The organism is Streptomyces sp. NRRL WC-3605 (genome assembly GCF_001509795.1).
Lineage (GTDB): Bacteria > Actinomycetota > Actinomycetes > Streptomycetales > Streptomycetaceae > Streptomyces > Streptomyces viridochromogenes.
In genome coordinates this window covers 1-56,357 of sequence record NZ_LLZN01000053.1, presented here as the reverse complement: position 1 = coordinate 56,357, position 56,357 = coordinate 1, and the positions used below count along the sequence as shown (strand labels likewise).

Annotated in this window: 55 protein-coding genes and 1 pseudogene (1 of these 56 running past the window's edge); 28 read left to right on the top strand and 28 right to left on the bottom strand. The window is 71.1% G+C overall.

Translation table 11 applies throughout. The annotated features are described in order from the left end of the window. The 3 genes from ADL34_RS15880 to ADL34_RS15870 form a co-directional block, all read right to left on the bottom strand. Positions 1-257, bottom strand: partial view of an SRPBCC family protein gene (locus ADL34_RS15880; RefSeq protein ID WP_062673623.1) — the start only. 649 nt of this gene lie to the left of the window's left edge; the window shows 257 of its 906 coding nt (coding positions 1-257); its start codon is at positions 255-257; its stop codon lies beyond the left edge, outside the window. 102 nt (positions 258-359) lie between these two features. Then, positions 360-1,958 carry a polyamine aminopropyltransferase gene (locus tag ADL34_RS15875; RefSeq protein ID WP_062673804.1) on the bottom strand — a complete coding sequence of 533 codons (1,599 nt, stop codon included), beginning with the start codon at positions 1,956-1,958 and terminating at the stop codon, positions 360-362. An 80-nt stretch (positions 1,959-2,038) separates the two neighbouring features. Then, positions 2,039-2,605 (bottom strand): DUF2617 family protein, encoded by a 567-nt coding sequence (locus tag ADL34_RS15870; protein ID WP_062673621.1) that lies wholly within the window; start codon positions 2,603-2,605, stop codon positions 2,039-2,041. A 497-nt stretch (positions 2,606-3,102) separates the two neighbouring features. On the opposite strand from ADL34_RS15870, the gene ADL34_RS36105 reads away from it, so the two are divergent. Beyond that, positions 3,103-3,432, top strand: coding sequence for a hypothetical protein (locus ADL34_RS36105; protein WP_062673618.1), 330 nt, complete (start codon positions 3,103-3,105; stop codon positions 3,430-3,432). 40 nt (positions 3,433-3,472) lie between these two features. Here ADL34_RS36105 and ADL34_RS15860 read toward each other — a convergent pair whose 3' ends face one another. Next, positions 3,473-4,096, bottom strand: coding sequence for a hypothetical protein (locus tag ADL34_RS15860; RefSeq protein WP_062673616.1), 624 nt, complete (start codon positions 4,094-4,096; stop codon positions 3,473-3,475). A 97-nt stretch (positions 4,097-4,193) separates the two neighbouring features. Here ADL34_RS15860 and ADL34_RS15855 point away from each other — a divergent pair, with 97 nt between their 5' ends. Continuing rightward, the gene (locus tag ADL34_RS15855) at positions 4,194-5,387 is read left to right on the top strand and encodes a pyridoxal phosphate-dependent aminotransferase (protein WP_062673614.1); all 1,194 of its coding nucleotides are present in this window, start codon (positions 4,194-4,196) and stop codon (positions 5,385-5,387) included. Between the two features lie 277 nt (positions 5,388-5,664). Beyond that, complete coding sequence (locus ADL34_RS15850; protein ID WP_062673612.1) at positions 5,665-6,321, top strand: SCO4225 family membrane protein; 657 nt, start codon at positions 5,665-5,667, stop codon at positions 6,319-6,321. A gap of 79 nt (positions 6,322-6,400) precedes the next feature. Here ADL34_RS15850 and ADL34_RS15845 read toward each other — a convergent pair whose 3' ends face one another. After that, positions 6,401-6,925 carry a YbjN domain-containing protein gene (locus ADL34_RS15845; protein WP_062673610.1) on the bottom strand — a complete coding sequence of 175 codons (525 nt, stop codon included), beginning with the start codon at positions 6,923-6,925 and terminating at the stop codon, positions 6,401-6,403. A 159-nt stretch (positions 6,926-7,084) separates the two neighbouring features. Beyond that, positions 7,085-9,682, bottom strand: a complete 2,598-nt coding sequence (gene clpB / locus ADL34_RS15840; protein WP_062673608.1) for an ATP-dependent chaperone ClpB — start codon at positions 9,680-9,682, stop codon at positions 7,085-7,087. 119 nt (positions 9,683-9,801) lie between these two features. Here clpB and ADL34_RS15835 point away from each other — a divergent pair, with 119 nt between their 5' ends. Beyond that, complete coding sequence (locus tag ADL34_RS15835) at positions 9,802-10,215, top strand: pyridoxamine 5'-phosphate oxidase family protein (protein ID WP_062673606.1); 414 nt, start codon at positions 9,802-9,804, stop codon at positions 10,213-10,215. A 180-nt stretch (positions 10,216-10,395) separates the two neighbouring features. On the opposite strand, the gene ADL34_RS15830 is transcribed toward ADL34_RS15835, so the two are convergent. Next, entirely contained in the window at positions 10,396-10,731 is a 336-nt protein-coding gene (locus ADL34_RS15830; RefSeq protein WP_062673604.1) for a hypothetical protein, read from the bottom strand. Between the two features lie 319 nt (positions 10,732-11,050). On the opposite strand from ADL34_RS15830, the gene ADL34_RS15820 reads away from it, so the two are divergent. Further along, positions 11,051-12,064 (top strand): helix-turn-helix transcriptional regulator, encoded by a 1,014-nt coding sequence (locus ADL34_RS15820; RefSeq protein ID WP_079034440.1) that lies wholly within the window; start codon positions 11,051-11,053, stop codon positions 12,062-12,064. Here ADL34_RS15820 and ADL34_RS15815 read toward each other — a convergent pair. Both ADL34_RS15815 and ADL34_RS15810 read right to left on the bottom strand, forming a co-directional pair. Beyond that, a complete protein-coding gene (locus ADL34_RS15815; protein ID WP_062673600.1) occupies positions 12,043-13,104 on the bottom strand; it encodes a helix-turn-helix transcriptional regulator in 1,062 nt (353 codons plus the stop codon). The genes ADL34_RS15820 and ADL34_RS15815 overlap by 22 nt on opposite strands. A gap of 323 nt (positions 13,105-13,427) precedes the next feature. Then, positions 13,428-14,555 carry a sugar ABC transporter substrate-binding protein gene (locus tag ADL34_RS15810; RefSeq protein ID WP_199835580.1) on the bottom strand — a complete coding sequence of 376 codons (1,128 nt, stop codon included), beginning with the start codon at positions 14,553-14,555 and terminating at the stop codon, positions 13,428-13,430. A 304-nt stretch (positions 14,556-14,859) separates the two neighbouring features. On the opposite strand from ADL34_RS15810, the gene ADL34_RS15805 reads away from it, so the two are divergent. Beyond that, complete coding sequence (locus tag ADL34_RS15805) at positions 14,860-16,572, top strand: fibronectin type III domain-containing protein (RefSeq protein WP_062673599.1); 1,713 nt, start codon at positions 14,860-14,862, stop codon at positions 16,570-16,572. Positions 16,573-16,672: 100 nt separating this feature from the next. Here ADL34_RS15805 and ADL34_RS15800 read toward each other — a convergent pair whose 3' ends face one another. From ADL34_RS15800 to ADL34_RS15780, 5 genes are all read right to left on the bottom strand, one after another. Further along, positions 16,673-17,119, bottom strand: coding sequence for a heat shock protein transcriptional repressor HspR (locus ADL34_RS15800; protein WP_062673597.1), 447 nt, complete (start codon positions 17,117-17,119; stop codon positions 16,673-16,675). Positions 17,120-17,124: 5 nt separating this feature from the next. Beyond that, positions 17,125-18,303 (bottom strand): molecular chaperone DnaJ, encoded by a 1,179-nt coding sequence (dnaJ, locus tag ADL34_RS15795; protein ID WP_062673594.1) that lies wholly within the window; start codon positions 18,301-18,303, stop codon positions 17,125-17,127. Positions 18,304-18,336: 33 nt separating this feature from the next. Then, positions 18,337-18,990 carry a nucleotide exchange factor GrpE gene (grpE, locus tag ADL34_RS15790; RefSeq protein ID WP_062673592.1) on the bottom strand — a complete coding sequence of 218 codons (654 nt, stop codon included), beginning with the start codon at positions 18,988-18,990 and terminating at the stop codon, positions 18,337-18,339. Then, a complete protein-coding gene (gene dnaK / locus ADL34_RS15785) occupies positions 18,990-20,834 on the bottom strand; it encodes a molecular chaperone DnaK (RefSeq protein ID WP_062673590.1) in 1,845 nt (614 codons plus the stop codon). The genes grpE and dnaK overlap by 1 nt, the downstream gene beginning before the upstream one ends. Positions 20,835-20,928: 94 nt before the next feature. Then, a complete protein-coding gene (locus ADL34_RS15780; RefSeq protein WP_062673587.1) occupies positions 20,929-21,993 on the bottom strand; it encodes an MraY family glycosyltransferase in 1,065 nt (354 codons plus the stop codon). A 217-nt stretch (positions 21,994-22,210) separates the two neighbouring features. Here ADL34_RS15780 and ADL34_RS15775 point away from each other — a divergent pair, with 217 nt between their 5' ends. Beyond that, complete coding sequence (locus ADL34_RS15775) at positions 22,211-24,505, top strand: (Fe-S)-binding protein (protein WP_062673586.1); 2,295 nt, start codon at positions 22,211-22,213, stop codon at positions 24,503-24,505. A 121-nt stretch (positions 24,506-24,626) separates the two neighbouring features. After that, a complete protein-coding gene (locus tag ADL34_RS15770; RefSeq protein WP_062673584.1) occupies positions 24,627-24,917 on the top strand; it encodes a zinc-ribbon domain-containing protein in 291 nt (96 codons plus the stop codon). A gap of 38 nt (positions 24,918-24,955) precedes the next feature. On the opposite strand, the gene ADL34_RS15765 is transcribed toward ADL34_RS15770, so the two are convergent. Both ADL34_RS15765 and ADL34_RS15760 read right to left on the bottom strand, forming a co-directional pair. Beyond that, positions 24,956-25,645 carry a DUF2637 domain-containing protein gene (locus ADL34_RS15765; RefSeq protein WP_062673582.1) on the bottom strand — a complete coding sequence of 230 codons (690 nt, stop codon included), beginning with the start codon at positions 25,643-25,645 and terminating at the stop codon, positions 24,956-24,958. 367 nt (positions 25,646-26,012) lie between these two features. After that, positions 26,013-26,669: a DUF5701 family protein gene (locus tag ADL34_RS15760; RefSeq protein WP_062673581.1), complete on the bottom strand. Its 657-nt coding sequence runs from the start codon at positions 26,667-26,669 to the stop codon at positions 26,013-26,015. A 208-nt stretch (positions 26,670-26,877) separates the two neighbouring features. Here ADL34_RS15760 and ADL34_RS15755 point away from each other — a divergent pair, with 208 nt between their 5' ends. Beyond that, positions 26,878-28,194: an FG-GAP repeat domain-containing protein gene (locus tag ADL34_RS15755; RefSeq protein ID WP_107115751.1), complete on the top strand. Its 1,317-nt coding sequence runs from the start codon at positions 26,878-26,880 to the stop codon at positions 28,192-28,194. A gap of 77 nt (positions 28,195-28,271) precedes the next feature. Here ADL34_RS15755 and ADL34_RS15750 read toward each other — a convergent pair whose 3' ends face one another. Continuing rightward, positions 28,272-29,138, bottom strand: coding sequence for a DUF72 domain-containing protein (locus ADL34_RS15750; protein WP_062673579.1), 867 nt, complete (start codon positions 29,136-29,138; stop codon positions 28,272-28,274). Between the two features lie 191 nt (positions 29,139-29,329). Between ADL34_RS15750 and ADL34_RS15745 the strand changes: the two genes are divergently transcribed. After that, positions 29,330-30,160 carry an alpha/beta fold hydrolase gene (locus tag ADL34_RS15745; RefSeq protein ID WP_062673578.1) on the top strand — a complete coding sequence of 277 codons (831 nt, stop codon included), beginning with the start codon at positions 29,330-29,332 and terminating at the stop codon, positions 30,158-30,160. Positions 30,161-30,181: 21 nt separating this feature from the next. On the opposite strand, the gene ADL34_RS15740 is transcribed toward ADL34_RS15745, so the two are convergent. The 3 genes from ADL34_RS15740 to ADL34_RS15730 form a co-directional block, all read right to left on the bottom strand. After that, positions 30,182-30,955: a polysaccharide deacetylase family protein gene (locus ADL34_RS15740; protein WP_062673576.1), complete on the bottom strand. Its 774-nt coding sequence runs from the start codon at positions 30,953-30,955 to the stop codon at positions 30,182-30,184. Positions 30,956-31,128: 173 nt separating this feature from the next. Then, the gene (locus tag ADL34_RS36375; protein WP_179199314.1) at positions 31,129-31,320 is read right to left on the bottom strand and encodes a hypothetical protein; all 192 of its coding nucleotides are present in this window, start codon (positions 31,318-31,320) and stop codon (positions 31,129-31,131) included. Between the two features lie 84 nt (positions 31,321-31,404). Further along, positions 31,405-31,626 (bottom strand): hypothetical protein, encoded by a 222-nt coding sequence (locus tag ADL34_RS15730; protein ID WP_062673574.1) that lies wholly within the window; start codon positions 31,624-31,626, stop codon positions 31,405-31,407. Between the two features lie 288 nt (positions 31,627-31,914). On the opposite strand from ADL34_RS15730, the gene metG reads away from it, so the two are divergent. The 10 genes from metG (at position 31,915) to ADL34_RS15680 (ending at position 44,836) form a co-directional block, all read left to right on the top strand. Beyond that, on the top strand, positions 31,915-33,534 hold the full coding sequence (metG, locus tag ADL34_RS15725; RefSeq protein WP_062673571.1) for a methionine--tRNA ligase: 1,620 nt from the start codon (positions 31,915-31,917) through the stop codon (positions 33,532-33,534). A gap of 306 nt (positions 33,535-33,840) precedes the next feature. Beyond that, positions 33,841-33,981, top strand: a complete 141-nt coding sequence (locus ADL34_RS36100; RefSeq protein ID WP_159038927.1) for a hypothetical protein — start codon at positions 33,841-33,843, stop codon at positions 33,979-33,981. A gap of 101 nt (positions 33,982-34,082) precedes the next feature. Further along, positions 34,083-34,583 (top strand): tetratricopeptide repeat protein, encoded by a 501-nt coding sequence (locus tag ADL34_RS15720; RefSeq protein ID WP_062673569.1) that lies wholly within the window; start codon positions 34,083-34,085, stop codon positions 34,581-34,583. 428 nt (positions 34,584-35,011) lie between these two features. Further along, the gene (locus tag ADL34_RS15710) at positions 35,012-36,202 is read left to right on the top strand and encodes a cupin domain-containing protein (RefSeq protein ID WP_062673567.1); all 1,191 of its coding nucleotides are present in this window, start codon (positions 35,012-35,014) and stop codon (positions 36,200-36,202) included. Positions 36,203-36,334: 132 nt separating this feature from the next. Then, positions 36,335-37,534, top strand: coding sequence for a cupin domain-containing protein (locus ADL34_RS15705; protein ID WP_062673565.1), 1,200 nt, complete (start codon positions 36,335-36,337; stop codon positions 37,532-37,534). Between the two features lie 51 nt (positions 37,535-37,585). After that, the gene (locus ADL34_RS15700) at positions 37,586-38,857 is read left to right on the top strand and encodes an MFS transporter (RefSeq protein ID WP_062673563.1); all 1,272 of its coding nucleotides are present in this window, start codon (positions 37,586-37,588) and stop codon (positions 38,855-38,857) included. Continuing rightward, a complete protein-coding gene (locus tag ADL34_RS15695) occupies positions 38,854-40,815 on the top strand; it encodes a M13-type metalloendopeptidase (RefSeq protein WP_062673562.1) in 1,962 nt (653 codons plus the stop codon). Before ADL34_RS15700 ends, ADL34_RS15695 begins: the two co-directional genes overlap by 4 nt. Before the next feature lie 17 nt (positions 40,816-40,832). Beyond that, positions 40,833-42,788 carry an alpha/beta hydrolase family protein gene (locus tag ADL34_RS15690; protein ID WP_062673561.1) on the top strand — a complete coding sequence of 652 codons (1,956 nt, stop codon included), beginning with the start codon at positions 40,833-40,835 and terminating at the stop codon, positions 42,786-42,788. After that, entirely contained in the window at positions 42,785-44,191 is a 1,407-nt protein-coding gene (locus ADL34_RS15685) for a Zn-dependent hydrolase (RefSeq protein ID WP_199835579.1), read from the top strand. Before ADL34_RS15690 ends, ADL34_RS15685 begins: the two co-directional genes overlap by 4 nt. A 57-nt stretch (positions 44,192-44,248) precedes the next feature. Continuing rightward, positions 44,249-44,836 carry a TIGR00730 family Rossman fold protein gene (locus ADL34_RS15680; RefSeq protein ID WP_062673560.1) on the top strand — a complete coding sequence of 196 codons (588 nt, stop codon included), beginning with the start codon at positions 44,249-44,251 and terminating at the stop codon, positions 44,834-44,836. A gap of 47 nt (positions 44,837-44,883) precedes the next feature. On the opposite strand, the gene ADL34_RS15675 is transcribed toward ADL34_RS15680, so the two are convergent. Beyond that, complete coding sequence (locus ADL34_RS15675; RefSeq protein ID WP_324610591.1) at positions 44,884-45,858, bottom strand: helix-turn-helix transcriptional regulator; 975 nt, start codon at positions 45,856-45,858, stop codon at positions 44,884-44,886. A 219-nt stretch (positions 45,859-46,077) separates the two neighbouring features. On the opposite strand from ADL34_RS15675, the gene ADL34_RS15670 reads away from it, so the two are divergent. From ADL34_RS15670 to ADL34_RS15650, 5 genes are all read left to right on the top strand, one after another. Next, the gene (locus ADL34_RS15670; RefSeq protein WP_062673558.1) at positions 46,078-46,389 is read left to right on the top strand and encodes a hypothetical protein; all 312 of its coding nucleotides are present in this window, start codon (positions 46,078-46,080) and stop codon (positions 46,387-46,389) included. A 192-nt stretch (positions 46,390-46,581) separates the two neighbouring features. Further along, the gene (locus tag ADL34_RS15665) at positions 46,582-46,776 is read left to right on the top strand and encodes a hypothetical protein (RefSeq protein ID WP_062673557.1); all 195 of its coding nucleotides are present in this window, start codon (positions 46,582-46,584) and stop codon (positions 46,774-46,776) included. Positions 46,777-46,834: 58 nt separating this feature from the next. Next, on the top strand, positions 46,835-47,938 hold the full coding sequence (locus ADL34_RS15660) for a ParB/RepB/Spo0J family partition protein (RefSeq protein WP_062673556.1): 1,104 nt from the start codon (positions 46,835-46,837) through the stop codon (positions 47,936-47,938). A 60-nt stretch (positions 47,939-47,998) separates the two neighbouring features. Then, positions 47,999-49,486: a PLP-dependent aminotransferase family protein gene (locus ADL34_RS15655; protein ID WP_159038926.1), complete on the top strand. Its 1,488-nt coding sequence runs from the start codon at positions 47,999-48,001 to the stop codon at positions 49,484-49,486. Next, on the top strand, positions 49,483-49,770 hold the full coding sequence (locus ADL34_RS15650) for a hypothetical protein (protein ID WP_062673552.1): 288 nt from the start codon (positions 49,483-49,485) through the stop codon (positions 49,768-49,770). Before ADL34_RS15655 ends, ADL34_RS15650 begins: the two co-directional genes overlap by 4 nt. Before the next feature lie 216 nt (positions 49,771-49,986). Here ADL34_RS15650 and ADL34_RS15645 read toward each other — a convergent pair whose 3' ends face one another. Continuing rightward, positions 49,987-50,673, bottom strand: coding sequence for a DUF4232 domain-containing protein (locus ADL34_RS15645; protein WP_062673550.1), 687 nt, complete (start codon positions 50,671-50,673; stop codon positions 49,987-49,989). Positions 50,674-51,059: 386 nt separating this feature from the next. On the opposite strand from ADL34_RS15645, the gene ADL34_RS36700 reads away from it, so the two are divergent. The 3 genes from ADL34_RS36700 (at position 51,060) to ADL34_RS15630 (ending at position 52,614) form a co-directional block, all read left to right on the top strand. Beyond that, on the top strand, positions 51,060-51,377 hold the full coding sequence (locus ADL34_RS36700) for a hypothetical protein (RefSeq protein WP_062673548.1): 318 nt from the start codon (positions 51,060-51,062) through the stop codon (positions 51,375-51,377). Beyond that, entirely contained in the window at positions 51,374-51,727 is a 354-nt protein-coding gene (locus ADL34_RS15635; protein WP_062673546.1) for a hypothetical protein, read from the top strand. The genes ADL34_RS36700 and ADL34_RS15635 overlap by 4 nt, the downstream gene beginning before the upstream one ends. Positions 51,728-51,840: 113 nt before the next feature. After that, entirely contained in the window at positions 51,841-52,614 is a 774-nt protein-coding gene (locus ADL34_RS15630) for a DsbA family protein (protein WP_062673544.1), read from the top strand. Between the two features lie 231 nt (positions 52,615-52,845). Here the strand turns inward: ADL34_RS15630 and ADL34_RS34835 are convergent, their stop codons facing one another. The 6 genes and pseudogenes from ADL34_RS34835 to ADL34_RS15605 form a co-directional block, all read right to left on the bottom strand. Then, positions 52,846-53,046 (bottom strand): dehydrogenase, encoded by a 201-nt coding sequence (locus ADL34_RS34835; RefSeq protein WP_079034437.1) that lies wholly within the window; start codon positions 53,044-53,046, stop codon positions 52,846-52,848. Positions 53,047-53,481: 435 nt separating this feature from the next. Beyond that, positions 53,482-53,772, bottom strand: a complete 291-nt coding sequence (locus ADL34_RS15625; protein ID WP_062673542.1) for a hypothetical protein — start codon at positions 53,770-53,772, stop codon at positions 53,482-53,484. 232 nt (positions 53,773-54,004) lie between these two features. Continuing rightward, positions 54,005-54,391: a hypothetical protein gene (locus ADL34_RS15620; protein ID WP_062673540.1), complete on the bottom strand. Its 387-nt coding sequence runs from the start codon at positions 54,389-54,391 to the stop codon at positions 54,005-54,007. Between the two features lie 558 nt (positions 54,392-54,949). Beyond that, positions 54,950-55,342: a hypothetical protein gene (locus ADL34_RS15615; protein WP_062673538.1), complete on the bottom strand. Its 393-nt coding sequence runs from the start codon at positions 55,340-55,342 to the stop codon at positions 54,950-54,952. Between the two features lie 514 nt (positions 55,343-55,856). Next, on the bottom strand, positions 55,857-56,099 hold the full coding sequence (locus ADL34_RS15610; protein WP_062673536.1) for a hypothetical protein: 243 nt from the start codon (positions 56,097-56,099) through the stop codon (positions 55,857-55,859). Further along, positions 56,096-56,357 (bottom strand): annotated as a pseudogene (locus ADL34_RS15605) (hypothetical protein); the annotation flags it as partial. The pseudogene ADL34_RS15605 and the gene ADL34_RS15610, both read right to left, overlap by 4 nt.

Below are 56,357 nucleotides of genomic sequence, written 5' to 3'. Positions count from 1 at the left end.
AGCTTCACGGAACCGGTCCTGCGCGCCTCGGTCGCGTCGCCCTCCACGGCGTACGCCCCGCCGTCGCGCGCGGTGACGCGCACGGCGCCCCGGTAGGTGATGGTGTGCCCGCCGACGCGCAGCTTCAGGCGCCCCGCGACGGGGTCGGCACCGGCGTCCTGCTGGAGCCCGGGGACCGCGCGGGCGACCCGCACGGGGTCGGCCAGCACCTCCCTGAGCCGCTCGGCCGCGACCGGAACGAACACCTCATGCTCCATGCCGATCGAGCCTACCCAGCATGGCGTGAACCGCACCCACACAATGCCGGGATTCGGCGGCCGGACGCCGGCCGGGGGCGCTCAGTAGCGTGGATGCACGAGTCAGTAGCGCGGATGCACGAGCGTCGACGCCGGCAGCCCGCCGATCCGGGACGCCTCGGCCGCCCGTACCCCGGCCGCGAGGCCCGCGCGGGTGAGCGCACCCGTCCCCGCCCGCAGCGGCGGCGGGCCGTCCCGCCCGGCCAGCACGAACCCCCAGTCGTCCGGCGCCCGCGCCGGTCCCGCCGCCGGATCGCGCACCGCGAGGGAGTACGGCGTGGTCCGCAGCCCGGCCGCGCGCAGGGTGGCCTCGACGGTCCACAGGACGCGCGGGTCCGCAGTGAGGGACCCGGCGTGCACGGAGAGGCGCCCGTGCGGGGTGAGGGCGCGGCGGGCGAGGCCGTAGAACTCCTGCGAGTACAGCCCGGCGCTGTCCGTCACGCCGGGGTCGGGCAGATCGGAGAGGATCACGTCGTACGAGCCCGGCGGCACCGACCGCAGCAGACGGAAGGCGTCGGTGTCCCGCACGCGGACGCGCGGGTCGCCGTGGACGTACCCGTTGAGCCGGGACAGCGGCGGGTCCTCGCGGGCCAGCCGGACCACCTCGGGGTCGGACTCGACGATGTCGACCCGGCGCACGCCGGGGTGGCTCAGCACCTCGCGGGCCGCCAGCCCGTCTCCGCCGCCGAGGATCAGCACGCGCGCGTGCCCGCCGCTCATCGCGGGGTGCACCAGCGCCTCGTGATAGCGGCCCTCGTCGCGGCCGCTGACCCGGAGCCGCCCGTCGAGGAACAGGTCGAGGGGCCGGCCGCCGGTGCCGCCGGTGATGACGACCTCCTGGGTGTCCGTCCGCACGGCCACCCGGACGTCCGGCCCGTACACCGCGTGCCGCGCGGCCCGCTCGAAGTCGTCGACGAGGACGGCGGCCGCGGCGAGGACGCCGAGCACGGCGAGGTTGACGGCGAGGAGGACCCGGCGGGCCCGGGGGCTGAGGTCGGCGCGGAACACCCCGAGGACGAGCGCCGCGCCCACGACCGCGTTGACCGCGCCGGTGATCAGGGCCGACGTCAGCTGGCCCAGCAGCGGCAGCAGGAGGAAGGGGAAGGCCAGCCCGCCGACGAGCGCGCCGACGTAGTCCGCCGCGAACAGGTCGGCCACCGCGCCGCCCGCGTCCTGCCGGCGGATGCGCTGGATCAGCTCCATCAGCAGCGGGACCTCGGCGCCGATGAGCAGCCCGATGATGAGGGAGAAGGCGACGAGGAGCACGCGGGGCGCGTGCGCCCACGGGCCGCCCCAGTCGCCGGTCCAGGCGAACACGGCGTACAGGGCGAGGGCGCTGCACCCGCCGACCAGCGCGAGGACCGCCTCGATGGCGCCGAACCCGGCGGCGGCCCGGGGCCGGAGCCGCTTGGCGGCGAGCGAGCCGATGCCCATGGCGAAGACCATGACGGACAGGACGACGGACGCCTGGGTGACCGAATCGCCGATCAAGTACGAGGCGAGGGCGACGAGTTCCAGCTCGTACACGAGTCCGCAGGCGGCGCAGACGAAGACGCCCGCGAGGACCAGGAACCGCCCGGTGTCCGGCCGGACCGGCAGCCGCGCCCGGCCGCCCCAGGGGGGCGTCGTGCCGGGGGGCGCGGGGGCGTGCGGTTCGATCACGTTGCCGACGGTACGTGACCCCGGGGGCACGCCTCGTCACCCACACGTGTGGAATCAGCGGCTCCGGGGACGCCGGTGGTTTATCCGGCGAGGACGGCGGACGGGCGCAGCCGGCTCGCCGTGGACCGCGCGGGGACCGCCGGGACGCGCACCCCGACCCGCGTCCGCGTCGCCACCAGCTGGCCGTCCTGCGGGTAGGCGTGCCAGGTCCGCCAGTGCACCTGTCCCTCGTGGCGGCGGGCCAGCATCGCGGTGAACGCGTACGGGCTGCCGGGGAACACGCCGGCCAGGCCGTGCGGGTGGTCGGCCACCAGCGCCAGCAACTCCTGCGCGCGGCCCGCGAACTGGCCCGGCGGCAGCACCTCCACCCGGGCGGCGAACTCGTACTCCCAGTCGCCCGCGCGCTTGGTCACGCCGAGCGGGAGGGGGGTGCTGCTGCCCGGGATGCAGGCCACCGTCTCCGAACAGCGTCCCCGCTCCTCGTCGACGAGGACCTGGTGGGAGGCGCCGAGCAGCCTCAACTGGAGGCTGACGCCGTCGAGTTCGAGGTCGAGCGTGGCCAGAGCGGGAAGCGGCTCCCGACCCAGGGTCCAGGCCAGGTCGGCGGCGCGCGTGTCGCTGTAGGCGGTGTGCAGGGTGGTGAGCATGGATGGGCTCCGCTTGGCACGCAGGAGGAAGGTGGGGTGCCGGCCGTCGTCGCACTGCCGGCACCGGGACGTCGGCCCCGTCAGCCCTGTCGGCGGTCAGATGGGTGTCCGTGGGACGTCCGAGGGGCTGCGTAGGTGAACTTCACTGAATCATGAACTGTGTCGGTGACACAGCGTTTTTACCCAAGTTCGTGGGGTTTCCATCCCTCAGAGGGCTTATCAGCTCAACTGTTCAACTCCGGCGTGCGCCTGTGCGAGGGGGCGCGCGCCGGTGCGCCCGGACGACGGAGAGCGGGGCCGGTCCAGGCACCGGCCCCGCTCTCGTGGTGGATGCGGCTCCCCCTGCTGGGTGGAGCTCAGCTGCCCTGTGTCAGCTGCTCCCGCCACCGCATCCGCCCCCTCCGCCGCACGACGACCCGCCTCCGCAGGACGAGCCGCTTGAACAGGAGGAGCTGCTCGAGCACGACGAGGAGGAGGAGCTTCCGCAGGACGACCCGGTGTCCCCGCCGCCGACCCACCAGCTGTTGTTGTGGCTGCTGTCACTGCTGCCGCTGCCGCTGCGGCTGCTGCGGCTGTACGAGGTGCGCCTGTACGAGCCACGGCCCCGCCCGCGCGCCCGGCTCACCGACCGCCGCGCGGCGTTGCGTGCGATCGACACGAAGACCAGGACGAACACCACTGCGACCAGCACCACGACAAGTCCTGTGACCATGGCGTCGGCCTCCTTCCGTTCCCCCGAGACGGACCCGGACATCCCCCCGTGGGCGCCGCCGCTCGGTGCGTGCGGGGGAGATGCCCGGGGCGCTCGCGGCCCAAAGCAGAGTTGAGGAAGTTCAGAGGAACTTCAGGGGATTCGCCGCCCGCGGGTCAGGCTCCGAGGTGCCCTCCGTCGCCGGTGCCGAGGAGGGGGTTCGCGAGCCGGCGTTCGACGGCGCCGGGCAGCGGCCACAGTGCGGACCGCCGCTTCGCGTCCTCCGCGCCCTGCCGTTCGGCGCGGCGGATGCCCGGCACGGCGAGTCCGAGCGCGGCCAGGGACACGACGAGGCCGGCGCCGAGGAGCGCACCCGCGAGCAGGGCGCCGTCCGCGAGCGCGAACGGAAGCGCGACCCCGAGACAGAGCGCGCCGAGGCCGCCGAGGACGGCGAGCATCCACCACAGCGGCGTGAGCGGGTGTTCGTCGCGCAGGTGGTCCACCAGCTGCCGGTCGGTGGGACGCCGGCGCGGGTGCTCCCCGGCGGCGGCGAACAGCTCGGCCCGCCCGCGCAGCGCCCACACGGCGTGTACGCCCACCCAGACGACGGGCAGCACGAACAGCGTCACCAGCACCAGGACGGCCTGGACCGCCCGGGGCACCGCCACCCAGCCCACGGCGTCGGCGACCACGGACGCGACGGCGGCCGCCACGAGCACGCCACCGCCCGCGCTCGCGACCACCAGCCACCGCCGTGCCGCACGCACCCGGGCGCTGAGCCGGAACTCGACCGCGTCCAACGTCCTCTCCCCTCCACGACCGCAGGCACTCTACGCACCGCCCCGCGGAGCAAGCGCCGCGCGGGCGAGTTGAGCAGAGCCCGAGCCAGGGCGGAGGATGACGGGCATGACCTCCTCCTCGCGCCCCCTGCTGAACCGACGGCTCGCCGAGTTCGGGACGACGATCTTCGCGGAGATGTCGGCGCTGGCCCTGAGCACCGGGTCCATCAACCTCGGGCAGGGCTTCCCCGACACCGACGGTCCCGAGGAGGTCCGGGAGGCCGCCGTACGGGCGCTGCGCGACGGGCGGGGCAACCAGTACCCGCCGGGCCCCGGCGTCCCCGAGCTGCGCGCGGCCGTCGTCGCGCACCAGGAGCGGCGCTACGGCCTGACGTACGACCCCGACACGGAGGTCCTGGTCACCGCGGGTGCCACGGAGGCCATCGCGGCGGCCCTGCTCGCGCTGGTGGAGCCCGGCGACGAGGTGGTCGCCCTGGAGCCCTACTACGACTCCTACGCGGCCTGCATCGCCATGGCGGGCGGGACACGGGTGCCGGTCACCCTGCGCCCGCGCGACGGCGCGTTCCGCCTCGACCTGGACGAGCTTCGGGCGGCAGTCACCGACCGCACCCGCCTCCTGCTCCTCAACACCCCGCACAACCCGACCGGCACGGTCCTCACCCGCGCGGAGCTGGCGGCGATCGCAGAGCTGGCCGTCGAGCGGGACCTGCTCGTCGTGACCGACGAGGTGTACGAGCACCTGGTCTTCGACGACGCCGAGCACATCCCGCTCGCCTCGTTCCCGGGCATGCGGGAGCGCACGGTGACGATCAGCTCGGCTGGCAAGACGTACTCGTTCACGGGCTGGAAGGTCGGCTGGGTGACGGCCTCCCCCGCCCTGGTCACGGCCGTCCGCTCGGCCAAGCAGTACCTGACGTACGTGTCGGCGGGCCCGTTCCAGTACGCGGTGGCCGAGGCGCTGTCGCTCCCGGACTCCTACTTCGAGCACTTCCGCGTGGACATGCTCGCCAAGCGGAACATCCTGGCCACCGGCCTGGAGGAGGCGGGCCTCACGGTCTACCGGCCCGCCGGCACCTACTTCATCACCGCCGACATCCGCCCCCTGGGCGAGACCGACGGCATCGCGTTCTGCCGCACCCTGCCGGAGCGGGCCGGGGTGGTCGCCATCCCCACCGCGGTCTTCTACGACCACCGCGAGGAGGGCGCCCCCTACGTCAGGTTCGCGTTCTGCAAGCGCACCGAGGTGCTGACCGACGCGGCGGAACGGCTCCGCAAGGCGTTTGCGCGCTGACCGCTGTCCTACCGGGGCCGGTCGTCCCGTCGTCAGGGGCGCTCAGCTGTCGTAAACGGTGGGGCTGGTCCTGGTGGAGGCCCTGGCCGTGCGCTGGGGGTGGGCGCCCCGGCGGCCCCTGGGCAAGACCGTGTGGGCGGAGGCGTCCGTCGGGGTGCCGGGTTCGCGGTGCTGAGTACCTGCGCAGGTGCCTGCCCGGTAGCTGTACTCATGTCTGAGCGGGACCGCACGGCCAGACTCGTCCGCATCGACCTGTACGAGCCGAAGGGCCCTTCCGATGCAGACCTCTCCCCGCCCCCGCCTGCCGCGGCTCCTCGTGCTCGGCACGGACAGCCGGCTCGCCCGGGGCTACCTCGTGCTGTTCGGCCTGAGTGTCCTGGTCATGCTCGTCCTCCCGGACAGCCCCGCCGCCATCGCGCCGATGCTGCTCACCGCGCCGCTCTCGCTGTTCGGCGTGGCTCTCCCGTTCGGGCCCGGCACCGAGGGCGGCGGGCCGGGTGAGGCGCTCGCCGTCGGGTTTTGGGCGGCCTGGGTTCTGCTGTGCGCCCTCGTCAACGCCGCCGCCCTCGGCGCCCTCGGCGCGAAGCGGGCGGCATCGACGCCGGTGCGGTCGAACGTGCCCGCCAGGAACCTGCTCGCGCCCGCCTTCGACAACTGGCCCGCCCGCGCCTACTGCGCCGTCGTCGCCGTGGCGCTCGGCTTCTTCCTGTACGCCGTGCTCCTGTCGCCGGACCCGGGCTTCGCGGGGATCTGGCCCCTCATCACCGCCGCCCCGTTCAGCTTCCTCGCCGTGCCGCTCTCGCCGCCCGCGGAGTACTCCGGGATCCCCGGGCTGGGCACGCTGGTCTTCACCGTCGCCGTGGGCCTCGCGGGACTGGTCAACGCCGTGCTGATCGGGCGGCTCGCCCACCGCATGCGGGGCGCGGGTCGCTGAGACACGGAAAGAGCCCGGCACCAGGGCCGGGCTCTCCTCAGCCCGCGGCACCGCGCCGCGGGTACGTCCGCTGCGACGACTACTCGTCGTCCTCGGGCTTGTCCGTCTCGTTGATCTCCTGCTCCAGGCCGAGCTGCTCGACGAGCCACTTGTCGAACTCGATGGCGGCCCGCACCCAGCTGACCGTCGACGAGACGAAGTGCTCCAGGCTGACGCCCGTGCCGATCAGCATCTGCGCCTCGCCGATCAGGCGGACGGTGCCGTCGTCGTGCGTGTGGCTGTAGACCTTCGGCCACAGCGTCCGGCGGTTCCAGTCGTCGATCGACTCAAGGAGCGCGGGCTTCTCGTCGATCTGGTGGGGCCGGTCGTAGAACGTCCGCACCGAGAAGACCTGCTGGTCGCCCTCGCCGCGGAACATGAAGTACGTACGGAACTGCTCCCACGGCGCCGCGAGGTCACCCTCGTCGTCGACGACGTACTTCAGCTCCATCTGGTCGAGGAGCTGCTTCACGAGGTCCTGATCCGGGATGACGGGGCCGGGCGGCGGCCCGGGCTGCGGCTGCTGGCCCCCGAAGTTCGGAATCGAGGACGGGTCGATGCTCACCGTGATTTTCCCTTCGTACGGATTCCGCCATCCTCCCCCATGCAGGGAGGGGGGTGGCAAGCCCGGACGGGCCTGTCAGCCGAGGGCTGACTCGATCCGGTCACCCGGACGGGTACCCGGTTCCCGCCGGGTACCCGTGATCACGGTGCCGGGGACGCCTCAGAGCGTCTTGCCGGTGGCCGGTCCCACGATCAGGCCGTCGCCGAAGGCGTCCACCCGGACCGTGTCGCCGTCCTTGATCTCGCCGGACAGGATCTCCTTGGCGAGCCGGTCGCCGATGGCCGTCTGGACGAGGCGGCGCAGCGGGCGGGCACCGTAGGCCGGGTCGTTGCCCTCGTCGGCGAGCCAGGCCAGGGCCGCGTCGGTGACCTCCAGGGTGAGCCGCCGCTCGGCCAGCCGCTTGGCGAGCCGGTCGATCTGGAGCCGCGCGATCCGGCTCAGCTCGTCCTTGCTGAGCGCCGAGAAGACCACGAGGTCGTCCAGCCGGTTCAGGAACTCGGGCTTGAAGGAGGCGCGGACGACCTCCAGGACCTGCTCCTTCTTCTCCGTCTCGCTGGTGATCGGGTCGACCAGGTACTGGCTGCCCAGGTTGGACGTCAGCACCAGGATCGTGTTGCGGAAGTCGACCGTGCGGCCCTGCCCGTCGGTGAGCCGCCCGTCGTCCAGCACCTGGAGCAGGATGTCGAAGACCTCGGGGTGCGCCTTCTCCACCTCGTCCAGCAGGACCACGCTGTACGGCCGCCTGCGCACGGCCTCGGTGAGCTGGCCGCCCTCCTCGTAGCCGACGTAGCCGGGCGGGGCTCCGACCAGGCGGGCCACGCTGTGCTTCTCGCCGTACTCCGACATGTCGATGCGGACCATGGCCCGCTCGTCGTCGAAGAGGAAGTCGGCGAGCGCCTTGGCCAGCTCGGTCTTGCCGACGCCGGTCGGGCCGAGGAAGAGGAACGAGCCGGTGGGCCGGTCGGGGTCGGCGATGCCGGCCCGGGTGCGGCGCACCGCGTCGGACACCGCCCGCACGGCCTCCTGCTGGCCGATCAGGCGCTTGCCCAGCTCCTCCTCCATGCGCAGCAGCTTCTGCGTCTCGCCCTCCATGAGGCGGCCCGCGGGGATGCCGGTCCAGGCGGCGACGACGTCCGCGATGTCGTCGGAGCCGACCTCCTCCTTGACCATGGTGTCCTGCGCGGCCTCCTCCTCGGCCTCGGAGGCGGCCTCCAGCTCCTTCTCCAGGGCCGGGATCTCGCCGTACAGCAGCTTGGAGGCGGTGTCGAAGTCGCCGTCGCGCTGCGCGCGCTCGGCCTGGCCGCGCACCTCGTCGAGTCGTTCCTTCAGCTCACCGACGCGGTTGAGGGACTGCTTCTCCTTCTCCCAGCGGGCGGTCAGGCCGCGCAGCTCCTCCTCGCGGTCGGCGAGGTCGCGGCGCAGCTTCTCCAGGCGCTCCCGGGAGGCGGGGTCGGTCTCCTTGTCGAGGGCCAGCTCCTCCATGCGCAGCCGGTCCACGGACCGCTGGAGCTCGTCGATCTCGACCGGCGAGGAGTCGATCTCCATGCGCAGCCGGGACGCCGCCTCGTCGACCAGGTCGATGGCCTTGTCGGGCAGGAAGCGGGAGGTGATGTACCGGTCGGACAGGGTCGCGGCGGCGACCAGCGCGCTGTCGGCGATCTGCACCTTGTGGTGGGCCTCGTAGCGGCCCTTGAGTCCGCGCAGGATGGCGATGGAGTCCTCGACGGACGGCTCGGCGACCAGCACCTGCTGGAAGCGCCGCTCCAGCGCGGGGTCCTTCTCGATCCGCTCGCGGTACTCGTCCAGGGTCGTCGCGCCGACCATGCGCAGTTCGCCGCGGGCCAGCATCGGCTTGAGCATGTTGCCGGCGTCCATGGCGGAGTCGCCGCCGGCGCCCGCGCCGACGACCGTGTGCAGCTCGTCGATGAAGGTGATGATCTGCCCGTCGGAGTCCTTGATCTCGGCCAGGACGGTCTTCAGGCGCTCCTCGAACTCGCCGCGGTACTTGGCGCCCGCGACCATCGCGCCGAGGTCGAGCGCGACGAGCCGCTTGTTCTTCAGGGACTCGGGCACGTCGCCCTTGACGATGCGCTGGGCGAGCCCTTCGACGACGGCGGTCTTGCCGACGCCGGGCTCGCCGATGAGGACGGGGTTGTTCTTGGTGCGGCGGGACAGCACCTGCACGACCCGGCGGATCTCCTGGTCCCGTCCGATGACGGGGTCGAGCTTGCCCTCGCGGGCGGCGGCGGTGAAGTCGGTGCCGAACTTCTCCAGCGCCTTGTACTGCCCCTCGGGGTCTGCGGTGGTCACGCGGCGGCCTCCCCTGGCCTTCTGGAAGGCGTCCAGCAGCTTCTTCGCGGTCGCGCCCTGGCGGGTGAGCACGTCGGCCGCGGGGCCGCCCTTGGCGGCGATCCCGAGGAGCAGGTGCTCGGTGGACAGGTACTCGTCGCCGAGGTCCTTGGCGCGGGCCTGCGCGTCCGCGATCACGGCGAGCAGGTCGCGGTTCGGCTGCGGGGGCGCCACGGTGGACCCCGTCACGCTGGGCAGGGCGGCGAGCGCCTTCTCGGTGCCGGACCGCACGGCTGCCTGGTCGGCGTCGACGGCGGCCAGCAGGTCGGTGATGTTCTCGTTGTCCTGGCCCTCGAGCAGAGCCAGCAGCAGGTGGGCGGGGGTGAGATCCGGGTGCCCCTCGGTCACGGCCCGGTTGCTTGCCGCGTTGATCGCGTCCCGGCTCCTGTTGGTCAGCTCGGCGTCCACGTGTCCCTTCTCCTCCTGGCGTCAGCTTGTCCCGGTACTGACAGAGTCAGCGTACACAAACTTGAGTCTATTCCACTCAAGGTGGGCCTGGGAGCCGTGTACCCGTTAGGTTCCCGACCATGGCCGCATACCCCCAGGATCCGGGCGCGCCCGACGCGCCGTACCTCTCCTTCTGGCAGGAGAGGCATCTGTGCACGCTGACCACGTCCCGCCCGGACGGCACCCCGCACGTGGTGCCCGTCGGTGTCACATACGAACCCGAGGCCCGGCTGGCTCGGGTGATCACGAACAAGTCCAGCAGGAAGGTGGCACACGTGCTCGCCGCCGGCGCCGCGGGCGCACGGGTCGCGGTCTGCCAGGTGGACGGCAGGCGCTGGGCGACGCTGGAGGGGGTCGCGCACGTCAGCGGCGAGCCGGAGCGGGTGCGGGAGGCCGAGCGGCGCTACGCCGTCCGGTACGGGCGGACTCCGGCGCCGAACCCGGACCGGGTGGTCATCGAGATCGCGCTGACGCGGGCCATGGGGCGCGGATGAGGCGCGTGTGAGGCACGGGACCTGGACGCGGACGCGGACCGGCCGGTTCCGGCCGCATCGGAGGTCGCTGCAAAGCGGGAAATATCCCCGAAAACTGCAGCGGCGTCACCGTGTTCAGGTCACGGTGACGCCGCTGCGGGGGGAAGCACCTGAGCGATCTGTTACGACGGGGGAATCGCGTCAGGCACTGCGGGGGGTGGCTGAAATGGTCCTTGGGGCCGGTGCCTCCGGCTCCACGAGACGGTGGTCCCGCTGGTCCAGGTTGACGAAGATCATTCCGTATCGGATGGCGCACCGCACGGGCTGCGGCGCCCCCCGAGGCCGCCGCAGACATCGATACGCCCGCACGTCCTCGTCCTCGTCGCGCGTGACGACCACCGGTTCGCCGAAGACGGTCACCATCAGGGAGTCACCGGGGTGGGGGATCGCGGTGACCAGGTCGATGAAGTGCCACCCTGAGCGGTAGGCGGTCGCCATCTCCCTGCGGAATGACCTGTCGTCGGGCGGGGTGGTCATGCCGGCTCCTGCTCGCCGCCGCCATCCGCACCGATGACCGGCCAGGAGCTGTCCCCGGCGATCACGACAGTCGGGGCCGCACTCGGCCAGCTGCTGTCCGCCCGCGAGTCGCTCTTCGCTTCCGAAAGGCCACTCAGGGCTCCGACGGCCACAACGGCGGAGAAGGCGGCGACAAGAATCGAGCGAAGCATTTTGTTCCGCATAATCGGCTTCGTCCTCACTTGAAGGTCCCCTCTTCCCCCGTCGAGTAAGACGATGGCTCATTCGGGCACTTCATGGCCACACGATCGGTGCATCATGTTCCTGCATGTTCAGGACCATGGGGGGTGGAGATTTGGCAACGAATCAGACTAAAGCGACACATCCCCATGCGATGACCGAGATGTGCGCTCAAGGCAGCCGTCTCTATGCGAACGCGCTGCGTGCGGGGCGTATCGCCCGCACCGACGTGGAGTCCGCGCCCTGTCTGATGGAGTTCGCACTGCTCTATCCGGACCCCGACGACGCGAACTGGCTGATCCCCCTCCCCGCCTCGGTGGCGCTCGCCCAACGGCTCAATCCCATCGAACGGGAGATCGCCGCGCGGCGCCGGCTCTCGGTCGAGCTGACCGAGTCCCTCCAGCCCTTCATGGACCTCAGCACCCAGGTCACCGGAAGCACCCACTCGATCACGGTCCTGGAGGGCGGTGAGCGGATCAACGCCGCCCTCAACCTGGCCACCGCCCAGTGCCAGACCGAGATGCTCACCATCCAGCCCAGCACCCGCATCTCGGAGGCCAGCCTCCTGCAGGGCCTGGAGCGCGACCGGCCGCTCATCGAGCGCGGCGTGCGCATACGGACCCTCTACCAGCACACGGTCCGCTACAACCCCGGCAAGCTGGCCTACGTCGCCCAGCTCTCCGACGGCAAGGTCGAGTACCGCACGATCGACGAGCTCGTCGAGCGCCTCATCATCTGCGACGAGTCGGTCGCGTTCATCCCCACCCGCGACGACCAGCAGGTGGCCCTGGAGCTGCGGCACCCCGGGCTCATCCGGTACCTCATCAAGGTCTTCGAGTTCATGTGGAGCCGCGCGGTCCCGCTGAGCGAGCACGCCCCCTACGAGACCGCCCCAGACGGCATCACCGACATCCAGCACACCATCGCCAAGCTCCTGGTGGAGGGCCACGTCGACGAGGCCATCGCGCGCCGGCTCGGGATGAACGTCCGCACCTGCCGGGCCCACATCGCCAAGCTGGCCACCGCCCTGGGCAGCGGCAGCCGCGCCCAGCTCGGCTACCTCATCGCCCAGTCCGGCATCCTCAACGAGGATCACCGGCCCGGAGGCAGCTGAGCCGCGTCCCGCCCGGCCGGCACCCCGAACGGCTGCTGGGCGGGGATCTGGGCCGCGCGGGCCGCCCGGTCCAGGCCGACCTGTGCGATGCGCACCCCGAGCTGCGTACGGCTCGCCGCGCCCAGCGTCTCCGACAGCCGGGCGATGTGCGCCCGGCAGGTGCGCACGCTGATGCCCAGCCGCTCCGCGATCACCGCGTCCTGGTGCCCCTCCGCGAGCAGCGCCGCGATGGACTGCTCCCGGTGCGAGACGCCCTCGAAGCCGGTGTCGGGGATCGGGGCGGTCAGCGGGATCGCCAGCCGCCACAGCCGGTCGAACGCCGTCACCAAGTAGTTGATGAGGGCCGGGTGCCGCAGCTCCAGCGCCATCGTGCGGTCGGTGTTCGCCGGGATGAAGGCCACCGTGCGGTCGAAGAGGATGAGCCGGTCGATGACCTCGTCCAGGGTGCGGGCCTCCACCGCGTCACCCATCAGCTCCAGGTAGTTGAGCAGGCCCTGCCCGTGCCGGGCCACATGCGTGTACAGGTCGCGCATCCGCACGCCCCGGCCGCGCAGCGCCATCGCCCGGTGCAGACCCTCCGTCAGCTCGTGCTCGGGGCGGATGCCGCCGGGCTGGACGGTCAGCACCTCGCGGGTGCACGCCTGGGTGGCCTCGTCCAGCGCGGCCTGGATGCGCGCGTCGCCGTCGAGGATGCGCAGGGCCGTCCCCTCGGCGCCGGACGCGTGGCTCGGGAGCGGGGCGAGTCCGGCGTACCGCTCGAAGGCCGCGACCGCCGAGCCCATCCGCAGCTGGGCCGTGCTGACCTCGTCGTACATCCCGCGCAGCAGCCGGGTCATGACCTCCTGCGGGGACGTCGGCACCAGCCAGTCCATGTCGTCGGGGTCCGGGTGCAGCAGCGCCAGCTCCAGCAGGCAGGGCACCGGCTCCGCGTCCTGGCGGGACACCCTTCCGCGGCGTACGGCCCGGGAGTACACGCGGTCCCCGGCCTCGCACAGGCGGTCGGCGCCATGGGGATGCTCCTGCTCCCCGTGCCCGGCCATCGCTCCATCCACCCCCGGTCTCGCCTCGCGCGCCGGTACCGCGCCCGGCCCTGCGGGCGTGAGGTTCGCTCGCGCTTCCGCAGCGCAACTATGCGCGGACGGGCCGTGGTCCGCAACACGGCTCCTGCCGCGCGCCGGGTCACAACATCCCGTTGTATCCCGCTATTTCCGTCCCTCAGGGGCGCCGGGCTGCAACAAGCTGATGGGGGCTTTTCGGCCCTCTGGCCCGCGCACCGGCCGATTTCCGGGCCCCGGGTTCGCACAACGCAAGAGCCGCCGGGGCGTCCTGCCCCGGCGGCTGCGGTGGATCGTGCGGCGGACGGCTACTTGCCGAGGCCGGCCTGCTGGCACGCGGACTTGTACTTGGCCGTGCAGATCTCGGACAGCTTGTAGATGTTGTCGGCCAGGACCGTCTTGTCGATGTTCGACTTGGTCAGGGCGGCCACCGGGACCAGCAGGGCCGGGATGTCCTGGTGGGTGGGGCTGTCGACCTGGTCCTGGGTGAGGGAGTCGAACTGGATGTCCTTGCCTTGGACCTTGGCGACGGCCATCTCGGCGGCGCTCTCGGCCTCGTGCGGGTAGGACTTGTAGACGCTCATGTACTGCTCGCCGCTCAGGATGCGCTGCACGGCGTCCAGTTCGGCGTCCTGGCCGGTGATGGGCGGCAGCTTGGTCGCGCCCGCCGCCTCCAGGGCCTTGATGACGCCCGCGGCCATGCCGTCGTTGGCGGAGTAGACGCCCTTGATGTTGTTGAGGCCGATCTCGTTGATCGCCTCGGTCATGTTCGCCTGGGCGTTCTCGGGCTTCCAGTCCTTGGTGTCGTACGACTTGGCGATGTCCACCGTGCCCTTGAGCTCGGAGAGCGCGCCCGACTTGAACTGCTTGGCGTTCGGGTCGGTGAGCGACCCGTTCATCATCACGATCTTGTCGGAGGAGTCGACCTCCCCCATGGCCTCCAGCAGCGAGCGGCCCTGCACCTCGCCGACCAGTTCGTTGTCGAACGAGACGTAGGCGTCGATGGGGCCCTCGGCGAGGCGGTCGTAGGCGATGACCGGGATACCGGCGTCCTTGGCCTTCTCCACACCGCTCGCGATGGCGTGGGCGTCCACGGCGTCCAGCAGGATGACGTCCACCTGGTCGTCGACCAGCTGCTCGAGCTGCTGCTCCTGCTTCTTCGCGTCCGCGTCGGCGTTGCGGTAGACGACCTTGCCCTGCTTGCTGGTGAGGCTCTCGACCTTCTCCTTGATGATGGGGTAGTCGAACTTGTCGTAACGGGTGTTCGCGGTCTCCGGCAGCAGCAGGCCCACGGTGACGTCGTTGCCCTTGGTCGGGCTCGCCTCGCTGCTGTCCCCTGTGACTCCCAGTCCGCCGCACGCGCCCAGCGCGAGGGTCATCGTGGAAGCGGCGGCCACGGCGGTGGCGGTACGGCGCAGAGAGCGCAAGGGACGCATAGAGAAGCTCACTTCTGGTGCCTTCGGGACACGGGCGCGCCATTGCGCCCCAATGTCTGAAAAGACAACGCGCCGACGCCCCCCACCGTCAAGCGGAACCACTTAACGAGTGCGCAACACTACGCTCCGTCGATCATGTAAAGACATTGCGGAACTTCGCAGATCACCAGTTACACCCCCTCCACCGAACCCCACTCGGGGGCCTGCCGGACGGCGTAGCGGAATCCGTACAACCAACCCCGTTCGTGATGAGTCCTGTTCAGGACGGCTCGCACCGCCGTCCCGTACTCGACCAGAGGATCGAATGAACCCAGCCAGACGCGCGACCGCCGCCGCCGCTACGACGGTCGCGCTCGCCACCGCGGGCACCCTGCTCACCACGGTCACCCCCGCGTCGGCGGCGGTGTCCTGTACGTCGCCGGTCTTCAAACGGGAGTTCTTCGCGAACACCACGTTCTCCGGGACACCGAAGAAGACCGACTGCGACAGCGCCATCGACCAGAGCTGGTCCGGCGCACCCCTCAGCGGACTGCCCAAGGACAACTTCGGCGTCCGCTGGAGCGTCACCCGCGACTTCGGCTCCGGAGGCCCCTTTACCCTCACCGCCTCCGCCCTCGACGGCATCCGCGTCCGCCTCGACGGCACCCGCAAGATCGACCTGTGGAAGAACACCTCCACCACGGTCTCCAAGACGCTGAATCTGACGATCCCCTCGGGCAAGCACACCCTGCGCGTCGACTACGTCAACTGGACCGGCAGCGCCAAGGTGAAGTTCACCTACACCCCCCGCACCACCACCGTCGACACGACCAAACCCCTCGCCCCCACCGGCGCCAGAGCCACCTACGACACCACCACCGGCAAGGCCGGACTCACCTGGACCCCCAACAAGGAGATGGACCTCGCCGGCTACCGCGTCTATCGCCGCCTGAAGGGCGCCTCGTTCGGCACCACACCCCTCGCGACGACCACGTCCACCTCCTACACGGACACCACCCTCCCGAAGACGGGCGCGACGTACTACTACGAGATCCGCGCCAAGGACAAGGCGGGCAACGTCGGCACGGGCACGACGGACCAGCCGGTGACGACCGTCGACCGGACCGCACCGGCCGCGCCCACCGAACTGACCACCGCGTCCGAGGAGAAGGGCCTGCGGGTCGGCTGGAAGGCCGCCGCCGAGGCCACGTCGTACCGGGTCTACCGGTCCGCGAGCGCCGACGGCACGTACACCAGGGTCGGCACCACCACCCAGGTCTCCTACCTCGACACAACCGCCGTCGAGGGCACCACGTACCACTACCGGGTCACGTCCCTGGACGCCGCCGGCAACGAGTCGGCCCGCTCCTCCTCCATCAGCGGCCGTCGCCGCGACGAGACGCCGCCGTCGCTGGTCACCGGGGTCACCGTCACACCGACCGCGTACGGCTTCGAGGTGCACTGGGACGCCAACCCGACGCCCGACCTCCGGAGCTACGTCGTACGCCGGGGCGAACTCTGGGGCGACGAGGAGGAGAAGGTGTGCTCCCTCTACCCGGGGTACTACGTCTCCGCCGACACGACGTCGTACGCGTACACCACGCTCCCGGACGGCGAGGAGTCCTGCTTCATCGTCGACGCGGTCGACGACGCCGGCAACTCCGCCTTCCAGTGGACCGGTGACGCCCAGATCGTGGTGGCGACGGAACTGGACACCACACCCTCCGTCGAGACGCCCGAGGGCTCCCCGCTCACCCTCGAGGCGGCGGGCGCCGAGGGCGACGAGGGCAACCGGCTCAGCTGGCACGGCCTCGGCGAGGACGCCCCCGAGCAGGCGGCCGGGTACCGCATCTACCGCTGGAACCCCGGCACCTCGGCCTACGAGCGCATCGACGACGCCGCACCGGGCGCCACGGAGTACTTCGACACCGGCGCCGCGCGCGGCACGACGTCCTACTACTGGGTCACCGCCGTCGCCGCCGACGGCACGGAGTCCCTCCCCACGGGCGACTACGCCATCACGGCCCCCGCCCAGTGACCGCCCGAGAACGGACCGGACGGAACGAGTGACGCCGTAGCCCACACGAAGGGGCCCGGAGAGGATCTCCGGGCCCCTTTCGTGTGGTGTGCGTCGCGTTCTAGTCCTTGGCGCGCTTCGGGCGCCAGACGACCAGGGCGCTGGTCTGCTGGACCTCCTGGTACGGGACCAGGTCGCGGCGGTACGAGGCGTGCACCGCCGCCTCGCGCTGCTGCATCGCCGCCGCCGCTCCGTCCAGGGCCGCCTGCAGTTCGGCGACGCGGGACTGGAGCGCGGCGACCTGGTTCTCCAGTTCGATGATGCGCTTGATGCCGGCCAGGTTGATGCCCTCGTCCTGCGACAGCTGCTGCACCTGCCGGAGCAGTTCGATGTCGCGGGCCGAGTAGCGCCGGCCCCGCCCGGGCGTGCGGTCCGGGGAGACCAGGCCGAGGCGGTCGTACTGACGGAGGGTCTGCGGGTGCAGGCCGGACAGCTGGGCCGCCACCGAGATGACGTAGACCGGGGTCTCCTCGGTCAGTTCATACGGGTTGCGCCGACGACCGTCCATCTGACTCATGCTCCCTTCGCGGCCTGGAACAGCTCCGCCCGCGGGTCCTCGCCCGCGGTCGCCTCGCGATACGCCTCCAGCGCTTCACGAGCCTTCCCCGTCACGTCCTTCGGGACACTCACCTCGACGGTGACCAGGAGGTCCCCGCGGGTGCCGTCCTTGCGGACCGCGCCCTTGCCCCGCGCCCGCATGGTGCGGCCGTTGGGCGTGCCCGGCGGCAGCTTCAGGGTCACGGCGGGTCCGCCCAGGGTCGGTACCCTGACCTCCCCGCCGAGCGCCGCCTCCGCGAAGGTCACGGGGACGGTCACCGTCAGGTTGTCGTCCTTGCGCCCGAAGACCGGGTGCGTGTCGACGTGGACGGTGACGTACAGGTCGCCGGCGGGGCCGCCCCGCTCGCCGGGCGCGCCCTTGCCGCGCAGCCGGATGCGCTGCCCGTCGGACACCCCGGCGGGGATGCGGACCTGCATCGTCCGGGACGACTTGGCCCGGCCGCTGCCCTTGCACTCCGCGCAGGGGTGCTCGGCGATGAGGCCGCGGCCCTTGCAGTCCGGGCACGGGTCGGTCAGCGAGAAGCCGCCGCCCGAGCCGCGGGCCACCTGGCCGGTGCCGACGCAGGTCGGGCACACGCGCGGTGTGCCGTTCTTGTCGCCGGTGCCCGCACACGCCTTGCACGGCGACTGGGAGGACATCCGCAGGGGGACCGTCGCGCCCTCGATCGCCTCGGTGAAGCTGAGGCTGACCTCGGTGTCGATGTCCTGGCCGCGCCGCGGCTGGGTCCGGGTCGTGCCCGTGCCGCCGCGGTTGAACAGGCCCCCGAAGACGTCACCCAGCCCGCCGCCGAAGCCGCCGGCTCCACCCTGGCCGCCCTGGGCGCCTCCGAAGAGGTCGCCCAGGTCGAAGTTGAAGGAGCCGCCCGCACCGCCCGGGCCGGGGCGGAAGCCGCCGTTGCCGAACAGGGCGCGGGCCTCGTCGTACTCCTTGCGCTTCTTGGGGTCGCCGAGGACGTCGTTCGCCTCGGAGATCTCCTTGAACCGCTCCTCCGCCTTGACGTTGCCCTTGTTGGCGTCCGGGTGGAACTCGCGGGCGAGCTTCCGGTACGCCTTCTTGATCTCGGCCTCGGTGGCGTCCTTGGGGACGCCGAGGACCTTGTAGTAGTCCTTCTCGATGAAGTCCTTGGTGCTCATCCTCGACGTCCCTCCTTCCTCATGGGTTCAACGTCAGCCCTCGTCCGGGCCACCGCTCTCCTTGTCGTCGGCCGCCTCCGCGGACTCCTCCTTGACGGTCTGCGCGCCCGGCTGGGGCTCGGCGACGGCCACCCGCGCGGGGCGGATGGTGCGCTCGCCGATGCGGTACCCCGGCTGGAGGATCGCGACGCAGGTCGTCTCGGTGACGTCAGGCGCGTAGCTGTGCATCAGCGCCTCGTGGATCGTCGGGTCGAAGGGCTCGCCCTCCTTGCCGAACTGCTGGAGGCCCATCTTCGCCGCGACGGTCTCCAGCGACTCCGCGACGGACTTGAATCCGCCGACGAGCTCGCCGTGCTCCCGCGCGCGGCCGATGTCGTCGAGCACGGGAAGGAGCTCGGTCAGGAGGTTCGCGACGGCGATCTCCTTGACCGTGATCCGGTCCCGCTCCACGCGGCGGCGGTAGTTCTGGTACTCGGCCTGGAGGCGCTGGAGGTCCGCGGTGCGCTCGCCGAGCGCGGTGCGCACCTGGTCCAGCTGGGCCACCAGACCCGGGTCTGCGTGTCCGTCCCCGGCCGGGGCCGTCCCCTCGCTGTTCTGCGAGGTCGCGGCCTTCGGCTCGGCGTCGTCAGGGGTGGCGCCGGAGGGGACGTCGGGCTTCTCGTCGAAGCCCGGGGTCTCCTCCGTCATTACGCCGCACCGTCCTTGCGCTCGTCGTCCACGATCTCGGCGTCCACCACGTCGTCGTCGGCGGCCTTCGCGCCACCGGCCTCGGCACCCTCGGCGCCGGCACCGGCGGCCTGGGCGTCGGCGTACATGGCCTGGCCGACCTTCTGGGAGACCGCGGCGACCTTCTCGGTGGCCGTGCGGATCTGCGCGGTGTCCTCGCCCTTGAGCGCGGTCTTCAGCTCCTCGACGGCGGACTCGACCTCGGTCTTGACCTCGGCCGGGACCTTGTCCTCGTTGTCCTTGAGGAACTTCTCCGTCTGGTAGACGAGCTGCTCGCCCTGGTTGCGGGTCTCGGCGGCCTCGCGGCGGGCGTGGTCCTCCTCCGCGTACTTCTCGGCCTCTTCGCGCATCCGGTTGACCTCGTCCTTCGGCAGCGAGGAGCCGCCGGTGACGGTCATCTTCTGCTCCTTGCCCGTGCCCAGGTCCTTGGCGGTCACGTGCATGATGCCGTTGGCGTCGATGTCGAAGGACACCTCGATCTGCGGGACGCCGCGGGGCGCCGGGGGCAGACCGGTCAGCTCGAACATCCCGAGCTTCTTGTTGTACGCCGCGATCTCGCGCTCGCCCTGGTAGACCTGGATCTGCACGGACGGCTGGTTGTCCTCGGCCGTCGTGAAGATCTCGGACCGCTTGGTCGGGATCGTGGTGTTGCGCTCGATGAGCTTGGTCATGATGCCGCCCTTGGTCTCGATACCGAGGGACAGCGGGGTCACGTCGAGGAGCAGGACGTCCTTGACCTCACCCTTGAGGACACCGGCCTGGAGCGAGGCGCCGATGGCGACGACCTCGTCCGGGTTCACGCCCTTGTTGGCCTCCTTGCCGCCGGTCAGCTCCTTGACGAGCTCGGCGACGGCGGGCATACGGGTGGAGCCACCGACGAGGACGACGTGGTCGATCTCGTTGATGGAGACGCCGGCGTCCTTCATGACGTTGAAGAACGGGGTCTTGCAGCGCTCCAGCAGGTCGGCCGTCAGCTGCTGGAACTGAGCCCGGGTGAGCTTCTCGTCCAGGTGCAGGGGGCCTTCCGCGGAGGCGGTGATGTAGGGCAGGTTGATCGAGGTCTCGGTGGACGAGGACAGCTCGATCTTGGCCTTCTCCGCCGCCTCGCGCAGGCGCTGGAGGGCCATCTTGTCCTTGGACAGGTCCACGCCGTGACCGGACTGGAACTGCTTGACCAGGTAGTCGACGACGCGCTGGTCCCAGTCGTCACCACCGAGGTGGTTGTCACCGTTGGTGGCCTTCACCTCGACGACGCCGTCGCCGATCTCCAGGAGGGACACGTCGAAGGTGCCGCCACCGAGGTCGAAGACGAGGATCGTCTGGTCGTCCTTGTCGAGGCCGTACGCGAGCGCCGCCGCGGTGGGCTCGTTGACGATGCGCAGGACGTTCAGACCGGCGATCTCGCCGGCCTCCTTCGTCGCCTGGCGCTCGGAGTCGTTGAAGTAGGCCGGGACGGTGATGACCGCGTCCGTGACCTTCTCGCCCAGGTAGGACTCCGCGTCCCGCTTCAGCTTCTGCAGGATGAAGGCGGACATCTGCTGCGGATTGAAGGGCTTCCCGTCCAGCTCCGTCTTCCAGTCGGTGCCCATGTGACGCTTCACGGACCGGATGGTCCGGTCCACGTTGGTCACCGCCTGGCGCTTGGCCACCTCGCCGACCAGCACCTCGCCGTTCTTGGCGAAGGCGACGACGGACGGCGTGGTCCTGGCACCCTCGGCGTTGGTGATGACGGTGGGCTCGCCGCCCTCCAGAACGCTGACGACGGAGTTAGTCGTGCCCAGGTCGATGCCGACCGCACGTGCCATGGTTGATTCCTCCAGCTGACTTGAGTGGAACGGACTCAAGTGTGCATGACGGCGCGCGACGGGTCAACAGAGCTGAGTCGACCTCACTCAAGTCTTATCCGTTCCTTACACGCAACCGCGCGCCTACCTGCGACGATTCCATACGCCGGGAGGCACGGACGGAGTCCTGCACCGGCACGCGCGGTTGACGCCTGGGGCCGTAGGGCTTGATGTGCAGGAGGCCGAGGACGACGAGGGCCGAGCCCGCCCCCACCCACCACACCGCCGTCCCGCCGAGCCGGCCCAGGTGCACCAGGACCCCGACGACGACCCCGGGCAGGGCAGCGGCGCCCAGCGCGACGGTCGCGCCCTGCGGGGTGAGACCGACGCGGCGCAGCCGGTGGGCCAGATGGTCCGGCGCGCCCCGCAGCAGCGGCCGTCCGGCCAGCCGGCGGGAGACGGCGACCAGGGCCACGTCGGTGACGGCGAGCGCGGAGAGGGCGTAGAGGACCCCGCCGCTGACGGCCGGGTCGTGCCCGGCCCGGGTGATCACCAGCGACGAGGCCAGGACGAACCCGACGAACAGCGAGCCGGTCGCACCGAGCCCGATCCGCGCCGGGTGCCAGTTCGGCAGCAGGAAGCCGGTCAGGGCGGCGGCCAGCACGCTCAGCAGCACCGCCAGCTCGTCCATGACCTCGGCCGCCGCGCAGACGCCGACCCCGAAGGCGGTGAGCACCCCGACCGTGCCGGCCAGCGCGTCCGCGTGGTCCAGCGCCTTGAAGGCGACGGAGACCAGGACGATCCAGGCGACGGCCGGCACCGCGAGCAGGAACCCGGTGTCGCCGTACGGCACCACGCAGGCCGCCGCGACGGCCGTGCCGCCGGCCAGGAACCGCGCCTTGACCCGCCGTACGTCGGCGACGAGGCCGAGCAGGGCGACGGCGCCCGCGGCGACCAGCAGCCGCATGATCTCCGAACCCAGCGGGGCGTATCCGGTCCATTCGCCGGCGGCGGCGACCAGGCAGGTCACCAGGGCGACCGCCACCCCGCCGAGCAGGGGCAGCGGGCGCTGCCGGCGCCGGTCGAGAATGCCGAACCGCAGAGCGGGCAGACGGAGCAGCGCCGCCAGCAGGGCGGTGACCAGCAGGGCGGTGGTGGCGGCGGTGATCCCGTAGAGCACGGAGTCAGATTAGTGCCGTATATACCATTTCGGGATGAATAACACGATCGGTTCTTAAGGCAAGCCTCAGCGACCCAGATCACCCCACCCCTGACTACAGTGCGACAGAGGATGCGGGTAGTCTCAGAGGACTGCATAAGTTACCGCTTAGTAATGTCGCCAGTCATGTCGAGGGACCCCCTCGAACCACCCCCTCGCAGGCCCGAGGAGCCCCGAAATGCAACTCGCCGCGATCATCGTGTCGCTGGTGCTGACCGTGGTCGGCGTTGCGCTGCTCGCACGCGCCATCGGCCAGTTCGTCCGGTACTTCAAGCTCGGCCAGCCGGTGCCGGCCGGCAGCCGCACCGACAACCCCTACGCGCGCAGCGTCACGCTCGTGAAGGAGTTCCTCGGCCACACCCGGATGAACCGCTGGGGCATCGTCGGCGTCGCCCACTGGTTCGTCGCGGTCGGCTTCCTGACGCTCCCGCCCACCCTCGCCCAGGCGTTCGGGCAGCTCTTCCAGGCCGACTGGACGCTGCCGGTCATCGGTGAGTTCCTGCCGTTCGAGATGTACATCGAGTTCATCGGCCTGATGACGATCCTCGGCATCGCCGTGCTCATCGTGATCCGGCTGCTGAGCCTGCCGTCCCGTCCGGGCCGCAAGTCCCGCTTCGCCGGCTCCAAGGCGGGCCAGGCGTACTTCGTCGAGTACGTCATCCTCACCATCGGCCTCGCCATCTACGTCCTGCGGGGCCTGGAGGGCGCGCTACACCACGTCGACGGCTACGAGGCCGGGTACTTCGCCTCGTACCCGCTGGTGCTCGCCTTCAAGGGCCTGAGCGTCACCGCGCTGCAGAACCTCGTCTACTTCGTCGCGATGATCAAGATCGGCACGTCCTTCGTGTGGATGATCGTCGTCTCGCTGAACACCAACATGGGTGTCGCCTGGCACCGCTTCCTGGCGTTCCCGAACATCTGGTTCAAGCGCAACGCCACCGGTGAGACCGCGCTCGGCGCCCTGCCCGCGATGACGTCCGGCGGCAAGCCGATCGACTTCGGCGACCCCGGCGAGGACGACGTCTTCGGCGTCTCCCAGGTCGAGCAGTTCTCCTGGAAGGGCCTGCTGGACTTCTCCACCTGCACCGAGTGCGGCCGCTGCCAGTCGCAGTGCCCCGCCTGGAACACCGGCAAGCCGCTCTCCCCGAAGCTGCTGATCATGTCGCTGCGCGACCACGCGCACGCCAAGGCGCCCTACCTGCTCGCGGGCGGCGGCAAGACCATGGAGGGCGAGGAGAAGGCCTCCGAGGAGCAGCTCAAGGACGTCCCGGCGGCCGCGCTGGCGGAGGCCGAGCGCCCGCTGATCGGCACCGCCGAGGAGAACGGCGTCATCGACCCGGACGTCCTGTGGTCCTGCACCACCTGCGGCGCCTGCGTCGAGCAGTGCCCGGTCGACATCGAGCACATCGACCACATCGTCGACATGCGCCGCTACCAGGTGATGATCGAGTCCGCGTTCCCGTCCGAGGCGGGCACGATGCTCAAGAACCTGGAGAAGAAGGGCAACCCCTGGGGCCTGGCGAAGAAGCAGCGCCTGGAGTGGCTCAAGGAGGTCGACTTCGAGGTCCCGGTCGTCGGCAAGGACATCGAGGACCTCACCGAGGTCGAGTACCTGTACTGGGTCGGCTGCGCCGGCGCCCTGGAGGACCGGGCCAAGAAGACCACCAAGGCCTTCGCCGAGCTGCTGCACATGGCGGGCGTCAAGTTCGCCATCATGGGCGGCGACGAGAAGTGCACCGGTGACTCCGCCCGCCGCCTCGGCAACGAGCCCCTGTTCCAGGAGCTCGGCATGGAGAACGTCATGGCCCTGAACATGGCGTTCGGCGAAGAGATGGACGACGAGGGCAACGTGACGCCCGAGTCGAGGAAGCCCAAGTCGGCGAAGAAGATCGTCGCCACCTGCCCGCACTGCCTCAACACGATCGGCAACGAGTACCCGCAGATCGGCGGCGACTACGAGGTCGTCCACCACACCCAGCTGCTCCAGCACCTGGTGGACGAGGGCAAGCTGATCCCGGTCACTCCGGTCGAGGGCATCATCACCTACCACGACCCGTGCTACCTGGGCCGGCACAACAAGATCTACACGCCCCCGCGCGAGATCATCGCCAGCGTCCCCGGTCTGCGCAACGAGGAGATGCACCGCCACAAGGAGCGCGGCTTCTGCTGCGGCGCCGGTGGTGCCCGGATGTGGATGGAGGAGCGGATCGGCAAGCGCATCAACAACGAGCGCGTCGACGAGGCCCTCTCCACCAACCCGGACATCGTCTCCACCGCCTGCCCGTTCTGCCTCGTCATGCTGACCGACTCGGTCAACGGCAAGAAGAACGAGGGCAAGGCCAAGGAGTCCATCCAGGTCGTCGACGTCGCCCAGCTGCTGCTGGAGTCGGTCAAGACGCCGGTGACGGACGACGAGCCGCCCGCGGGCGAGGCCGGAGCCGAGAACGAGCCGGAGCCGGCCCCGGCGAAGTAGCCGCTTCGGCGAAGCAGCCGCTTCCCGGGCCGCACGACGAAGCCCCCTGGACCCGCACGGGACAGGGGGCTTCGTCGTGGGGCACGCTGGAGGACGGCACCTGATCGGAAGGAACCGTCGCGTGATCATCTTCGGCACCAAGGGCTACCTCTACCAGCTCGCCATACTGACGCTGGTGTGCGGCCGGTGCGGCAACCCCTCGGCCCACACCCTGCGCAAACGCGTCACGAAGTTCACGCTGTTCTTCGTGCCGCTGTTCCCCTTCTCGACCAAGTACGCGACGCAGTGCACGTTCTGCGCCGCCGAGCAGCAGATCACCAGGGAGCAGGCCGACCAGCTCCTGGCGCAGGCCACCCCCGGGGACCCCGGTCAGCAGGCGTACGGACAGCCGCAGCAGCCGTACCGGCCCTGAGGTCCGGCGGACCGGTTTCCGGGGCCCCCGGCGGCGGCCTACGGCTTCGGCTGCTTGGGGGCGCCCACCGCGTCGGCGGCGTGCCGGGGGCCGGGGCGGGACGAGAACTGCCCGATGAGCTCGCGGAAGCAGACCAGGGCGGTGATCGGCGGGATGCCCACGACCACCATCGCCAGCAGCGAGTGCGCGGACTGCCCGATGCACAGCGCCACGGCGGTGCCGGAGGCGATCAGCATGACGGCCCAGGACTTACGGGCGGTCCGGCGCTGGACCGACGCCCGCAGGATGGAGAGCCCCGCCAGCAGCCACGGACCGTAGACCGTCAGCGGCCACCAGTGGGCCAGCCTGGGCGCCACCACGAGCAGCGCGATCGTCCGCAGCTGGTCGTACGAGTACGAGATGGACCAGGTGAGCATCGTCACCGCGCACAGGGTGATGAGGACGACCAGGATCGAGACGGTGAGAACCTTCGGGTTCTTGGTGAGCGAGTGCGCGCCGGGCTGGGGCCGCTTGCGGTGCACCGGGCGGGGCGCCGGCCGGCGGTCGGCCTCCTGGCGGGGCGGGACGGGGTCCGGGGCGCGGGCGGCGCTCAGCATCTGGGCCAGCTCCTCGTCCAGGTCCCAGGCCTCCGGCGACATGCCCCCGTCCGGCGGCTGCCAGAGGTTCTGCATATCGAGCTGCTGGGTGTAATGAGGCGGCTCGCCTACCGGCTCATAGTCGGTCCTCATCTTCTACGACCCCTCCCCTTCGCGTGCCGCCCGCAGATATTCACGCTCCATCCGGCCGATGGTTCTCAGGAAGTCGTCGAGCAGATCAGAGCAATAGGTGATGCTCTCCGCTGTGATCTGATCAGCTGCCTGACGCGAACGTCGCGCGCATTCCTCAGCTGCGTGTTTTTCCTGCCAAGTCACGCCCACCTAACGAGCGCCGCGCGGGGCAGGACATCTGGCATTCGGGGGAATATGCGTCAACGGTGATGATATGGAATATCCCATGACCGCCGCCGCCCGATGACATTCGGAAAATGTACTCCGGCACTTTTCCTTTGCGGATCTTGGCCGAATTCCTCACAGCACGGGCGGCGACGCGGGACCGCTATCCGACGCGTCCGGCGGCGGAGGCGAAGCCCAGCCAGGTGTGGCGGTTGCCCCACCAGCACCAGCCGACCTTCGGGGCGTCCTTGCGCTCACGACCGTCGCGGCCGGTGCCGTTGCTGATCCAGACGGCCGGGGTGCGCGCGTCGAAGGAGCCGTCGGCCTTGCGCAGCCGCGAGCCGATCGTCATGAAGCATTGGCCGCGCTCCAGGGCCGCCGGCTGCTGGATGACCCAGTGCAGACCTTCCGTGAGCGTCAGCGGGGTACGGCCCTTCCCGGTGAGCTCGGGCAGGGCCTCCTCGGGGCTCCAGTTGGCCAGATGATCACCCCGGTCCACGCCGGTGACGAGGTGGAAGGGCCCCTCCGGCAGCTCGACGCCCACCGGGGCGAAGTCGTCGACGTCGGGCATGTCGACGACCACGAAACCGGGCTTGCCGCGACGGCGCAGCAGCGGCGCGAGCGCGGAGGCCGGGACCCGGTCGGGGTGGACGGCGAGCAGGGCGCCGGGATGCGCGTCCCCGGCCCGCTCGGCGTAGGCCCGCAGCTCGTCGGCCGGGGCCCCGGCGAGGTCGTGCACGCCGAGCTCGATCAGGCGCTCCGCCTGCGCGGCGAGCGGGGGAAGGGCTGTGACGGCGGCGGGGGACGAGATGTCGGGCACGGCTCTCCTCGGGTGCGCTGCGGGTGGACCTGGGGTCAACGAAGGCTTCCGCACAGGCGTTCCCGGGCGGCCGGGCCTGGGCCCGACTCGGGCGTAATCAAGCCACATCCGCCCATCCCGCCACCCCGTCCGGGCGCAGGGCTGTCGCCGCTTCTCGAACGCGTGCATCATTACCCAGTTGTTGTCCCTGGTAATGACGAGGTGAGCGGTGCGCGCGCGACGAAGCGGGAAGTGTACGGCGGCCCTGACCGGCACCCTCGCCACGCTCACGGCCCTGGCCCTGACGGCCTGCGGACCCACCGCCCACGACGACGCGAAGACCGAGCCCACCCCGCTCCGGGTCGCCGACGCCCCCGCCGAACTCCCGGTGCCGCACGGCAAGGGCAGCAAGGTCCCCGACGACTTCAACGGGGACGGGCACCGCGACCTCGTCCTCAACGACCTGGCGAAGGCGCAGGCCCACACGGACGACGCCGGCATCGGCATCGTCTACGGCGGCGCCCGCGGACTCACGCCCGGCGCCCGGCAACTGCTCGACCCCCGGCGGCACGCGGCCGCCACCGACGGACGGCAGCCCGCCGTCTTCGACGCCGAGGCGACCTGCGACCTCGACGACGACGGCTTCACCGACCTGGTGGTCTCCACGGACCCGCCGTTCGACGGCCAGGGCCGGCCGCCGGTCCCGCTCCAGATCCTCTTCGGCTCCCCCGGCGGCCTCACCGGCAAGGGGGTCAAGCTGGCCATCCCCGACGCGGCCCGCTACGGCAACGACTGGCCGGACCAGCCCGTGTGCGGCGACTTCGACGGCGACGACGCCCAGGACCTGGTGGTGCACGCCTCGGACGGGCGGCTGAGCTTCCTGCGCGGCCCGTTCGACCGGGACGGCGCCCCCCGCGCGGCCGGCGCCCCCGTGCCGTCGCCGGGCAACCTGCCCACCGGGCCGGCCGCCGACGTCGACGGCGACGGGTACGACGACCTCGTGGTGCGCACGGCGGAGGGCTCCGGGACCTCCGCCGTGGTCCTCGGCGGCCCGGACGGCCCGACCCGCACGGGGGTCACGCTGCCCGCCGGTATCGACCTCGCCCTCGGCGCGTTCGGCCGGGGCAAGGCCCTGGACGCGGCCGTCGGCGCCATGGGCAGGACGTCCCTGCGCTACGACCTGCCCGCCTCGGCCGCACGGGCCACGCTCGACAGCGCCGGCTCGATGCTGGACGCCGCGGACTTCGACGGCGACGGACTGAGCGAACTGCTCTCCAGCGGCTCGCAGTTGCGCGTCTTCCGGGGCCGCGCGGGCGGTCTTCGCACCACCGGCATGGTCACCGTGAAGCCACCTGCGCACGGCACCACCCGCGTCCTGTCCACCGGCGACTTCGACGGCGACGGCCGCGCGGACCTGGTCGTGCGGACGTACGTCGGCGAGACCAAGGACACGGTGGCCGTGTTCCCGGGGCGGCCCGCCAAGCAGGGCCTGCTGGCGGCCGAGCCGTCGGTGACGTTCTCCAGCACGGAGTTCCTGGTGCGCTAGGGGGTGTCTTGTCGATCAGGCCGGGCTCCCGGCGCCTGGCACCGGGAGCCGACCCGGCCCGATCGACAAGACACCCCCTAGCCGATGTTGCTGCCCTGGGTCTGGCCCAGGAGGCGGGTCATGGCCTCGGCCGCCCGTACGGCCGCGTCCCCGCAGCAGTTGTTGAACAGCACGTGCAGGGCGTCGACCCGGCCGGCCAGCGTCTCCAGCCGGGGCAGCCACTCGCGCAGTTCGCCCTCGTCGTAGCAGTGCCGGAAGCGCTCCTCCTTGCTGCCCGTCCCCCAGTGGGCGCTGCGGCCGTGGAACCGCACGACCGAGAGCCGGGGCGAGGTGACCGGGGCGACCGGCGGCACGGACGCCGGCAGCGTCTGCGTCATGTCCACCGCGACCGCCGCCATCCCGTGCCGGGCGAGCAACGCCCGCGTGGCCTCGGCCTGTTCGTCCCGCCACCACGCCGGATGCCGGAACTCCACGCTCACCGGCCACCCCCGGGTCCGCCGCGCGGTCTGCTCCAGGAACGCCTCCGCCCGCGCGCCGGGACGGAACCACGGCGGGAACTGGAACAGCACGGCGCCCAGCCGCCCGGCCCTCCGCAGCGGCGCGATCCCCGTCGTGAACCGGTCCCACACCTCGTCCAGGAGGCGTGGGTCCCGCGCGTCGGCCGGCCACCCCCGCGGCATCAGGGCCGGCCGGGTCGGATGCCCGGTCAGCAGCGAGAACGCCTTCACGTCGAACACGAAGCCGTCCGGCGTGCGCTCCGCCCACAGGGAGCTGTTCCGCTCCCCGGGCAGCGCGTAGTACGTCGCGTCGACCTCGACCACCGGGAAGCGCTCGGCGTAGTGCCGCAACCGCCCCTCGGCGTCCCGCCGCCCCACCGGGTACCAGCCGCTGCCGACCAGCGCCCGGTCCGTCCACGAACACGTGCCCACCAGGATGTCGCCCATGGCACGGCGGTTACCCGGACGCGCGGCGGCCAGACGTGCGCTCCCGCCGCTGAGGATGTGGCCTGCGGGGCCCGCGCGTAGTCTGGTCCGGGTACGTTCCGGCGCGCCTCCAGGCGCGAACTCGCAGGTCACGCGTGTGCCCCCTCCTGTCCGGGTGGCTGAGGCACGCCCGGACGAGCGGAGGACCAACGATGGGTACAGTCACCACCGACGACGGCACCACGATCTTCTACAAGGACTGGGGTCCACGCGACGGCAAGCCGATCGTCTTCCACCACGGCTGGCCGCTGAGCGCGGACGACTGGGACAACCAGATGCTGTTCTTCCTGTCGCACGGCTACCGGGTCATCGCCCACGACCGGCGCGGCCACGGACGGTCGACGCAGACCTCCGAAGGCCACGACATGGACACGTACGCGGCCGACGTCGCCGCCGTCACCGACGCGCTCGACCTGCGGGACGCCGTCCACATCGGGCACTCCACGGGCGGCGGCGAGGCCACCCGCTACGTCGCCCGCGCCAAGCCCGGCAGGGTCTCCAAGGCGGTGCTGGCGGGTGCCGTGCCGCCCGTCATGGTCAAGTCGGAGAGCAACCCCGGCGGTACGCCCATCGAGGTGTTCGACGGGTTCCGCGAGGGCCTCGCCGCCAACCGGGCGCAGCTCTACATCGACGTGCCGTCGGGGCCGTTCTACGGCTTCAACCGTCCCGGCGCGGAGGTGTCGCAGGGCCTGATCGACAACTGGTGGCGGCAGGGCATGATGGGCGCGGCCAACGCCCACTACGAATGCATCAAGGCGTTCTCCGAGACCGACTTCACCGAGGACCTGAAGAAGATCGACGTCCCGGTGCTGGTCATGCACGGCAGCGACGACCAGATCGTGCCGTACGAGGACTCGGCGCCCCTGTCGGCCAAGCTCCTGAAGAACGGCACGCTCAAGACGTACGAGGGCTATCCGCACGGGATGCTGACGACGCACCCGGAGGTCCTCAACCCGGACATCCTGGAGTTCATCCGGTCGTGACGCCGGTGGCGCCCGGGCGGCTCACCGCACCGGGAAGCCGCAGGTGTAGCCCTGGGCCGCGAGCCACGGCAGGACGCGGCGCAGGGCCTCGACGGTCTGGGATCGGTCGCCGCCGGCGTCGTGGAACAGCAGCGTCGGCCCGTTGGCCAGCTCCCTCTGCACGGTGGCGACGATGGCGTCCGCGCCCGGCCGTTCGAAGTCCTTGGTGTCGACGTTCCAGCCGAGCGGCCGCATGCCGCGCGAGGCGGCGAGCTTGCGGCTGTAGGGGGTGAACGCCCCGCCCGGCGCCCGGTAGTACATGGGCCGTACGCCCCCGGACGCCTCGGTGATCATGCGCTCGGCGTCGAGGATCTGCCGCGATTGGTAGGTCTGCGAGTTCTTGTCCATGGCGGTGTCGTGGGACACCGAGTGGTCGCACAGCCGGTGCCCCTCGGCGACGACCTTCTTCACCAGGTCCGGGTACGCCTTCGCCTGCGTGCCGACCATGCAGAACGTGGCCTTCACACCGTGCTCGCGCAGCACGTCGAGGACCTGCGGGGTCCAGTTCGGGTCGGGGCCGTCGTCGATGGTGATGTTGACGCCGCGCGGCCCCTTCTCCGAGGCGTGCGCGATGGTCACGGCGACCGGCTTGGCTGCGCGGTCCGCCGCGGCCGGCGCGGTCGCCCTGGGGGCCGCCTCGCCCGCGGCACCGGCCTGCGCGGTCCACACCGAGGCCCCCGTGGCCAGGATCGTGACGCCCAGCGCCGCCCCGATCAGCTTGCCGTACCAGCCGCGCCCGCCCCCGTGCCGTGCCATGTCCGCCCCGCTCTCCCGCTGTCGCCCGCCGCTGCCCGGTCACTGTGACCATCTGGCATGACGAGCTCCGGCGGCCCGGGGATCCGCCCGTTACCGATCACGGACAATCCCGGGGGCGTTCGGGGACAACCCGGCGGGGGCGCGGCGCGCGGCGCCGTCCCGCGGGGCGGAGGTCAGGCGGCGCGCCCGCGCCGTCCGCTCCGCTGGTGACGGGCGGCGGTCATGTCGTCCTCCCGGTCGTCCGTCTCCTCGGCCCAGACACCCTCGTCGTCCCCGAAGTCGGGGGCCTGGAAGGGCGTCGTGGTGGGAGGCGGAGAGGCCGCGCCGGTCCGGCGGGGCTGCCCCTCGTGGGGGGCGGAGAACAAGGACGTCGATTCGATGGGAGTTCTGCCTTTCGTGCAGGTCCCACGACGGGGACCTGGGGTGCCGTGACCGGGCACCGGCGGCTACTAGAGCTTGGTCATCTTGGCGTACGGGCTCACGATCCGCATCTGCGCGGAGCCGAAGTCCACGAGCGCCGCGACCCCGTCCTCGATGCCGACCACCCGTCCGAGGCCGTACACATCATGGGTCACCTGATCGCCCATGGCGAAGTGTTTTGGAGCCGGTACGGCCGGGGCCTTGAAGGGGCTGGTGGGCAGATGACGCTTCGGCGCCGGAGGCTTTGTCATGGCTCAGTATGCGCCTTCGCGCGGCCGCCCCGCTGTGGCCCCGGGCACAAGAAAGCCACAGATGACGGCATGCACGCCGTTGACCTGGGCTTTCACAAATCCATATCGCGCACGGATCAGAACTCCCGTCCAGCGATCATGGCGTTGCCGAAGACGTCGTACACCGACACGCGACCCTCGTCGGCGTCGATCCGCTGGACGCGTCCGAGGCCTCCTTCCACCGGCGTCCCTGTGCCGCGGGCATTTCAGCACAAACCCGGCGCAAGAGCGCGGCTAGGCTTGGCCGGTATGGAGCCGTCCGAGGGACCCGAGTCCGGTGGGAAGAAGGCGTACTACGTCACCACCCCCATCTACTACGTCAACGACGCCCCTCACCTGGGCCACGCCTACACGACGCTCGCCGCCGACGTCCTCGCGCGCTGGCACCGGCAGCGCGGGGAGAAGGTCTGGTTCCTCACCGGCACGGACGAGCACGGCCAGAAGATCCTGCGCACCGCCACCGCGCACGGCGTCTCCCCCCAGGAGTGGTGCGACCGGCTCGTGGAGGAGGCGTGGCAGCCGCTGTGGCGGCACCTGGAGATCTCGCACGACGACTTCATCCGCACCACGCAGCGCCGCCACACCGACCGCGTCCAGGAGTTCGTGCAGGACCTGTACGACAACGGCGAGATCTACAAGGCGGACTACGAGGGCCCGTACTGCGTCCACTGCGAGGAGTTCAAGATCCCCGCCGAACTGCTCGACGGCGAGGGCGAGTACGCGGGACAGAAGGTGTGCCCGATCCACCGCAGGCCCGTCGAACTCCTCCAGGAGGAGAACTACTTCTTCAAGCTGAGCGACTACCCCGAGCGCCTGCTCGCCCACTACGAGGCCCACCCGGACTTCATCCAGCCCGAGTCCGCGCGCAACGAGGTCGTGAATTTCGTCCGGCAGGGCCTCCAGGACCTCTCCATCTCCCGTTCGACGTTCGCCTGGGGCGTCCCGGTCCCGTGGGACGACCGGCACGTCATCTACGTCTGGGTCGACGCGCTGCTCAACTACGCCACGGCGGCCGGCTACAACGAGAACCCGGCCAAGTTCGCGACGACGTTCCCCGCGGACGTCCACCTGGTCGGCAAGGACATCCTCCGCTTCCACGCCGTCATCTGGCCGGCGATGCTGATGGCCAACGGCCTGCCGCTGCCCGGCCGGATCGTCGCCAACGGCTGGCTGCTGGTGGGCGGCGAGAAGATGAGCAAGTCCAACCTGACCGGCATCGGGCCGCGTGACCTGACCTCGCACTTCGGCGTGGACGCGTACCGCTGGTACTTCCTGCGCGCGATCGCGTTCGGCCAGGACGGCACGTTCTCCTGGGAGGACTTCGCCGCCCGCTACACCAGCGAGCTGGCCAACGACTTCGGCAACCTCGCCTCGCGCGTGGCGGCCATGGTCGGGCGGTACTTCGACGGCGAGCTCCCGGCGTCGACCGCCGACGGCGAGGCGGAGGACGCGATCCGCGCCGGCCTGACCAGGACGGTCGCTGAGGCGGACCGCAGGATCGGCGAGGAGCTGGACTTCCAGGGCGGCATCGCCGCGATCTTCGACTTCGTCAAGCAGGTCAACGGCTACCTCACCGAGCAGGAGCCCTGGAAGGTCGCCAGGGACGACAGCGCGGAGGCCGGGGCCCGGCTCGCCACCGTCCTCAGCACGGCCGCGGAGTCGCTGCGCGCCCTCGCCGTCCTGCTGCACCCGGTCATGCCGGAGACCGCACAGCGCCTCTGGACCTCCCTGGGCGCGGAGCCCTCCCTCGGCCCCCTGGCGGACCAGAGGGTCCAGGACGCCGGCACCTGGGGCGCGCTCGCCCCGGGCACGCGGATCACGAAGGGACCGGCACTGTTCCCGCGCCTGGAGGACGTGGAGCGGGGCTGAGCCGCCCCCTCGCCGGGCCGGCACACGACCACGAGGACGACGACCCCTGGCGGGACGGCGAGACCGTACGGACGCCGGCCCGGGTGAACGACCTCTGGACCACCGGCCGGCACGGGGCCGGCGGAGACCCGGAAGGCACTGGCCTGCACGCGGCGGCCGGCCGGGTGCGGTGAGGAAACACCGGAAAACACGGGCGACGCCCGCACGAACATACGACGCGACGCGGGATTCCGCACGGTGTTCAACCGCCGCACGGCACCGGTTGAACGCCGCCCTGCCGTTCAACTCCCGGACCACGGCGTTCGGTTGACGCATCTCACCGGTCCCGGCCACGATTGCATCAGTCGCCGGGGAACACCCCGGGAGAACGTCGAGTTCGACGACATCGAGTTCATCGAGACGGCCGAGGAGCTGCTCGCCACCTCGTACTACAAGAACATCCAGTAATTGTTCTTGAAGTAGCGCAGTGGGGAAGGGCGGTGCCTGCGGGCACCGCCCCTCGCCGCATTGTCAGCAAAGCAGAGCTCAGAGCGGGAAAGGTTGTCGCCGTGACAACAGCAGAAACGGCCTGGGAAGAGCGGATCGCCGCCCTGTGGTCCGCCCTCGACGATCACGACGAGGAAGAATTCCTCGGAAAAATTCGGGACCTGACGGCGGAACTGCCGCCGGACGACGCGCGCGCCCCGTTCGAACTCGCCTGCGCCTATGACTCCACCGGGCACTCCGACAGCGCCGTCCCCCTCTACCGGCAGGCGCTCGACGCCGGCGTCTCCGGCCTGCGCCGCCGCCGCGCCGTCATCCAGCTGGCCAGCTCCCTGCGCAATGTCGGGCAGGTCAAGGAGAGCGTCGCCCTGCTCGAAGCCGAACGCGCGGCCGGATCCGACGCGCTGGACGACGCCGTGGCCGGCTTCCTCGCACTGGCGCTCGCGGACGTCGGCCGGGAGCGCGAGGCGCTGTCGTACGCCCTCGTCGCCCTGGCCAAGCACCTGCCGCGCTACAACCGCTCGCTGGCGAACTACGCCGCGGACCTGATCGAGGAGTCCGCCTAGCATCGCCGCGCATTCCGCTTGGGGCGCCCGGGTGTCTTGACGACACCCGGGCGCTTTCGTTTTCCCTTCCGTTTTCCGCGGCCCTTTCCCCCGGTGTTCAAGTGCGCACCCCCCGCCGCAGTTGTACTCGTTGACCCGGCTCCCCTTTCCGGGCGAACATTTCATCAGTCGCCGGGAATCCCCCGGGGAAAACGAGAAGGGAAGTGAATCGCGATGGAGGAACGTCGAGTTCGACGACATCGAGTTCATCGAGACGGCCGAGGAGCTGCTCGCCACCTCGTACTACAAGAACATCCAGTAATTGTTCTTGAAGTAGCGAAGAGGAGAAGGGCGGCGCCCCCGGGCGCCGCCCCTCGCCCGGCACCGAGCCGCAGGACCATCACGGCTTCCCCGTCACATTCGACATTCGAATTCATTGAGAGGCAGGCATGGCGGACCACGCATTCGCGGACCTGGTGGGAGACGAACAGGTCTTCTTCACCGAGTACTTCAACAAGAAGCCCATGCTGCGGAAGAACGCCGTGCCGGGGGACCCGCGCGACATACTCTCGCTGCGCAAGCTGGACCAGTTGGTGAACCTCGAGGTGATCCGGCCCCCGTACATCAAGGTCAACCTCAAGGGCAACGGCGTACCCGAGCAGGGCTACAGCCGCAACGTCGTCGTGCAGGGCCAGACCATCACCGACGTGGTGGACCCCGAGAAGATCTACGAGCTCTTCCGCGCCGGCGCGACCGTGACCTGGTGCTCGCTCAACCAGATCGACCCGGGGATGCGGGAGTTCACCCGCCTCATCACCGAGAAGATGGCCGTCCGCACGGACACGGTCGCGTTCCTGACGCCGGCCGGCAAGAAGGGCTACCCGCCGCACCACGACCCGGTCGACCTGTTCATCGTGCAGCTCGAGGGCACCAAGCACTGGAAGCTGTGGAACCCGCCGACCCCGCGGCTCGGCGACAACGCCCAGTACACGCTGGAAGGCCTCGGCGAGCCGGAGATCGAGGTCTCGCTCCAGCCCGGCGACGTGCTGTACCTGCCCTACGGCACCCCGCACGCGGCGACGGCCGAGGACAAGGCGTCGCTGCACCTGTCCATCATGATGCGCCCGCGGATGTGGCGTGACCTGCTGCGCGAGACCTTCGAAGAGCTGCTGACGGCCGAGGTGTTCACCGCGTACCCGCACATCGGCGAGTGGCGCGAGGCCGACGCCGAGGCCGTCTTCAAGGACAAGGTCCAGGAGCTCGTGGCCCGTCTGGAGTCCGTCGACGCGGCGACCGAGCTCGACCGGCTCGCCGACACCGGCCGGCACCTGGACGGCAGTTCGAAGGGCACGACCTTCCAGAACATCGCCGACACCGACGACATCGGCCCGGACACGCGGTTGCGCCGCGGCGGAGTGGACCTGACGTTCGGTGACGACGAGGGCGGCCGCACCCAGCTGGTCGTCAAGGGGCACAAGATCGCGGTACCCACACCGATCGCCGAAACCCTGGCCGCGCTCGGCCCGGACGCGGAGATCGAGGCGTCCCACGTGTTCCCCGGTGTGGACGCGCTCCGCTCGGCCAAGGCGGCCCAAGGACTCACCCGGCTGGGTGTCTTCGAGCTGTCCCAGGCCGGCTGAGGAGCCGCAGGTACCCCTCGCGAACCGTCGCGGGCCCCGCGTCCAGGGGCCCGCGGCGGGATCGCCGGTGCGCCCGGCACACCGGCGGGAGAGGCGGGCGGACACCGACCCATCAGGAGGAGGCAGGAGAGCGTGGACATCTATACATTCGAGGACTTCGTCGGCGACAGGGACGTCTTCTTCGCCCAGTACTTCAACCGGAAGCCGCTGCTGCGCAGAGGAGCGCTCGCCGGCCGGCTGGACGGCCTGCCCTCGGTCCGCCACCTCGACGACCTCCTCGCGCTGGAGACGGTCCCGCCGTCCTACCTGCGGGTGACGAAGGGGGGCAAGGGCGTGCCGTCCGGCGCCTACACGCGCACGGTCGCGCGCGGGGCCGCCCTCGCGGAGGCCCTCAACCCGGAGAAGGTGTACGAGCTCTTCCGCTCCGGCGGCACCGTCACCTGGAACTCCCTCCACCACGTCCTGCCGTCGGCCCGCCGGCTGACGGAGCCGTTCACCGACGCCTTCGCCGGCCCGGCCGAGGTCGTCGTCTTCGTCACCCCGGCCCGCACCGACGGCTTCTCCCCGCACCACGACTCGATCGACGTCTTCGTCGTCCAGATGGACGGCACCAAGACCTGGCGCGTGTGGGACACCCCGGACGAGCGCCGGGGCGACGAGGGCTCCTACACGCCCGAGGAGCTGGGCGAGCCCGTCATCGAGGTGACGCTGGAGCCCGGCGACGTCCTGTACGTGCCGCACGGCACCCCGCACGCGGCGTCCGCCCGGAGCGAGCTGTCCCTCCATCTGTCGGTCGGGGTCGAGCCGCGCCGCTGGCGGCACCTGCTGACCGACACCGTCGCCGCGCTCGTCGCGGAGGACGACTTCCACGCCGTCCCGCACCTGACCGACGGGGGCGGGACGGCCGTCGCCGCGCTCGCGGACAAGCTGGCCCTGCTGGGTGAGCGGCTGGCCCGCCTCGACGCCGCCGCCGAGGCGGAACGGCTGACGGACGTCGGCCGCGCTCGCGAGGGAGCCGGCCGCGGCCGGGAGTTCGCCCGGCTCGCCGCGGTCGACACCCTCGGCCCGGGCACCCTGATCCGCCGCACCACCACGCCCGTCGAGATCGGCTCCAGTGCCGACGGCAAGACCGGTCTGCACGTCGCGGGCCACCACCTGAACGTGCCGGACGCCGTCGCGGACGCGCTGCGCGCCCTCGACGGCGAACAGGCCGTCACCGCGGCCACGTTCTTCCCCGGAGTCCCCGAGGCACGCTCCCTCGGCGTCGCCCGCGGGCTCGCCCGGCTGGGCGTCCTCGAGGCGGCCGGCGCCGCCCCGGGAGCGTCGCGGTAGCCGACGGCCGGCGCACCGTCCCGTCCCCACGTCGAGAGGAAGTGAGCCGTCATGGCCACCGACACCACAGCACCGACCACCGAGGCCGGGCCACCGCCGGTCTCCCGCAGCGCATGGCGTGACGTCTACATCCTCGCCGGCATGCGAGGACTGTCCTTCGCGGGCGACATCGCCGCCGAGACGGCCATCGCCCTCCAGCTCCAGGCCCAGGGCGCGGGTTCCTACGCCGTCATGGCCCTGCTGCTGGCCGCGACCGTGCCGCCGGTGCTGCTGTCGCCGCTGACCGGCAGGTTCGCCGACCGCTTCGACAGCCGCACCCTGATCGTCGCGGTCGGCGGCATGCAGGCGCTGATCTGCGTGGCGATGACGATCTGGACCTCGCCCGTCGTCCTGATCGCCTTGTCCGCCCTGCTCTCCGCCGGTCTCGCCTTCACCCACCCGGTCTTCGGTTCGCTGCCCAGCGCGATCGTCGGCAAGGAGAACGTCCCGCGGGCCTCGTCCATCTCCCAGACCTGGGCGATGGCCGGCATGGTCGCCGCACCCGGCATCGCCGGCTTCCTGATCGGCCGTTTCGGCGTGACCGTGCCGCTGCTCATCGACGCGCTCAGCTTCGCCGCCGTCGTGGCCGGTGGCCTGCTCATCCGCACCCGGCTCCACAAGGGCCGGGACGCCCGCGCCGCCGGGAAGGACAAGGCGGAGAACGGCACCGCCGACGCCCCCTACAAGGTCACCTCCGACCGCTTCCTGACCGCCGTGCTCATCCTGAGCGGCGCGGTCATGGCGGCCGCGAGCATCATCAACGTCCTCATCGTCTTCTACGTCCGTGAGACGTTCGGCGCCTCCGAGGAGACCTTCGGCCTGATCATGTCGGCCTGGATGCTGGGCCTGATCCCCGGCGGCATGCTGGTCCGCCGCGTCAAGCGGTTCAGCCACGAGACCATCCTGATCGGCACGTTCCTCTGCATCGGCGTCGCCATCCTCGGCACCGGCCTGGCCCCCGGGGTCTGGTGGATCCTGCCGTTCTACGTCCTCGGCGGCATCGGCAACGGCGCCCAGGCGACGGTCACCCACATCCTGCTCAACGTCCGCGTCCCCGACACCCACCGCGGACGTGCCTTCGCCGCGCTCGGCGCCGTGTCCAACACCGGGCCCGCGCTCGGCTACCTGATCGGCGGCGCGATCCTCAGCTTCACCACCCCGCGCTACGGCTTCCTCGCCTCGGGCCTGTTCGCCCTCGCCGCCCTGGCCGTCTTCGCCAAGGGCGTCCTGCGGAACACCGACGCCACGGCGCCCGCCCCGCAGCTGGGCGAGGCAGCGCGATGACGGTGGCCTCGGACCCGGCGGCGACGCCGGCGTATCTGCCCAGCGGCACGGAACCCGACCTCTCGACCAGGCCGCAGGACGACTTCTACCGCTTCGTCAACGGGCCCTGGTCGGACGGCTACGTCCTTCCCGCCCACCGGGCCGAGGCCACCACCCTGACGCTGCTGGCCGACAAGGTTCAGGACGACGTGGAGCGAGTCGTCCACCACGCCGTCGCCCACCCCGGGCGGGGCGCCGCCGACCGCCGTATCGCCGACCTGCACGCCAGCTTCATGGACGAGGAACGCATCGAGGAGCTGGGCGTCGCCCAGGGGTTCGCGGCCGACCTCGCCGCCGTCCGGGACGCCGCCGACCGCGAGGCCCTCGCGGAGGTCATGGGACGGCTCCAGGCCCAGGGGATCGGCGGCGCCTGGGACTTCTCGGTCGGCGTCGACACCGTGCGCGCCGACCAGTACGTCCTCACCCTCTCCCAGGCGGGTCTCGGTCTGCCGTCGGCCGGCCACTACGGGCGGGCCGGGCTCGTCGAGGAGTACACGCGGCACATCGCCGTGATGCTCGCCCACGCCGGGCTGCCCGACCCGGCCCCGGCGGCCGGCGACGTCGTGGCCCTGGAGGCCGAACTGGCCGCCCGGCACACCGTCCCCCGGCCCGGGAGCCGGACTCCGGTCCGCCCGTGGACCGGCACGGTCGCCGCGCTCGCCGCCCGGCAGGACGGGTTCCCCTGGGCCGCGTGGCTGCGCGGACTCGGCGACGTGCCCGCCGGCGCCACGGTCCGGCTGCGCCATCCGGACTTCGCCGACGGTCTCGGCACCTGGTGGCGCGACACCGGCCTGGACGAGCTGCGGCTGTGGCTGTCCTGGCGGTACGTGCACGAGATGGTGCCGTTCGGGCCGCGCCAGGTCTTCGCCGACAACTTCGCCTTCTACGGACGCACCCTCAACGGCTTCAGCGAGCCGCGGCCGCGCCGCCTGCGCGTGATCTCCTTCGTCGAGACGTTCCTCGGCGAGTCCGTCGCCGACCGCTACCTCGCCGAGCACTTGGCCCCCGGCACCGTCGACGCCGCCCGCACCCTGGTCGGCGCGCTCGTGGACGCCTACCGGGCCCGGCTGGAGCGGACGCCCTGGATGACGTCCACGACCCGGGACGCCGCGCTGGCCAAGCTGGCGGACATGGTCTTCGAGGTCGGCCGGCCCGAGGGCGCCCGGACCGGCGGCGACGCAGCCCTCGACGTGGACCCGCGTGACCTCCTGGGCAACGTCAAGCGGGGCCGGTCCCTGCACATCGCCCGTGAACTCGCCCGGCTCGGCGCCCCGGTCGACCGCTCGGAGTGGAAGATCCACCCCCACCAGGTCACCGCGTACTACCGCCACGGCCTCAACCAGGTCGTCGTACCGGCCGCTTTGCTCCAGCCGCCCGTCTTCGACCCCGCGGGCGACCCCGCGCGGAACTTCGCGGTGCTGGGCGCGATCGTCGGCCACGAGATGGCCCACGCCTTCGACAGCCGCGGCTCCCGCTACGACGGCCGGGGGCGGCTGCGCGACTGGTGGGCGCCCGAGGACCGGGCGGAGTTCGCGCGGTGCACCCGGCTGCTCGTCGACCAGTACGACGGCTACGAGCCCGAGGGCCTCGACGGGCTGCGGGTCGACGGGACGCGCACGGTCGGCGAGAACATGGCCGACATCGCCGGTGTGACCGTCGCGCACGCGGCGTTCGTCGCCCACACCGGCACGGCCGGTCCCGACGCGTCGCGCCGCTTCTTCGCGCACTGGGCGACCATGTGGCGCGCCCGCACCACCGCCGCCCGGATGGCCGAGCGGATCGCGTCGGACCGGCACCCGCCGGCCGAGTTCCGCTGCAACGGGGTGCTCGGACACGTCGGGGCCTTCTACGACGCCTTCGACGTGCGCCCCGGGGACGGCCTGTTCATCGACCCGGCACGGCGTTTCACCCTTCTGTGAGTCTGTGAGGACCCGACATGCTGCCCACCGACATCGACCTGCTGCCCGTCCTCGGGCGCCCCACGCTCTCACCGGACGGTGCCCACGCCGTCGTGGAGGTCACCCGCGCCGACCTGGCCGGCGACGACTACACCACCGAGCTGCTGATCGTGGACACCACCGGTGCGACCCCGCCCCGCCGCGTCACCCAGGGCCCCTACGACGGGGCGCCCGTCTTCTCACCGGACGGCCGTCACCTGGCCTTTCTCCGGCCCGGCGCGCACGGCCGCGCGCAGATCCACCTCCTCCCGATGCAGGGGGGCGGCGAGGCCCACCCCGTCACCGACCATCCGATGGGCGCGGGGCAGCCGGTGTGGAGCCCGGACTCGACGCGGATCGCCTACACCAGCCGCGTGCCCGCCCCCGGCCGCTACCAGGGCCCGGCCGAGCAGGAGCGGCCCCGCCGCGTCACGACGCTCGTCTACCAGCTCGACGGCTTCGGCTACACCTACGACCGCCCCCGTCAGGTCTTCGTCACCGACCCCTTCGACCTCGAGGCCCCGCCCCGGCAGCTCACCAGCGGCGACTACGACCACGGGGACCTGGCCTGGAGCCCCGACGGGCGGCTGCTCGCCTTCGTGACGGCCCGGCACGACGAGCGGGGCGACGACTCCCGCAACGACGTGTGGGCCGTCGGCGCCGACGGCACCGGGCTGCGGCCGCTGACGCACGGCGGGCTGTACCTGTTCACCCCGCGCTTCGCCGCGGACGGCGCCTCGGTCGTCTTCTGCGGTGCGGAGCTGGACAAGAACAACAACTCGTGCGCGACGGCCAGCTACGGCCTGTGGTCGGTGCCGGTGGACCCCGCCGACGCCGAGCCGGCCCGGCCGGCGGTGCCGCGCCGCCTGACCGGTGACGCCCACCACCTCAGCTTCGCCAGCCAGATGATCCAGCCCGCCGCCGACGGCGTGTACTTCGCCAGCGACCATCGCGGCGCCGTCAACCTGGTCCTGGTGCCCTACGACGGCGGCGAGCCCCGCCCGGTCGTCACCGGCCGGCGCCAGGTGAACGGCTACGCGGTCGCCGAGTCGGACGAGGGGACCACCGTCGTCGCCGTCGTCGCGAGCGCCACCAGCGCCGGCGACCTGGTGGTGTGGCGGGACGGAACCGAGCGCGTGCTGACCCCGTACGGCGCCGAACTCGCCGAACGCGGACACCTCCTGCCGATGGAGGAGTTCACCGCGTACGCCCCCGACGGCTACCCCCTGCACGCCTGGGTGGTGCGCCCCGAGGGCCCCGGCCCGCACCCCGTGATCTTCCAGGTCAAGGGCGGCCCGTACACCCAGTGGGGATACACCCTCAACGGACCGGCCGCCTTCGACGAGGCGCAGGTGTACGCCCGTGCCGGCTACGCCGTGGTGCTGGGCAACCCGCGCGGATGCTCCGGCTACGGGCAGGCGCACGGCGCGTACGTGCGCGACGACCTCCCGCGCAGGTCGGCCACCGATCTGCTCGCCATCCTCGACACCGCGCTGGACTCCTCCGACCTGGACGGCGACCGGGTGGGCGTGATGGGCGGCTCCTTCGGCGGCTACATGGCGGCCTGGTTCAACGCCCACCACGGCGAGCGGTTCCGGGCCATGATCGGCGAACGCGGGCTCTACGCCATCGACAGCTACGCCGCCACCAGCGACGACGGGGCCGACCTCGCGGTCTCGCTGTACGGCCCCGACCGGGCGCGCTGGGCGGAGCAGAGCCCGCTGACGTACGTGGACCGGATGTCCACGCCGATGCTGCTCATCCAGTCCGAGGAGGACCGCCACTGCCCGCCGGAGCAGGCCCAGCGGCTGTTCACGGAGCTGAAGGTGCGGGGGGTCCCCGTCGAGATGCTCCTGTTCCCGGGCGAGGGGCACGACATGTCCCGCACCGGGCTGCCGAGCCATCGGCTGGCGCGCTTCGAGGCCGTCCTGGAGTGGTGGGAGCGGCACCTGTGAGCGGCCTCGCCGACCTGGCGGGCCTCGCGGACCTACGACCCGAGCGGGAGGACGTACGGATGGGCGACACCCTGGTACAGGGGACGGACCGGCCGCTGTCCCTGGACATCGACGCGGACCGGCTGCTCGGCCGGATCGAGGCACTGGGCCGGATCGGTCTGGACGAGCGGACGGGCGGCATCACCCGGGAGGGCTTCGGCCCGGCCGACCGGGAGGCCCGGGGCTATCTGATGGACGAGGCGCGCGGCGCGGGTCTGGTCCCCGAGGTCGACGCGGCCGGGAACCTGATCGTGCGGTCCCGGCCCCGGCTCGGTGAGCACCCGGGCGAGCGCCGGGCCCTGATGATGGGGTCGCACCTGGACACCGTCGTCAACGGCGGGCGGCTGGACGGCGCGTACGGGGTGCTGGCCGCCCTGGAGGTGCTGCAGACCCTCACGGACAGCGGTGTCCACCTGCCCTGCGAGCCGCTGGCGGTGGCCTTCGCCAACGAGGAGGGGGCGCTGTTCCCCCAGCCGTTCTGGGGCTCGATGGCCATCGCCGGACGACTCGCCGCGCTGCCCCGGGAGCCGCGCGACCACGACGGACGTCCGCTGCGCGAGGCACTGCGGCTGGCCGGCGGCGACCTGGACGCGCTCGGCAGCGCCGGATGGCCGCACGGCTCGGTGGCCGCCTACCTCGAACTGCACGTGGAGCAGGGGCCCGTGCTGGAGCGCAGCGGCAGCCGGATCGGCGTGGTCGACGCGATCACCGGCCGTGCCGTCCTGACGGTGGAGGTGCGGGGCGCCGCCGGGCATTCGGGCACCAGCCCGATGGACGGGCGCCAGGACGCGCTCGCGGCGGCCGGCCGGGTGGTGCTGGCCGTGGAGCACATCGCACGGGACCGCAAACTGTGCCGCGTCGCCACGGTGGGACGGCTCGACCTGCACCCCAACACGCCCAACACCATCCCGGGTGAGGTGCGGCTGACCGTGGACCTGCGGGACACGGACGTGTGGCGGGTCGCCACGGCCGAGGAGACGCTGCGCCGGGCCCTGCGGACGATCGCCGCGGCCACGGGCACCGAGATCGAGGTGGTCGCCGAGACGCGGTCCGATCCGGTGTCCACCGACCCGGTGCTGCGTGCGGCGATCGCGTGCAGCGCCGACGAACTGGGGCTTGCGCACGAGGTCCTGCCGAGCGGCGCCGGTCACGACGCGCAGATGGTCGCCGACATCGCCCCGATCGGAATGATCTTCGTGCCCAGCATCGGCGGGATCAGCCACGTCCCCGAGGAGGACACCGCCCCGGGCGACCTGGTCGCCGGCGCACGCGTGCTGCTGCGTACGGCGTTGCGTGTCACCGGTCTCAGCGACCGGCCCGCCTCCGGGTCCGGTCCCCGTCAGGAACAGACCCGCGGCGCCTGACCTCACGGTCGGCTCGCGGGAGCAGGACGAGAACGGTCCCACCACAGAGGAGATGCCATGAAACCCAGACTCAGCAAGAGCGAACGCGTCGCCGTGTTCTGCGGCGCCCGGCCGGGCGTGCAGACCGCCTACACGGATGTCGCCCGGGAGTTCGGCCGGTTGATCGCCCGGCGCGGGCTCGACCTGGTCTACGGCGCCGGGGGCGTCGGCGTCATGGGCGCCGTGGCCGCCGGGGTCCTGGACGGAGGCGGCAGCGTCACCGGGGTGATCCCGCGCAGCCTGCACGAGAGGGAGCGCGCCGACAAGGCGCCCGGCGAGATCTTCGTCGTCCGTTCGATGCACGAGCGCAAGGCCCTCATGTACCGCCTGTCCTCCGCCTTCGCGGTGCTGCCCGGCGGCATCGGCACGCTGGACGAGCTGATGGAGGTGATGACGTGGAACCAGCTGTCGCTGATGGAGAAGCCGATCGTCGTGCTCGACCATGAGGGCTTCTTCACCCCGATGCTGGCCATGCTCGACCATCTGGTCGCTGAGGGCTTCCTCGGTGAGCACGAACGGCGCCTGGTGCAGGTCGCCCGGACGCCGGAGGAGGCGCTGGTCCTGTGCGGGTTCCCCGAGCCGGCCGCCGCCCTGATCCCCGCCTGACCTGCCCTCATGTACCGGACCTCGCACGGGAAATCGTTTCTGCGGTACTAGTCCGGGATCGCCGGCAGATAGCCCTTCTGGACCGCGTAGACGCCCGCCTGGAACCTGCTGCGGGCGTCGAGATGGGTCATGAGCCCGTGGGCGATCCGCCGGGCGGTACGGGCCGAGACGCCGAGACGTTTGGCGATCGCCTCGTCCGTGGAACCGGTGGCCAGTAGTCTCAGGGCTTCGTACTGCTGGCGCGTGAGGCCGCCAGGATCTGGGGGTCTCACCGCATCCAGCGGATCGGCCGACTGCCACACGCCCTCGAACAGGGCGTGCAGCGAGGCGATCATCCCCTGCGACGACACCTGCACCGCGCCGGCCGCGGTGTTGTCGGTGTCGGTGGCGAGGATCGCGGCTTCACGGTCGTAGATGATCATCCGGTTCGGCAGCGAGGGAACCGTCCTGACCTGGCAGCCCTGCTCCGCGAGCCAGCGGGCGTACTCCATGGTGTCGGGGCAGGAACGAATGGATTCCAGATAGATCGTGCGCATGCGCACGCCACGGTCCAGCAACTGCTGATTGAGAGGGCGGGACGCCTGCATGTTCGCCGACGTCTGGGGCCCGCCGGGTGCGAACGTCAGGAGTTCGTCGGTGACTTTGTCGTGCAGGGCCGCGAGATGGTCGCGAATGGCGTCGAGCCCTTCGAGATGCTCGATACCGGTGGACGAGGGGCCCGTGTGACGCTGACCGTCGCATTCCAGGATGAGTTTCGCCGCGGCCGCCCGGCTGACCTCCAGCCGCTCCTGCTGGGCGGCGAGCTGGGCCTGCTGCTGGGCCAGCAGCAGCTCCATGCCGACGTGCGGGCTGACCGCGTACAACTGGCTCGGATCCTCGGTCGAGGCACGGACCAGAGCCAGCTCGCTGAGCTTGTCGAGCGCCTCCCGCAGCTCGCGCTCGGAAAGTCCGAGAAGCGAACAGAGGCCGGCGACACCACTGCGAGGATGCGCGAGCATCGCTTTGTAGACGGACTCCGTCACGGCGTCAAGACCCAGAACGTGAAGCATCTAATTCGGCAGCCCCAAGTCGTTGGCCCGGAATCGAGAACCGGTCGCGCTCGACAGTCAAAGGATCAGCCGACAATACGTGACCGCTCGGTTACGGGCAAGCGGGTGTCCTTGATCGGGTGTTTTGCGTCCAGTAAATCGATCGGTAAGGCGCATTCCCTGAGGGTGTTCCTGACTTGCCTGAGGTAACCCATGTATCTCGTCCATGTACATCTGCGAGCACACCCCCGCGGCCACGCCCTGCCCGACTGGACCGCCGCCGCCGTCGCCGGCCGCGGTGCGGAGTTCACCGGGTTCGAGCACGTCAGCGTGCATCGCAACCCGGCGTCGGGCCCCACGGTCGGGATCTTCCTGCGCGCCCGGTCCCTGGAGGAGGCGGAGGCCGCGGCCGAGCGGCTGTGGCGGCGGTCCTGTTCCGCACACCCCTCTTTGCGGGACTGGGAGTTCCGAAGCGCCGAAGTTCCGCTGATTGCGCTCGAATACCATCCATGGCTCGCGGAATGAATTGATCCGTTCCACGTTTTACGGCTTCTTGACCGAATTCGGAGATCATGACGAGCGCCCGCCTCCCTCGGGGACCGGGGTGGACGCAGTAGGCCAGGGACGGTTTGCCCCACGCGGAGACCCTGTTCCCGGCGCCGGAGCTGCGACAACACTTCTTCCTGCCAGCACAAATCCAACGGAAAGGCAGAAGTCATGTCGCTGAAGAACTCCTCGATCGCGTCCCGCCGGCTCGTTCGCGGTGTCATGGTGGCCGGCGCGGTCTTCATGGCCACGGGCGCCGGCGCGGTCACCGCGGAGGCGCGGACGAGCGCCGACGGTCCGGCGGTCCACACCTCGGTCACCGTCCCCGCCCCCCTGACCGGAGAGGACGACCTCGGCTGGCAGTGACCGGCTCCCGTTCAGCGGTACCAGAGGGCACGTGGGACGGATTCCAAGGGGGACGGCTGTGGAGCAGGAAACCCGCGAGCACCGACGCGGCCAGAGCACACACGAACTTCCCGGCGTCGGGACGACACCGGACGACGGCGCGGACCATCTGATCAGGCTCCGGGACCGAGGATTCCTCGACCATCCCGTCGAGCGGATACCGATCGCACGACTCGTCGTCGACTTCGAGAACTTCTCGCCCCGCAGTGAGGGCGAGGACGCCGACTACGTACGGACGCTCGCCGAGACGGAGGCGGAATTCCCGCCCATCCTCGTGCACCGCTCCACCATGACCGTGGTCGACGGCGCGCACCGGCTGCGGGCCGCGGGACTGCGGGGGGCCGACCACATCGCCGCCCGGTTCTTCGACGGGGACCTCGCCTCGGCCCGGCTGCTCGCCGTGGCCACCAACGTCACCCACGGCCGGCCGCTGACGACGGACGACCGCGTCGCCGCCGCCCGGCGCGTGCTCACCGCCCACCCGTGCTGGGCCGACCGCGCCGTGGCATCGCTCACCGGTCTGTCCGCCAAGAAGGTGGCGCAGCTGCGCACCGCCGCCGACACGCAGGCCGGCGCGTCCAGGATCGGCCGCGACGGCCGGTGGCGCCCCGTCGACCCGGCACGCCGCCGTGAACTGGCGGGTGAGCTGATCCGGAGCAACCCCGACGCGTCCCTCCGCCAGATCGCCGCGTCGGCCGGCCTGGCCCCGGCCACCGTCGCGGACGTACGGGCCCGGATCCGGCGCGGTGAGAGCCCGGTCCCCGGGCGGCCCACCGACGACCGGGCGGCCCCGCCGCCGCGCGCGGCCGTCGCGCCGGGTCAGCGCCGGGTGCCGCCGGCGAGCACGGGCCGGCCCATCGCGGACAACGACGTGCTGCGCCTCTTCGACGCGCTGCGGCGTGACCCGTCCCTGCGGTTCAGCGACACCGGGCGCAGCGTCCTGCGGATCCTCGACGCCAGCGCCCTGATCGCCCGCGAGCGCGACCGCATCGCCGCGACCGTGCCGCCCCACTGCCGCGAATCGCTCGCCCAACTCGCCCAGGGATACGCCGGGTTGTGGAAGGCGCTCGCCGAGGACCTGACGAACGGCGGGAGCGGACGCACCGCGTCACTGGGAGCATGACCCGCGCACGCGGCACGGGTGGACGGGCACGACGACGTGGCCCAGGAGGGGGGGACCGGCGTGGACAGGACGCGGCAGACCGCCGTACCCGGGCTGGCGTCACTGCTCGGCGAGTGGCGCGGCGACAGCGGCGACAACGGCAGCGTGTACCGGCAACTCGCCGGATCCCTGGTCCGGTTGATCCGTGACGGCCGTGTCCCGCCCGGCACCCGGCTGCCCGCCGAACGCCGGCTGGCCGCCGACCTGACCGTCAGCCGCACCACGGTCGCCGCCGCCTACCGCCTGCTGTGCTCCTCCGGTCACGCGGAGAGCCGCCACGGGTCCGGCACCTACACGATCCCGTCGCCGACGGCACCGCCGCCGCTCGGTGGCCGGGCGGCGGCCCGCCGGCTGCCCGGCCGGCGTCGGACGCGGCCGGCCGCCGAGGGACCGGGGCACGGCGGCGCCATCGACCTGGTGACCGCGTCACCGCCCGCGCCCGAGCCGTGGCTGTCGGCCGCCGTGGACGCGGCGTCGCGAGAGCTGGGCCGGTACGCGCACGGGCACGGGTGCCTTCCCGCGGGGATCGACGCGTTGAGGGAAGCCGTCGCCGCCCGGTACACGCGGCGGGGAGTGCCCACGGACCCCGGGCAGATACTCGTCACCGGCGGGGCCGCGGACGCTCTCGCGCTGGTACTGCGCGAACTGACCGACCCCTCCGACCGGGTGGTGGTCGAAGCGCCCGCGGCCCCCCACCTCATACGGGCCGTGGAGGCGGCCGGCGCCCACCCCTGCCCCGCGCCGCTGCGCGACGACGGGTGGGACATGCCCGCGTGGCACAGCGCGCTGCGCGCCGCCGCCCCCCGCCTGGCCTGCCTCGGTCCCGACTTTCAGCAGCCGACCGGCCTGCTGATGCCCGAGGAGCAGCGCCGCGCCCTCCTCTCCCTGGCCGCGTCCAGCGGTGTGACCCTGCTGGTGGACGAGACCCTGGCGGACACGGCCCTCGACCCGTCGGCCCCGGCCCCGCCCCGGCTCGCCGCGCTCGACGCGGGGTCGACCGTCGTCACCGTGGACTCCGCGAACACCCTGTGGTCCGGGCTGCGCGTCGGCTGGGTCCGCGCCGCACCTGAACTCGTCCGCACCCTGGCGGACCGCCGCGCGGCCATCGGCCTCGCACCCCCCGTCCTGGAGCAGCTGGTCGTCCGCCGGCTCCTCGACGAGGGCGTGTACGCGGAGATCGTCACGGCCCGGCGCACCCGCGCCCGCGCCTCCCGGGACGCCCTGGTGGCGGCCCTGCGCACCGGCCTGCCCGACTGGAGCTTCCGGGTGCCGGACGGCGGACTCGCCCTCTGGGCCGACACCGGAGGCGGGCCGGCACCCGAGCTGGTCGCCGGCGCGGAACGCGGCGGCGTGCGTCTGGCGCCGGCCCCTGGCCCGGCCACCGACCACCTCCTCCGCCTTCCCTTCGTCCAGCCGCCCGACGTCCTCGCGGAAGCAGTACGCCGTATCGCCGCGCACACGTCCCGCACGTACCGAACCCCACCAGGAACATCAGGAGGACCGTCATGAAACCGCAGTCCCGGACCATCACCCGGCACGAGATCTCCGGTGTCGTCGACGCCCTGGTCACCGCCAACCAGGACGCCGAGGGCGGGGTGGCGTTCCACCTCGTCGTCGGTCCCGCCGACCGCCCCGCGGAGTGCGACCGCATCGAGTTCGCGCTCGACGCCGAACACGCTGCCGCCCTCCTCGGCACGTCCGCCGCGCGCCCCGCGCCGTTCTCCGGCGCCCTGCCTCCCGTACCGTGCCGGGTCGGCGTCGAACTGCACTCCGGCCACCCCGGACGCCACTGACGACGACCTCCTCTTCCGGCCGGTGCACCTTGGCCCGTGTTCGGCGTGCCGCCGCGCCCGGGTCACACCGTCCACGCCGTCTCGACGGAGCGCACCGTTAAGGAACGCGCGGAGCTGGACGCCAGGATGGAACGCATACTGCGCGCCCGCCACGCGTGAACGCGGAGCGGGGCGGGCCGGTGACCGGCCCGCCCCTCATCCGTGTCGCCCCTCGGTTCAGCTGAACGGAACCGCGTCCTTCGGCGCCGTGTGCCAGTTGGTGACGATCGCCTTGTCGACCGTGATGGTGCCGACCTTCAGGGAGACAGGGTTCGCGTCCGAGTCGTCGACGGCGACGATGATGGAGTCCAGTTCCTTGCCGTCGTTCGTGCCGGTCGTCTTCGGGTTCACCCCGGCGTACGCGGTCGTGCCCCCGGTCAGCTTGATCGGCTCACCGACGGCCTGCTCCGCGGGACCCGCCTCGGTGCCGTCGGACCCGAAGGCCACGACCGGGTGGGTACCGGGCAGGTAGCAGGTGATCCCCGGCTTGGCCTTGGCCATGACCAGGATGTAGCCGCCCGCCTGGCTCGCGGACCGGGTGCTCCACGTGATGTCGTTGGCACCGCAGCCCTGCTCGACGGGTACCCGCGTGCCGTCGCCGGCGTCGACACCGGAACCGGCACCGTCACCGGCACCGGCCGAGTCGTCGGTCCCCTCGCCCTTCGCACCTGCCCCCTTGCCGCTCCCCGCGGCCGCCGGACCGGACGGCGTGGCGGACGCGGCGGCACCCGACGCGGGCGCGGAACTCCGGGCGGCACCGGTGTCCTTGGCAGCGTCCCCGTCCTCGCAGGCGGTCATCAGCAGGGTGCCGCCGACGAGGGCGGCGGAGACGAGAAGGGCCTTGCGGTGGTGGGCGCGGAACATCGGATCCCCCTGGAAGAACAGTGGTCGGTGGTGAATGAAGAAGCCGCTTCCGGCTCCGTGGTCACTCGCTCACTATGAGAGCCGCACGAGCCGGAAGGATCCGCTCGCCGTCGTTCCAGGACACCGTTGTCACAGACTGCGGACATGGTGGAGGAGATGTGCGGGATCGTGCCCGACCCCGCCCGGAGAACCGGGAGTGGCGGACCTTCACGACGGCGGCATCCTGAAGTCCCACCACCCGGAACCGGGTTCTCACCGCGGCGACTTCGCGCCCAGGGAGTTCAGCAGTGCGGCGCCCCGTTCGGCGTCGTCCACACTCACGGCGAAGTCCTTGCCCTTCGCGCGGACGACCAGACATTCACCACGGCGGCGGGAGCGCTTCGGCCGTGGACGTCGTCATCGGCGCGACCGCAACCCATCACGGACTGGCAGTCCTGCACGACGACGCCGACTACTGCGCCATCGCCCGGCACGCATACGATCTGCCCGAGCACAACATCCACGACACCACCCGAGTGCCACAGTGCTGCAGCGTCACCCGTGGGGCCGGCAGTCGGCCGCCGCTCCGGCGATGGCGTGCAAGCTCGCAGAGTCCGCCCAGACACGCTGGCGCGCGCACCGGCGCCGATCTGGTCCCCCTGGTCCGCGCCGGCGCCCGGTTCGAGAACGGCATCCTGGTCGAGAGAGAGGAGCAGGCCGCGTGAACACAGCGAAGGACTACGGGGACTGCCAGATCTTCCTACGGGGCGGCAATCGCGAGTCCGTGACCGCGCTCGTCGCGGCGACTCTCGGCGCCTCCGCCGACGATCACTACATGATCCGATCAGGTCGAATGGTCTTCGAGGTCCGGGACAACCCGGACGACGGACTGGCCGCCGACTTCATCGGGTGGCCGTTCACGATCGAGGCGGAAGCCGACGACCCCGACCCCGTCCTCGTCGAAGCGGTGGCACGCGTGCTCACAGCGTGCTGGAACCGCGGCCTCGACGCCGTCGCCGCCTGCGACTTCGAGGACGAACTCCCGGACCTCGGCGGACTCCCGCGCTATCCCTGACACGCCGGCCGATCGCCGCTCGGTGATGCTCCGGCGTCGCCCGAATCCGTGATGCGACTCCCGTACGGGGAACCGTAAAGTCTGCCCATTCACAGGGGTGGGACAGGAGTCTGATGAAGACCAGCAGAACAGTTCGCGCAGTCATCACGGTAGGTCTCATAGGAGCCTTCGCCGGGTGCGCGCCGGGCGGGTCCGGGGCGGAGGGCGCCAACCGATACACGTCCGCCGAGAGGCTGCCGGAGCGGCGGGCCCACGACGGCACGACGATCGTGGTCGGGAACCCTGCGGCCAGCTCGACGGTGCATGTGTACGAGGATCCGCGCTGCCCTGTCGTCGAGGAGTACGAGCGGACGGGCGCTGTGGCACTTCAAAAGCTGCTGCTCACGGGGCAGATCAAGGCCGAGTACACCTTCGCTTCCTTCAAGGACGACCGGCTCGGCGGCGACGGCTCGAAGCGAGCTGTCAACGCGCTGCGTGCCGCTCTGGAGAAGGGGAAGTTCGTCGAGTACCACGCGGTGCTCTTCAAGAACCAGGCTGCCGTCGAGAACAGTGGCGGGTTCACCACGGACCGCCTCCTGAAGCTTGCAGAGAAGGTTCCAGGGCTTCGCGACACCGCCTTCGACTCGGCGGTCAGGGCGATGAAGTACCGCTCGTTCATCACCGCCTCCCAGCAGGCCTACCGGCAGACCGGCGACGATCCCATCGGCCCCGGCACACCCACGATCGTCGTCAACGGCCACAACATCGACGGCGGTCTGTACTTCGCCAACTTCGACGCGAAACTGTTCCGTCTCCTGGTGTCGGACCTGCACAGGAACCCCGGCCTATGGGATGTGACCTACAAGCCGATGAAAGAGAAGGCCGAAGCCGAAGCCGCCAAGTCCTGAGCCCGAAGGCCGCGGGCGCCAAGGCCATCAGGCCGTGTCCTTGTGCGACGTCAGGGCTGCCGCCCCGAGGCGAGTCGTCCGGGCGTCCCTCCTTGCGAGCTACAGGTGGGGAGGTCAGGCGCTGAGCACCGCTTCAGGAGTTCGATCTACCCTCGGCTTGGTCCGGACTGGCCTCGCGCGCCAGAACCGGACGTCGTCGCCGCGAATAGCCGGCGTCAACGCTCGTTGCTGTCAGCGGAAGAGCCCGGGCACCGGGCAGGCTTCCAAAGCTTCGTCCGGCCGATCGGCCCAGCGCCACCAGACATGCCGGCTGCCACACCCCCAGAGCGACCGGCAGGCGCGCCGGCCATCCTCCTCGCGCTTGGTGAGGATAAGGCCGCCCGCCTTCAAGGGCCGGCTGCACGCAGGACAGTCCGGGGCGTCGTCGGTCATGCGGCGCACCCTAACGGAGCGACCTATTCGTCCCGCAGCAACCTGCAGTCGTCCGAAGAGGCGGCGCTGATCTATCAGCACTCCGACGAGGAGCGTCAGGAAGAGGTTGCCGCCGGGCTCGACGCGACCGTCCGAAAGGCTCGGGCCGCCGCCTTCCGAGAGGCCGACGAGAAGCGTTCTGGCACGGATCTGGCACGCGGCGAGTGATCACCACGGACGGCAGAAAGGCCCGGGTCGTTGACCTGGGCCTTCTTCGTGGAGCGGGTGACGAGAATCGAACTCCCGCTCTCAGCTTGGGAAGCTGCGGCATTTGAGGGCGGTTCTGGGACTGACCTGGGGGAACGGTCGAGCGCGGGCCTCGGTGGGCTCGGCTCTGTCACCGTGGTTCCCCGCTGTTCCCCGCTCGTTCTGGTGCGGTTGTGGTGCGAAGGACCGTCATTCCTCGGGCTTGGGTGCCGTGAGGTCGACCCATATCCACGGCTTCCTGTGCCAGTCGCGCACCTCGCCTATGACCAGGTCGACGGTTGCCCCCACTGGCGGCAGTTCCTGCACGAGTCGCTTCACTCCCGGCTCGCTTCTGCGGCGAATCGTGTCCAATGAGGCGCCCACCGGGTCGTACTCGTCGAGCCTTGCCGTGAGGCCCCATGCCTGGTGACTAGTGATCGTTGCTTGGACTCTCTCGCCTTTGCGAAGCTCGCTGAGAGGGCGTCTCGGTTCATCTGCCATGGCAGCATCCTCTACCTCAACCCACCCCTCACCCCCAGCCCCCATCCCGTTTGCCGTCGACCCACACGCTTTCCGACCGTGTTGGTGGGGCGGTGGAACGCGTGCAGGGGCGTTCACCTGGGTTCATGGACGGCTGGCCTCCGGGTGAGAGCTGGCTTCCGGTCCTATCTGAACGGCCGTGAACGGGGCTGAATGAGACGGAAACTGAGACGGTGGCGCAGGGTCGGCTGCTTCACTCCTCCCCCGGCGGGATCAGGCAATCGGCGCTCTCAGCGTCGTCCACGTGTCCGTGGGCATCGACGGTGATCGGGGTGGCTTGCCCCTTAGCCGTAATCAGCCACGCGAGCACCTGCTCGGTCAGTGGCCCGTTGTCGGGTCCCTCGTCCTTCCAGTACGCACGCCAGCCGCCTCCGGGGATGGCGGCCACTATCTGGCTGGCCTGCTCCAGGTGGGAGAAGTCTGGATAGTCCGTCACCGGGCGGCGTGTACCGCGTTTGGGATCGACCACAAGTGCGACGCCCGTCGCCTCGTCCCAGGCGTCCACGTGCACTGTCCGAGCGATCATCGTCTCCGTGCCTGTGAACATAGCGAGCCAGCCCGTCCCATTGAAGTAACGCATGTGGCCATCGTCTACGACGGCAGCCGGCCTCGTCGTGGGAGCGACCAACTGCGATGCCCTGGAGAAATATCAGCTTGGGAAGCTTGCGGCTTCGGAGGGCGGTTGTGGGGCTGACGCGCGGCGAAGCGGCTGTATGACCCGGGAGGCCGGCTTCCTGTCCCCGCCATTCCCCGTGGTTCCCCGCACGACCTGGCACGGATCTGGCACGCGATTACCGTATCTCTGGTGGCCTGGGGACTTCTTTGTCGATCAGCCGTTAACGAACTCGACTGCGAACTGGTGCGACTCGGTTGATGAGGCCTCGCTCTCGGCGTGTAGGTCGGTGGAGTCCCAATGACCGAGCCAATACGAGGGCGCCGACCGACGGTGTGGCCGGCGCCCTAGGCCTAGTCTTTGATGTCTGGCCTCATCCTTATCAGGTCCATCACCGGGGACTGCGGACATTGACCAACCGGTCTTACGCTGCGACCGATCGTCCACTGAGGTTCGGCGCCGATCGCTGCTGTTCGAGCTTGTTGGTGTCAGCCGTCGCTCGCAGTCTTGACAGCGGAGTCGCCGTTACTCCTCGAGGCAAAGAACCACGTCGGCAGCACGCGCGTACCCCTTCGGATCATCGACTGCCACCCGCACCCGCCACCGTTGCGGTCCCCCGATGTACTTGACGAATCGGCTCTCTCCCAGCACGTCACCGATCACGAAGCGCCGGTCTGCCAAATAGAGCGACCCATTGAAGACCGTGGTAAACGACGGATCGGAGGCGACACCCTGGCCGTGGTCCCGGAAGAGCCGCACCTTGATCAGAACCGTCTGCGCTTGCACACGGACAATGACATGAGTGTCGGAGGATGCAGCGGGAGCGCCCCCCAACTCCAGGTCGTCACGGATCCAGTCCGGCGACCCCAAAGCCATGAGCGGGTGGTTGACGTACAAGTCGACTCCGGCTATCTGCACGGACCTCGCCCTCCTGTCGGCCTTGGGGTTGCCAACGTACCGGCGTAGACCCGGCACCCAACCTGCACCCCCACTACCTATCCCCGGCTCCATCCCGTCCGCCGTCGACCCACACACCGTGGAGCGGGCGTGGTTCAGGGCGTCCAGGTGGAGCGCGCCACTGTACGAACGACCTGGACGCCATGAGCCGCGTCTGCTCGGCTCTGCCTGGGTCGGCGGTGGACGGGATGGGAGCTCCCCGCACACGCCATCTACGGACCCGCAGTCGGCGGCGGCGCCCCCTCCATCCCGGTGCCGGCCGATCCCCCGCTGAAGGCACTGTTGACCGTGGCCGCGTTATGCGGTGATCGGCTCATGGCATCTGGCCCTATCCACTTGTGGGCGCGCGTCGGCAGCGCGGGCGGAGCGGGCGGAAGGCAGGAGCGTCGCCCGCAGCGGAGCCGGGAAGCACGCCCGGCGGAGCGGAGCGTAGCCGGGGCTTGAACCCGTGGAGAAGGTTGTAACTCAGTCGGATTCAGGCTTCGGTTGGCTCGTCCGATCGTCCCGCTGATGTGATCTTGCGTGCCTGGTCCGCGGCCCGTTGAAGTGCCTGGGCCACCTGGTCGGCGTCGTCGGGGCTCAGCAGGATCTCCTGTGTCCAAAGGATCGAGAGCCTGACGGTGCCGTCTAGGAGGTGTATGGCCACGTCGACTTCTGTGCCGTGGCCTACTGCGTCCCGGACGTCGTCCAGGCCTGGGTCGCTGGCGAATGCGCTCATGCCCCGATGTTCCACAGCGGAGCATCGTAATGATCCGGCCGACTGTTGATGAGGAGTTGGCGTAGCTCATCGCGCTGGGAGCCGTTGAGGCTCAGTGCCTCGGTGAGGTGCCGGAACGTGGTGTGGGTGATGCCGCGGGCGCGGGCATCTCCCTGGAACCGGTCGAGCTGCGAGAAGACGTCTTCGGGGGTGAGGGGCACCGGTGGCTGGTCCTTCAGCCAGGCTGCCTTGTTGCGCTCGTAATCGATCTCCGAGAAG

What these genes read in the sequence shown, in the direction of transcription:
- ADL34_RS15645 (WP_062673550.1), bottom strand. Translation starts at nt 50,673, where the DNA reads ATGTTCCGCGCCCACCACCGCAAGGCCCTTCTCGTCTCCGCCGCCCTC.
- ADL34_RS15850 (WP_062673612.1), top strand. Translation starts at nt 5,665, where the DNA reads ATGCAGACCTCTCCCCGCCCCCGCCTGCCGCGGCTCCTCGTGCTCGGC.
- ADL34_RS15690 (WP_062673561.1), top strand. Translation starts at nt 40,833, where the DNA reads ATGCTGCCCACCGACATCGACCTGCTGCCCGTCCTCGGGCGCCCCACG.
- ADL34_RS15750 (WP_062673579.1), bottom strand. Translation starts at nt 29,138, where the DNA reads ATGGGCGACATCCTGGTGGGCACGTGTTCGTGGACGGACCGGGCGCTG.
- ADL34_RS15870 (WP_062673621.1), bottom strand. Translation starts at nt 2,605, where the DNA reads ATGCTCACCACCCTGCACACCGCCTACAGCGACACGCGCGCCGCCGAC.
- ADL34_RS15745 (WP_062673578.1), top strand. Translation starts at nt 29,330, where the DNA reads ATGGGTACAGTCACCACCGACGACGGCACCACGATCTTCTACAAGGAC.
- ADL34_RS15700 (WP_062673563.1), top strand. Translation starts at nt 37,586, where the DNA reads ATGGCCACCGACACCACAGCACCGACCACCGAGGCCGGGCCACCGCCG.
- ADL34_RS15800 (WP_062673597.1), bottom strand. Translation starts at nt 17,119, where the DNA reads ATGGACGGTCGTCGGCGCAACCCGTATGAACTGACCGAGGAGACCCCG.
- ADL34_RS15630 (WP_062673544.1), top strand. Translation starts at nt 51,841, where the DNA reads ATGAAGACCAGCAGAACAGTTCGCGCAGTCATCACGGTAGGTCTCATA.
- ADL34_RS15620 (WP_062673540.1), bottom strand. Translation starts at nt 54,391, where the DNA reads ATGCGTTACTTCAATGGGACGGGCTGGCTCGCTATGTTCACAGGCACG.
- ADL34_RS15835 (WP_062673606.1), top strand. Translation starts at nt 9,802, where the DNA reads ATGGCCGCATACCCCCAGGATCCGGGCGCGCCCGACGCGCCGTACCTC.
- ADL34_RS15815 (WP_062673600.1), bottom strand. Translation starts at nt 13,104, where the DNA reads ATGGCCGGGCACGGGGAGCAGGAGCATCCCCATGGCGCCGACCGCCTG.
- ADL34_RS15710 (WP_062673567.1), top strand. Translation starts at nt 35,012, where the DNA reads ATGGCGGACCACGCATTCGCGGACCTGGTGGGAGACGAACAGGTCTTC.
- ADL34_RS15730 (WP_062673574.1), bottom strand. Translation starts at nt 31,626, where the DNA reads ATGACAAAGCCTCCGGCGCCGAAGCGTCATCTGCCCACCAGCCCCTTC.
- ADL34_RS15740 (WP_062673576.1), bottom strand. Translation starts at nt 30,955, where the DNA reads ATGGCACGGCACGGGGGCGGGCGCGGCTGGTACGGCAAGCTGATCGGG.
- ADL34_RS15680 (WP_062673560.1), top strand. Translation starts at nt 44,249, where the DNA reads ATGAAACCCAGACTCAGCAAGAGCGAACGCGTCGCCGTGTTCTGCGGC.
- ADL34_RS15650 (WP_062673552.1), top strand. Translation starts at nt 49,483, where the DNA reads ATGAAACCGCAGTCCCGGACCATCACCCGGCACGAGATCTCCGGTGTC.
- ADL34_RS34835 (WP_079034437.1), bottom strand. Translation starts at nt 53,046, where the DNA reads ATGACCGACGACGCCCCGGACTGTCCTGCGTGCAGCCGGCCCTTGAAG.
- ADL34_RS15670 (WP_062673558.1), top strand. Translation starts at nt 46,078, where the DNA reads ATGTATCTCGTCCATGTACATCTGCGAGCACACCCCCGCGGCCACGCC.
- ADL34_RS15625 (WP_062673542.1), bottom strand. Translation starts at nt 53,772, where the DNA reads ATGGCAGATGAACCGAGACGCCCTCTCAGCGAGCTTCGCAAAGGCGAG.
- dnaK (WP_062673590.1), bottom strand. Translation starts at nt 20,834, where the DNA reads ATGGCACGTGCGGTCGGCATCGACCTGGGCACGACTAACTCCGTCGTC.
- dnaJ (WP_062673594.1), bottom strand. Translation starts at nt 18,303, where the DNA reads ATGAGCACCAAGGACTTCATCGAGAAGGACTACTACAAGGTCCTCGGC.
- ADL34_RS15665 (WP_062673557.1), top strand. Translation starts at nt 46,582, where the DNA reads ATGTCGCTGAAGAACTCCTCGATCGCGTCCCGCCGGCTCGTTCGCGGT.
- ADL34_RS15610 (WP_062673536.1), bottom strand. Translation starts at nt 56,099, where the DNA reads ATGAGCGCATTCGCCAGCGACCCAGGCCTGGACGACGTCCGGGACGCA.
- grpE (WP_062673592.1), bottom strand. Translation starts at nt 18,990, where the DNA reads ATGACGGAGGAGACCCCGGGCTTCGACGAGAAGCCCGACGTCCCCTCC.
- ADL34_RS15810 (WP_199835580.1), bottom strand. Translation starts at nt 14,555, where the DNA reads ATGCGTCCCTTGCGCTCTCTGCGCCGTACCGCCACCGCCGTGGCCGCC.
- ADL34_RS15695 (WP_062673562.1), top strand. Translation starts at nt 38,854, where the DNA reads ATGACGGTGGCCTCGGACCCGGCGGCGACGCCGGCGTATCTGCCCAGC.
- ADL34_RS15830 (WP_062673604.1), bottom strand. Translation starts at nt 10,731, where the DNA reads ATGACCACCCCGCCCGACGACAGGTCATTCCGCAGGGAGATGGCGACC.
- metG (WP_062673571.1), top strand. Translation starts at nt 31,915, where the DNA reads ATGGAGCCGTCCGAGGGACCCGAGTCCGGTGGGAAGAAGGCGTACTAC.
- ADL34_RS15765 (WP_062673582.1), bottom strand. Translation starts at nt 25,645, where the DNA reads ATGAGGACCGACTATGAGCCGGTAGGCGAGCCGCCTCATTACACCCAG.
- ADL34_RS15855 (WP_062673614.1), top strand. Translation starts at nt 4,194, where the DNA reads ATGACGGGCATGACCTCCTCCTCGCGCCCCCTGCTGAACCGACGGCTC.
- ADL34_RS15805 (WP_062673599.1), top strand. Translation starts at nt 14,860, where the DNA reads ATGAACCCAGCCAGACGCGCGACCGCCGCCGCCGCTACGACGGTCGCG.
- ADL34_RS15820 (WP_079034440.1), top strand. Translation starts at nt 11,051, where the DNA reads ATGGGGGGTGGAGATTTGGCAACGAATCAGACTAAAGCGACACATCCC.
- ADL34_RS15775 (WP_062673586.1), top strand. Translation starts at nt 22,211, where the DNA reads ATGCAACTCGCCGCGATCATCGTGTCGCTGGTGCTGACCGTGGTCGGC.